Genomic DNA, 57,671 nt, shown 5'->3' on the forward strand with positions numbered 1-57,671 from the left:
GATTGCCACGGAAGCAATCGAACTGTTCAGCGAACTCGTCATGCTGCCATGCTACCAGTGGAACCGCTGCGTAATTGTTCCGCCTAGGCATCCGCTGCTCAAACTCAAGGAATTGACGCTGGAAGCAATCGCCGAGCATCCGATCATCACTTATGATTTTGCATTTACCGGCCGCTCGAAGATCAATCAGGCATTCGATGCAAAAGGCTTGGTCCCCAATGTCGTGCTCACGGCGATTGATGCGGATGTCATTAAAACCTATGTGGAACTGGGACTGGGAATCGGGATACTGGCGCAGATGGCGTTTGAACCTTCGCGCGACCGGCATTTGCGAGCCATTGACGCCAGCCATCTATTCGAACCCAGCACGACACGCATTGGTATCAGCCGCAACAGTTATCTGCGCAAATACGTATATGATTTCATCGAAATGTTTGCCCCCCATCTTGACCGGGCAACCGTTGCGGCGGCCATGACCGAACGTCCATAAACGCCAAATGGGCATAGCGGGCATAAGGTACATAAGGGCACATATGGCATCGAACGGAAACAGCGTTTCACCGTCCCTGTTTCACTGTTCCCTTTTCACCGATCCTTTCATCGGTTCTTTGCCCCCCTCACCTTCCTGTTAACCCTCGCTTGTCGCCTCTCCTGCCACCTCTTGCCAGCCATCTTTAGCTGAAGCGAACGGGGAGATGGCAGCGCGACATACGGGACAGGGAGGGGGCGAGAATCTGTTGGAGACTTGTTCAGGGCTTTCCGGCTCCGGGCAGTATAATGAAGGGATGCTCTGCCAATGTGATCAACCATGAATGCAATCCAACCACTGCCCGATCTTCTCATCAGCCAGATTGCGGCAGGAGAAGTCGTTGAACGTCCCGCTTCGGCGCTCAAGGAACTACTGGAAAACAGCCTCGATGCGGGAGCCACCGAAGTAACGGTGCAGCTTTTCCAGGGCGGTGTCAAGCTTGTGCGGGTGGCAGACAATGGGGCGGGAATTTCCGGAGAAGACCTGCCCCTTGCACTTGCCCGCCACGCCACCAGCAAGATAAGGACTCTGGAGGATTTGCAGAATGTGCCCAGTCTGGGTTTTCGCGGCGAAGCGCTTGCAAGCATCGCTTCCGTTTCCCGACTGGCTCTGGTAAGCCGCAGTGCGGGAGATAAGCACGCTTGGCGGATAGAGGCGGAAGCAGGACGGCTCACCCCGCCTGAGCCTGCTGCGTTCGCCCGGGGAACAGCCGTGGAAATGCGCGATCTCTACTTCAACACTCCCGCCCGGCGGAAATTTCTGAAAACAGAAGCTACCGAATTTGCCCATTGCGAGAGCGTGTTCAAGCGTATTGCCCTCTCACGGCCCGGCGTCGGTTTCACCTTGCAACACAATGGCACTGTACGGAGCCACTTGCGGACAGCGGATGCAAGACTGCGCATTGCGGCAGTATTAGGAGATGAATTCAGTCAGGCCTCGGTATTCGTCGATGATCAGGCAGCGGATCTACGGTTATGGGGCATGGCCGCACTCCCTGCCTACAGCCGGTCTTCTGGTGATGCCCAATATTTCTTCGTCAATGGGCGTTTCGTGCGTGACAAACTCGTTGCCCACGCCCTGCGTGAAGCCTATCGCGACATCCTCCATCTGGATCGGCATCCGGCGTTTGTACTATTCCTGGAAATAAATGGGGGCGGTGTGGATGTTAACGTGCACCCAAGCAAAACGGAGGTGAGATTCCGCGATCCGCGTGCGCTCCATCAATTCATCTTTCATACGGTTGACAAGGCTCTGGCCATGCCGCACCTGACGGGTGGAGCAGCAGTACCTGTAGCCGGAAAACTTCCTGAATTCACCCGGAAGGCAGCCGGAGAAGTGTCCAGTGCGCCTCCCGCTTATTCCCGGCAGGATGCGATTCCTTTTGCCTCGGCGCCGCCTCAGATAAAAGCGGCTCAACCGCAGGCGTTCTACCAGGTGCTTTTCGGTTCCGATTCCGGTTCCGATGCCAACGCTCGTCAGATTGGATATCAGACTGGGTTCAAGGGGCAATCTGCCTCCATGGAGCCGGAAGGGGCTATTCGGGAACCGGAAATCCCGCCATTGGGATTTGCGCTGGCGCAGCTTCTAGGCGTCTACATCCTGTCGCAGAATGAAAGAGGCCTGCTTATCGTGGATATGCACGCCGCGCACGAACGCATCCTGTACGAGAAACTCAAGTCGGCGCTCGACAACCACACGCTCTCCATGCAGCCCTTGCTGATTCCGGCCGCATTCCGGGCAGATAGCCAGGATATCGCCACGGCGGAAGAAAACAGCGCTGTTCTGCATGAGATCGGATTCGAGATCTCCCCGTTCTCACCCACGATGCTTGCGGTACGAGCCGTACCTGCCGCGCTCAAGGATGCCGATGTGGTAACGCTCGCGCGTGATGTGTTGAACGAAATCCGGGAATTTGGAGGGAGCCAGGTACTCGTCGGCAGGCGAAACGAACTCCTCGCCACCATGGCCTGTCACGGAGCGGTTCGGGCCAACCGTAGCCTGAGCATTCCGGAAATGAATGCACTGCTGCGGGAAATGGAAATCACCGAACGTTCCGGCCAGTGTAATCACGGCAGGCCGACATGGTTTGAGCTCAGCCGTACTGACCTGGATAAGATGTTCATGCGTGGCAGATAAGAGAATGCTGGCATCCGGTTATCACCGGGAAGGTCCGAAATGATTGCACCGTTACCCCACTGCACCTGCCTCTGTGGTGCAGTCGTTGTTACCTGATTTCATGACGAAAATCCAGCTTTTAGGCGGCATCTCGCCAAGCGACTTCCTGCGGGATCATTGGCAGAAAAAACCTTTGCTGATACGCAAAGCCTTGCCGGATTTCAGAGGACTGCTGGATGCCAATGAGCTTATCAACCTGGCCTGTCAGGAGGATGCGCAATCACGTCTGGTTACCCGCAGAAACGGGCGGTGGGAGGTGAGGCATGGTCCCTTCGCGCCTGGCGCTTTCGCGCGGCTGCCGCAGAAAGGCTGGACTCTGCTGGTGCAGGACGTCAATCACTTCCTCCCGGCGGCGCGTGAACTGCTGCTGAAATTCAACTTCATTTCGCATTCCCGGCTCGACGATCTGATGGTCAGCTATGCTCCCGAAGACGGAGGCGTGGGACCGCACTTTGACTCCTACGACGTTTTTCTGCTGCAAGGAACAGGCCGCAGACGCTGGCGGATATCGGGCCAGAAGGACAGAACGCTGGTGGCCGCCGCGCCGCTTAAGATTCTGCAGGATTTCAGGCCGGAGCAGGAATGGGTACTGGAACCGGGCGATATGCTGTATTTGCCGCCTGGCTATGCGCACGATGGGGTTGCGGTGGAACCCTGCATGACCTATTCCATCGGTTTTCGCGCGCCAACCTATCAGGAGCTCGCGACGCAGTTTCTCGTTCATCTCCAGGATAACTGCGAAATATCGGGTATCTACGAGGATCCAGATCTCAGGATTCAAACCCATCCCGGACGAATCAGTTCCGCGATGCTGGATCAGATCAACGCCGCGCTCGACAAAATTGAGTGGGACAACGTTGAAGTGGAACATTTTATCGGTATGTATTTAACCGAACCCAAACCTCACGTCTTTTTTACACCTCCCCAAGAGCCGATATCCGAACGGGAATTCGCCCGTCGGATAAGAAAAGGGAAACTGCAACTGGATCTGAAAAGCCGCATGCTCTTCAGGGGAAACAAGATTTTCCTGAACGGAGACGTATATGAAGTAGGAAAAACCGCACAACGGATATTAGGAGAGCTGGCCGATCGCCTTGCCTTATCCCCTGTGAGGGATATCGATGCCGAAACACAGGCACTGCTATATCAGTGGTACCTCGATGGTTACGTTTATGTTGAAGATACCGAGGCAGACTGATGAAATCCAGGAATCGATAATAAAAAAGAAGTAACCTGAAATCATCAAACCAACTGACAGGTGAGTAGATCCATGGATTCCGGATTCCGTTACCTTATCTGTTTAGCCGTCGGGTTATTGAGCCTGTTTCTACCGGGCTGTCGATCCAGTCATGAACCGCCAGAATCGAGGCAGACCTCCACGAATGATGAAGTGATACTTGGTGGCGATTCCCCGAAACGGTGGCGATTCCCCGAAACGCGCGTACATCAAGGACAAAATCATCGAATCAGTCCAACGCCCGCTGATGGAGCCCGTCACGGGCAAAATAGTTTACGACGAGAGCAATACCGCACGTATTTCCTCCCCTGTTTCCGGCAGGGTGACAGGCGCAATTGCCGCGCTGGGTGATCAAATCCACAATGGCGACACCTTGGTAGAGATTGACAGTCCGGAGCTGGGACAGGCTCAATCCGCCTACAGGGATGCGGTAGCCGATCTCAAACTGGCGAAACTCAACTACCAGCGCACGAAGGAACTGTTTGACAACGACATCGCCCCGCGCAAGGAGTGGGAGCTGATGGAGGACAAATTGATCCACGCACGCAGTGAAGCAGAACGGGCACGCCTCAAACTGGCCAATCTGGGTGCGAATAATCTGCGCCTCGATAACCGCTTCGTTTTACATTCGCCGATTTCAGGCATAGTTACCGAGCGAAATATCAACCCCGGCATGGAAGTAAGACCCGATCTGCCCACACCCCTATTCGTCATTTCCGACCTGGATCAATTGTGGGCCCAGATGGATATTTTTGAAAAGGATATCGGATTGATCCATGTCGGCACCACGGTGTTGCTGGAGGTGCCGGCCTATCCGGGAAAGGAATTTAAAGCGACAGTCGGCTATATCAGCAAGGTGGTGGATGAAACCACGCGAACGGTAAAAGTGCGATGCATTGTGCCCAATCTGGAAAGAAAGCTTTTGCCCGCGATGTTTGCTCGCGTCACGGTACTGAGCAATATTGATGATTTATCGATCATCGTTCCGCTGGACGCCCTGTTTGTCGAGGATGAATCCGACTGGGTATATGTGAACGCGGGGGACTATCACTATCAATTGCGCCGGGTCAAAGTAGGCCTGCGCCTCAAGGACCGCGCGGTCATCCTTTCCGGCCTGGAGCCGGGTGAACGGCTCGTGGTGAACGGCGCCTTGATGCTGCGCGCCGAGCAAAAGACAGAGCGGCAAGCCAAAGAAGGCAGACAGTGATTCCAGATCATTGCGTACATAACCCTGATCGGAACGGAATTCATGCCTCAACTGGATGAGGGGAATATCTGACTCACCATCACCTTACCACCCCCATTTTACTGGATAGAGTCGGATTCCTCTGGCACAACTGGCAGAGATGGAGGTCAATGGAGGTGCCTCCAGGAGCAGCGCGAGGATCCCATGAGGCGCAATCAAGTGCAACCTTCTCGCCCTAATGAAAGAGCAGAAACAATGACTTTCACGTTATCCGCATCCATTATGCGCCCACCTCTGCCATAGATATGGCCATCCTTGGACAGTGAGCATTTCTCCCAGGATAAAGAAATAGAAATGCAATCTGCGGGTTCTTCGAGTCCCGTTCCAGTAAAAAATGGATACCTCAACCGACCTTCAGTTAAAACCAAAAACCTTATAATGGAATGGCGTAAAATACCAACGACTAGACAATATTTCCTAATTCTGCTATTAAAGTAATGGCAATTCTGCTATTACGATAGGTGCTGCTAGTTGGTGGTCCGGTTGGTGGTCCGCTCAGATTTGAATGGCCGAAACGCTCTTGTAACTTACCCATGATTTGTTATAAACCTTATAAGGAGATTAAAAAAATGAAGTACTCGCTCCTCGCTGCAGCGTTGGTAACATTGGCATTTTCCGCATGCGATCAAATGAAACAGCACCAACCGGGGGAAGGAAAACCCGGACAATATCCGCCGAGCCTTTGGGAGAAACGTGAAGGACAGCTCAGTGATGCGGATATTGAAGCGGCCCAGAAAGATGGTGCCGGGACGGAGACAAAGAAAGATGAACCACCGAAAGATGAGGCAAAGTAACAATACGCCTAACCAAGCGTTAAAAAGGCCGTCCCCCGGGACGGCCTTTTTTATAGCCCAAGCCTAGGCTCCGTTCCAGGGTGAGAAGGACTGAAACAAGGGGATTTGAATCCTCAAACGCTTCTGTTACACTATCGTTTTTGTACTCTATAGGATGATTGAATAATGAAATACTCACTCCTTGCCATTGTGTTGGCAGCCGCTGCGCTGTCCGCTTGTGAATACAAAAAACATCCTATGGATAAACCGCCTCCCTCCGCAATGGTCGAGCGTGATTCGGCGCCCGATTTCGGCGAACTTGATAAGGAAGAAGCTCCGGGCAATGCTTCCGGAGCTACCGGAGATAACGCCAAGCAGGCTCCAGCGCAATAGCACAAAAGGCAAAGCATTTTCGTCAGTCAATAATTGCGGATCAGCCAGCTCAATGTTGGATATAGCAAATTTCGATTGAACGGAAATTTTTTACTATATAATATGATTCCCGTCATATCATTTCATTTTTATTAAGGACGCTCGACAATGAAACTTTCACTTATCGCCGCAGCTTTGATGGCAGCACTCGCTCTTTCCGCATGTAAAAGACCGGAACAGGCTTTGCCTGCGAATTCGACATCGTATGGAACCCGGACTGAAGAGGGTACGACTTTGGATCAAGAGCGTGGCGCGGCTGCTGGCGACAAGAGTTCAGCTGCTCCAGCCGGTGAGTCAACCGCTTCAGCCGCTGGCACAAGTCCGGATGATGAATACTCCGGCCAAGCTGTTCTCCCTGGGCATAAACTCGACGGGAATGGCAATCCCCTTCCAGAGGGACAAAGCGCAATACCGGAAGGACACTAAGCCTCGGTCCCAGGCAAAAAAAAGCCATCCTTTCGGATGGTTTTTTTTTGCTCCAAATAGTCGAGATCCCCGGATGACAGGAGCAGGCGAACGGCACTTGCCTGATAACCTGCTACCTCCCGCACCGCTCATCAGCGATCCTATCCTCCTTATTCTCCTTGTCTCTTGAAGGACAAAGACATTCCGATGTAGAATGTTAATTTCATAATTAACTATCAAGAGGGAATAAATGATAAGACTCTCACTCCTGGCTGCCACAGTAGTGCTGACAATGACCGCTTGTGGCAAGCCGAACCAGGCGCTTCCCGAGCAGGAAAAGGAAAACTACTCGAAAATCATGTCGCAAGGATCCTCAACTCCCGATCAGCCTGCTGTCGAATCCGACACTTCTTCCGAAGTAAAGTAAAACGCTTTTTAACGTAATAAATGAAGCCGTCCCAGGACGGCTTTTTGTTGTTTTATTGGTTTTTGTTTTGCTGTTCCTGTCAGAACAACTGACGCCATCCAAAACCCTCGCTCTGGGTGGCTACGCCAATCCAGGCTGCTTCGCAGTTTAAAGCATCGCTCAGCATTCCCTGCACAAGCAGGGGTGTATTGTTCTTTTGGCTCAGATGGGCTGCTATGACATGCTGCAGGCGGTTGCAATTGAGTTTGGCGAGAAGACTTGCCGAAGCAGCATTCTCAAGATGACCGAAACGCCCTCCCACCCTTCGCTTCAGGCTTTCCGGGTAATCGCTGTTTGCCAGCATCCGAGCATCATGGTTGCATTCCAGCACAAGAGCGTCACAGTCACTCAGTACCGCTTCGATATGGGGAGTTGAGCAACCTGTATCAGTCAATACGCCCAGTCGCAACGAACCGTTTCCAAACACGAATTGCGCAGGTTCCTGTGCATCATGCGGAACCGGGTAAGGTTCTACTTCAATGTCCCCGATGGAAAAACGCTGGTAACCTTCTATGGTATTGACTCTTGGCAGTTTCCCAAACGCTTTCCCCGCACTGCGCAACGTGCCATGGGTCAACCAGACAGGGATACCGAACTTGCGTGCAAACCGGGCAACACCGCAAATATGATCGCTATGCTCATGAGTTACGACAACCGCATCTATCGTGTCCGGTTCGAGATCAAGTCGGGCGAGGCGAATAACGGTTTCCCGGAGCGTAAAACCACAATCCAGTAACAACCGGGTGTTCCCCGCCTCGACTACCAGAGCGTTGCCCTGCGAACCACTTCCCAAACAGGCAAAGCGCATGCTCATGAACAAAAGAAATTATGAGGGATAAAAGAAAGTGATAAGAGGCAACGGGTACATATTTTACCCGTTCCAGGCCCCAACGGTAATGCTCTCCGTCCTGATCCCGAATTTATTCCCCCTCTTCTTCTTTTCTCTTTCCGCTCGGCTTGGGTGCGGCGCGCGATTTAGCGACCGTCGCAACGCTCGATGCAGATGCCAAGGAACCGCTGAACGAATCCTTCGCAGGTGCGGGAGAGGATTTGTTCAGGGATTCCCCAAGTCCTCTCGATAGTTCATGTTCTTTGGAAATTCTCTATGAGAAGCATGTTGAAATTCCGGCTGGAGGTGACGGAGAAATCTGCCAGACTCAATCTCAAGGACTACAGGCAGATTCGCCAGTATTAGGCCGGCATGAAGTGGGTTTAAGCCGCCGGTTTCCGCTCAACAGCAATTGGGATATTTCGTTTGCCGGGAGCGGAGGTGACAAGTAGAAACCCTGCACTTCGTCACACCCTCTTCCTTTCAGAAAATCAAATTGTTCGGCAGTTTCCACACCCTCCGCTACCACTCTCACATGAAGGCTGTGCGCCATATCGATGATGGCAGTGGTAATGGCGGCATCGGCGGAATTTGTAGTGATCTCCTGGATAAAAGAACGGTCGATCTTCAGCACATCTATTGGAAACCGTTTTACGTATGACAGGCTTGAATAACCAGTTCCGAAGTCATCGATCGAGATCTGGATTCCGAGCACCTTCAATCTCTGCAGAATACTTACTGTCTTCTTTGCATGCGTCATCAAAGAGCTTTCCGTCAGCTCCAGTTCCAGCAGATCGGAATCGATGCTGTTTTCCCGCAATGCTCTTTCCGTCTGCAATTCGAATTCGAGGAGTGCGGGCTGGATGCCGTTGGCCTGAGTTGCCCGAATAACATCCTCGTTTAAAGTGCTCCGCGAAAACTGTCTTCCCGAGACATTGACCGAAACCGGGATTTCTCCTATCCCCGCATGACGCCACTCCGCAATCTGTCTGCATACGCTCTCGATAACCCAAGCGCCCACTTGGGTTATCAATCCGGTCTGTTCGAGTGCCGGGATAAATTCCAGCGGCCCCACCACGCCATGTTCGGGCCGCTTCCATCTCAGGAGAGCTTCCATGCCGGTGACCCATCCGCTGGAGAGATCCACCTTCGGCTGATAATGCAAGACAAACTCATCCCGATCGAGCGCCTTTCGCAAAGCATTTTCCTGGTCAAGTTTCTCGATTGCCCGGACATTCATTTCTGGCGTAAAGAAGCGATAGGTGTCCCTGCCTGCCGTCTTGGACCGATACATCGCAGTATCCCCATTTTTTACGAGCGTATCGGCATCGACCGAATCTATCGGGTACACGCTGATTCCGATACTCGCCGTTACCGTGACTTGATGGCCCTGTAAATCGAAGGGTTGGCGCAATGCTTCCCTGATCTTGCTTGCCACCAAGCCCGCATTCCCCAAATCGTCAGCACTGACAAGAATGCAACCGAATTCATCTCCTCCGATGCGCGCCACGATATCGGTTACACGCAGGCATTCCAGCAAACGAAGACTGAACTCACGCAGCAGTTCATCTCCCAGTGCAAAACCCAGCGTATCATTTATATTTTTGAAGTTATCAATATCGAGAAACAATACTGAAACGATCCGATGATTCATTTCAGATTGTTTGATTACCTTGCGGAGTGACTCATAAAACAGGACACGGTTGGGAAGATGCGTGAGCGCGTCATAATGGGAAACCTGCAGCAACTGCTGATCCGCCTGCTTGCGCTGGGTGATGTCATCCATTACCCCTACGATTCGATGCACGCCGGCTGAATCCTTGATCGGGAAAGTGCGCGAATGGACCCATCGTATCGACATATCTGGTAATAGCAAGCGGTAATCATGGTCCAGGCCCCCTAGCGGCAGATCTGCGGCTTCGCGCAGGACACGTTCCATGTCTTCCGGGTGCACAGGTTCGAAAATCGTTTCCAGCCTATCTCCCCGGCCAACCCGCTGTCCTGTCATTTTCTCCCACTCAGGGTTAATATAGCGAAAGGTTTTGTCATGGACATCCCAGATCCAGAACACTTGGGGAAGATTACCCGCAAGCTGATCAAACAAATCTCCAGTTTCCCGGGGAAAAATTTTATCCTCTGGCACGCCTTTACTACGTACAGCAAATTTCTGCAGCTGTTTCTGCAACTGCCTGATTTCAAGCACGTCATGAACATGCATCAACATCTGCAGACGGTCAAAAGGCTTGGTAATAAAACCTTTGGCCCCTGCCTCCAAGGCTCTCTCTTTATGCTGCGGCTGGGCAGTGATTACCAGGACGGGAAGAGCCGTGCGCTCACCTTGAGATTGAATCTGAAGCCCGCTTTCATATCCTGCTTCCGATTCTATTTGCGATTCTATTTCTCTCAAACATTCCATCACCTGAAATCCATCCATTCCCGGCATCATCAGATCGAGGAGGATGAGATCGTACCGATTGGTGCGATGAAGATCACATACTTCCCGGGGATTCATGGTGCAGGTAATTGAAGTGTAACCCGCGCTCGAAAGCATGCCCTGAAGGAGTTCGACATTACCTTTCCGGTCGTCGACCACTAAAATCCGGGCATTAAGAATATCGGAAGAAGACGTCATCGAATTTTCCGTTTTAATACTTGTTTAACGCTGGCGCCGTCCACGGCTAATAATACATTTTTGTTCCGATTCTCAACCCAATCTGCTGCTTTGCGCATAGCATCGCTCGCCGCTTGCATGCCAGATTGTCCGGATTTACCCCTTATGTAGATGGGGGCGAAGATGCCGCATCATAATCCTGTTCACGCCCCCCTACAACATCTGTAGAAGCTTGGAATACCACAGGACAGATACCGCTGGACTCGCAATCCATCAGAACCGATACCGAAACGCCGCACTTTGAAAATAAGCAGGATCTGTGCCACCCGCTTGGCCCCGCCGTGCAAGCCGTTCTTCCCAAACGACAGTCGAATCGCTGTAAAATTTACCGATACCCCTGAAGACAAATGTACTATCATGCCAAACTCTCTGCGCTCACCTGGCGGTAGCTGCTAATATACCAATTAAATATGACCCCGGAAATCAGGACTGAAAAATGCTGGATAACATGATGGCATTTCTGGCTCATTGGGGTGTCACATCGCTCTCGCTATGGATCGCAAGCCTGATGTTTCAGGGGATTTCATTCAGCAGCAAAAAATCTCTGTTCATATCCGCTTTGCTGTTGGGCCTGGTCAATGCTGTCGTAAAACCAGTCATCATCATTCTGACCATCCCGCTGACATTGATCACCTTCGGCTTTTTTTTGCTGGTTATCAATGCCCTTATGATGATGCTGGTATCGGCACTCGTGCCCGGATTCAGGATTTCTGGATTCTGGACTGCCTTTTTTGCAAGTATCGTTGTCACGGTCGTCAGCCTGTTCATCGGCACGATGGTATTTCAACCCGAAAAGAACTATTTCGAGATGCCCCCTCAGCAAAAAGGCGTGATGATCTGAGGAGGCGAAAAGTTATCATGGCAAGGCAACTACATGTTGCCCCCTTCGGTCCGCCTGGAAATACCCCCGGCGCGATCCATTCACCTCGCATGTTGGTAACACGCATTATGAACTGTTGATCCAATGCGGCGTTAAGCCGGTTCATCCCCGCAGATCAGACTGTGAAAAAACTCCTGGAGCTTTTTTAGAAGTGGGAATGCAGTTGATTTTTTAGGTTATATCACTGAGTGAAGTGGGATGCAGAATGTGCTAATGATGCTAATGACGATAGAGGCCGTCCTGTTCATCGCACTGGTTTTTTTGCCCAGATGGGGAGGTGACCACCGCTGCTGATCGCGTCCTCTCTCGTCATACCGAAGTCGTGAGCGACAGGCATGCTCAAACCCATCGGCGAGGTGCTGGAACGATAGCCAGGACATATCATCCACAGCAAAGGTGCCTGCAGCTAAAGAAAGTGGAAAGCTGTACTTTCCACCTATACCATGTCCGGCCTGAAAGCTCAATTCGAGGTCAATTTTGCTCTCGATGAGGCAAGAAGAGCGGATAGGAATGCCTTGAAAAACGATTTGTCCGGAGTACACCTGTTTTCCTGTATTCGATTTCACGGTCACCTGAACATTGACTGAAACCCCTCTTGCAGCGGAAATGGATGAAAACCATACTGGGGCTATACCCCCCAATCCGAGTTCAGGAAAGATAGCCTGTCGCACATTGAAAATTCATCTCCTCCTCGTAGGCGTCCAAGGAATGTGTGATTCCATCGGGGATGTTCAGCAAGGTGTCGATCTGGAAAAGAAACGGTAATTGAGAGGGCGACCACGCATTTATCCCTTCCCAGTCGCACGCTAATTGCCAGATATTCCTACCATTCCTACCCCCGTTGTTGCATATGGAGTGAATCGACTCGTTGGGGGTGTGGTGAAGAAAGCGCCCCATTCCCTCTCGGCAAAAATCGGCATATTCACGTGTAAGCAGGATAAACTCATGCCAGGCAGCGTCAACCACGCGCGAAGGCATTGATAAAGGTCGGCCCGAAGTTTTAGAAAGCAGAAAGAATTGGCGAAGTCCCAATGTGACGAGGGACAACTGTTCGGCGGAAAGGTGTGGATATCGCTCCTTGACTCGCTCTTCGATAAGGGAAGGGAATGTGTAAGTCTTGAGAAACTGGATTTGGCGTTGGTTAGCGCGTTCCTCCCAGTATTGGAATAGCGGGGGGAGAAAAGGTAGGGCAGCCGGAAAGAGTCCGAGCAGTTGGCCGTACGCTGTTTTGCTTGTAAAAATTACAAGACACGCAATCGCTGTCCAGAATACTAGAGAGAGTAAATCTACATAAGGCGACTCTTGCCTTGTCCGCAGAACGGCAGGGGCCAGCAATGCTTCGGCAGGAGGGGGAATATACTCGTAAGGCTTCATAGTAAATTTGCAATATAGATTTTATGGAACCGAAACATAAACGAATATCCAGCCTGGTATCTGTTGTCACAACAGTAAAGGTACGCCCTTGCTATGCATAGGAATACCAGGGCTTGAAAAGTGGGTGGATTTAATGAAGCAAGCTTTCACGCTCTTCGGCACCCCTTTCGGCCCGTTGCCTGTATCGATAAGCGGACGTCCACGTTCAAGAGCGGGGCGAGAGCAACAAAATGGTCTTTGATTTCGTAATCCCATGAGCCTACTGTAGCAGCAGCCGGAAAAGAGTACATGCATAGAACTACGTATTCGTTTTGTGTATTTCTGCGCTTGTTCGGCATTTCCTATGTGAATTGAACAGCTCAACCTGGAGCAGTGTCAGGTTAGACCCCGAGCTCGGATTGAGACAATTTCTTCGATTCCTGCAAGGAGAACGACATGAAGCAGCAGAAACCGGATAGGACCATACGACTGAAGAAACTAGGCGAAGAGCCCATTGCTCGCACGTTGCCTCGCCTCGTTTGGCGCTCCACTGCATGCAGGTAGTACCTTTGAGGTCGAGTAAGCTGACGCGCTTGACCGGATTTTTTCATACTGTTCTTGGTGGTAATCGCTCGGACGATGCGTTAAGTACCGCGGCTACACATTTTCTGACATGCTCGACAGGGTATTTCAGTAATTCCGGAACGACTCCCATTGGACTGAAGTACACCTTAACGGCTCGATAAGGAGGCTGGAAGGAAAAGGTAAGAAATTTCGGTCTCGGGCTAAAGGAAAAGCGACCCATACCCGACTTTGATGTCGAGAGATATACCGAACTACCAAGCGGCTTTGATATTTGAGATTGGAAATTAAAGCGTACTTAATTTGCCGCCTACTACCCCTGTATCATCGAAATATCCAGCAACACCGATAGTTTTGCGCTATCGAGACTTTGTTCAAACGGCAGTACGCCCAGCAAGGGACAGTCGAGCCGCCGCTCCAGAGCAAGCATGTTCTCCTCGAAAGCCGCCATTTGGGGATCGATTCGATTTGCCACCCATCCCGCCAGCGAGAGTTTGGCTGCTCGAACGGCATGGGCCGTCAATAGCGCGTGGCTGATACAGCCAAGCCGCATCCCCACCACCAGCAGGACCGGCAAATCCAAAGCCTGCACCATAGCTGCCATGTCCTCATGGTCGTTCAAAGGAACAAGAAATCCGCCTGCTCCTTCCACGATCACGATATCCGCTCTTTTTCTCAATTCAAGATATGCCTGACGAATGACTTCGAGATCGATTTCAATGCCCGCCCTGCTTGCGGCAATATGCGGAGCAACTGGAGGAACAAGCGCATAAGGATTGATATGCTCGCGTCCCACGGAAACGCTGCTTGCCGCAGCAAGTAATTCGACATCAGGCCACGTTCCGTTTTCGTATCCGGCTGCGACGGGCTTCATGCCCGCCACAGTTTTTCCCGTGGCAGCAAAGGCATGCAGCAGGGCGCAGCTCACGCGTGTTTTGCCTACGCCGGTATCTGTCCCGGTGATGAAATATCCATTTCCCACTCCCATAAAGCGAAATACCCTTATTCCAGACCGATGTGGCGGCGTGTTTCGGGTGTAAGAATGGATGTTCGGGACACTGGTTTCCAGGCATGGCCATACACCACTTCAAAAGTCGCTGGCAATTTTCCCCCTGTACGCAGCGCCTCATAATGGCCAACTGCTTTTTGCCATGCATTTTTCCCGGTCAGCCCGCGGGGTCGCGCCCCGGTGGCATTATGAGCGCCGATGGCTTTGAGATCGCGCATCACGTCGATAACTTCGTCATAGGTCAGGGTAATATATTCCATATCCATCACCGGTGTTGCAAAACCGCTATGCACTAGCATGTCGCCTATGTCGTGCATATCCGTAAAGCGATTGATATGACTGTAATCATCCGCATGGCGAAAAGCCTGTCGCAACTCTTTCAGCGTATCCGGCCCGAAAGTGCTGAACATGAACAAGCCACCGTTTTTCAGGATACGCCGTATCTCGTCAAAGGTTTTTTTGAGATCATTACACCATTGCAGCGCCAGATTGGACCAGGCAAGGCCGGCGCAGGAATCTTCCAACGGTAGTTGCTCAATATCACCTACAACATAACGGACCCGGCTTGTACGCTGATTGCGGCCCATCCCGAACAACTGGCGCCAGCGGGGGATTGTGGAATTCACTCGCTGCCGGGCTTGGTGATGCATGCCGGTCGCAATATCGATGGCGAGCATGGAGGCGTCCGGATAACGTTCAAGCAGTTTGCAGGTGCCGTAGCCGGTGCCGCTTCCGGCATCGAGAACAACATCGGGCGTATATTTGATGTATTCAAGGCGGGACAGCATCCGGTCGCACACTTCACGCTGAAGGATCGCCGCCTGGTCATATATAGGCGCAGCTCGTTCAAACGCCCTACGCACCCGACGCTTATCGATGAAGTGATCGTAATTTACTGCAGACTCATTTGCACTCATTTGAACTCATCTGGCGAAGCGAACGATATTCGCAATGAATTTATCAGGATAGGACAAGAAAGGCACGTGACTGCAATTCGGTAGCATGGCCAGCTCGACATCCTGAAATTGCTGCTTCATCCATCCCGCTGCCTCGGGGTGGGCAATGACATCGTTCTCGCCGTGTATCAGCAAAGCGGGTTGAACGATGTTTCGCAGCTTTCCACGAAGGTCGTTCGCAAGCACGATCTGTAACCCCGCGTCCAATGCCTCCGGCTCTGGCGTACAGCGCTCGAACAAAAGTCTCCGCATCTCGGGCAATACCTTCCCCGCATCTCCTCCCCCACTCACCTGTAGGGTAAGAAATCGCTTCATGGTGGTACTGAAGTCTCGTTTGAGATTTTCCGCAAATGCCTTCAATGTCAATTCCTCCATTCCCCATTGCCAGTCCTCGCGTTTGACGAAGCTGGGCGTGGTGGAAGTCAATATGATTTTCTTCACGCGCCCCGGCTCGCGCAATGCGAGTTCGATTGCGAGTTGTCCCCCCAGCGACCATCCACAAATTACACACCCGGAAGGTAGAACCTCCATCACCCTCTCGACCATGTCCTCGCTGACACCGGTTTTCTCTCCAGTTTTGTAAGGGGAGGCCCCCCGGCTGAATCCGTGACCCGGCAAATCGATGAGATGCAAGCGGAAATGCTGGGCCAGTGAGTGTCGGGTGCTACCCCACATTCCGCTGTGCATGGCCCACCCATGCAGCAGAACGAGATCGGGACCTTCACCGAGAGATTCCACGTAAAGGCTCACTGATTATTCCACATTGCATTGGTAGGGCATCGCCCTTACAAGGCGCATGCCGGATTAAGGAACCTCTGAACAAATCCTCGGCAGGGGCGTTGCTGTCAAAATCGGAATAATCACGAGAGAGCGCACGAAGTGGCGCCCAGAGCATAGCCCAAGGATTCCGTAAAGGGGAGCGGGTAGCGTCGGGGGCACAACGATCGCGACTGAATCTGGGCCAGTATCCCGCCTCGAGATCGCATCTTCCTTCGGAAGATACTGTTCCTCTCCCCGAGATCGCACCATTCGCGTCGTCGCCTTTCGTGCATCTCATCCCGCAAAGCGTCGCGCTTGAGAGGGAGTCGTTCACGAGTTCCCTAATAATTGACGTAATTTGAATATCGGAAAGATAACAAGTCAAATTGCCCTCTGTAGATGCCGGCTCATCAACGGGAACGTTCGGTAAATTATGTAGGTTGGTTGGTTCATTCGACACCACAAGCGAAGATTTATCAGTTCCTGAACCTCCGGCAACAGGAGTAAGGTTGCCTCCATGCAGGAGGTAGGGAGGCAATAAGGGGGGAGAGAGGATACAAATCAGAGTACAGTCATCTCAGTCTTTCAACGGGAGTACTGCGGCATCTCGCGTAAGAGAGACTTGTGATATGGCTTCAAGATCGTGCGCGACATAAAGCTTTTCAAGAAAAGACCTCTCCGGAAATGGGCGTCCTCCACTCACTCCATACCATCTGTCAATTTTTACCCGACTACTCTGTTCATTGAATTCGTCGATTGCAAGTAGCACTCCAGCAAATTTATGATTGAATAAAAACTCGATATCGTCGAAGTAAAGCGGAACCTGCCACAGCATTTTCATATCGGGATTACGAAATATTTGAAGTGCCTCACAGGTAGACGAATATAAATCGAGATCGAACGATGCAAACCCGATAGGCGGGGGTCGAAATTCTTCGAAAAATCTCGGAACGGTATCCCTTACATTTCCAAGAATAAATGTGGTTCGATCTGTCAGGAAGGAGCGTAGCCTCGGTTCATCCATAGCATAGTCGCCAGGCTTCCACGCATCCGGGTGATCTCGATAATCCCCGATAAAGGCCGGAAGTCCTTGAGACCCTGCATCAAAACCATAGACCTTGATTCCAATACCAGTTTCACGTTCGACTGCCTCTGCCTCCCTTTGAAGTGTGACTAAGCCATTACCCCCCGCTACGCCAAATTCTATGACGGATATCTCCGGAACCTTTTGCTTAAGCGCTTGCTCAGCTGCGGTAAGCACTCCCAGTAGGTAAGCGGGCCGCTTCGATAACTCCCACAGCGACCGAGTCTTCACTGATACATTGAATTGCTTTAACAGAGCCCTGACCAAAATTCTAAATGGTGGTTCCATTCCGAGACGGACTAGGAATCTCCATCTACCTTCATCCATTTCCAGATCTCCTTGGAAAAATTCAAATACTACTTGAGCGCCACTAGGGAATGTCTTACTTTTACGGGTCCGTTTTGTCCGACGAGACTTCTTATAACGGCAGTTTCAATTCGTGGATTCAGGAGTATGCTTGAACGCCCAATAAGAATTCAGGCAAAGTGAACCTATTACGGGATATATCTAGCGCATTCGACCAAATGTTCGTATGCTGTTTATATATGTTGTTTATCTTTGCCGATGACGCGCCGCAGGCCTCGCATAAGCTCAAGGAAGCCGGATATTTCTGCCTCGAACTCCACTTGAGTGATGTTTTCACCATCCAGAAAACGCCGTAACTCAAGACGGTCCGTGTCGGGATAGTTGAACCCGGCAAGGCACGTTGTCGCGCTTTCAATTCCCAGAGCTCTTAGCCACGGGAAATGTATGGGATGGAATTCGCCGCTGGGGTAACAAAAATGCTGGAGCGGACCATCCACGATGCGCGCAAGCGTTGCCCGGTTATCGGTAATCTCGCTCTCGACGCCTTCCTGATCGTTGACGGGCATACAATGACGATGTGTATGAAGCTGCAAATCCATACCTTGTCTAGGAAGGGGTGCCAGCTGATCGGCAGTCATCAGACGAAAAAGCTGGCTGCCGTCGTCCGGATTCCAGTCCACATCCAAAGCCTGTGCCAGCTTCAGCAGCAAGTCTTGCTTGCTGCGATCGTCGAAACTCTTAACCGCTTCGTCGATGTCGCATGCCGCTCGTTCCCTCTGGGCAGGTGAACTCAGATCGACATCTTTGGAACCTCGATTGAGGAAACACGAGTCTAAAACTTTTTCTCGTCCTTTCCAGAGGAGGTAACGCAACGCGACGTCGAAGACAGGCATCTCGTTCACCACATTCCTGGTAGTTACGTACAGAGTCGAAGGAAATCCATAATTCACCAGCACAGGTGCAGCCTTCGTGCCAATGCCAAGCCACCCGTCGTCAAAGGTTATGACCGCTGCCCATGATGGCAACTCTCCTCGATACATGAGATTTAAGGCTTCGTCGAGCGGGAGTATAGGGTAACCATGCCGCTTTAGATACGCCATGCGTTCCCGGAAAGTATTTTCACGGATGAACAATTTTGGTTGAAAATAATGTTCGTCCCGGAGCGATATGCCATGATAGCAAATTATTCGCAAACCTCGCCGGGTTACCATCCGCGCTAAAGCAAACCCGCCCAGCGCTTTGAAGACGACTAGCATCGTTTGACGAAATGACATGCTTACTCGCACTGAAAGGTTTTTGTGGGCAAATGAGGCACGAGTCAAATCAATCGAAAAATAATGTCCGTATCGTACATATCTAACGCCGCTAGTCCGGATGGAATTTCTTATTTTATAATCGGGAAGTTCTAAATGAAACCAAACAACGAATACACACTCTACCAGATGCTGGAAAAATATGGCGGAAAGCGGGCTTGGTTACGTGCTCATGCTTCCCGGCTCATGGACAGCTTGGGGTTTCTGCCACCCGGGCCACCGAAATTTAAATTCGCAGAATTCAGGCGTCTCGTTTTCGTGTGCCAGGGTAACATTTGCCGCAGTCCCTACGGTGAAGCGCGTGCTTGCCAACTCGGGATTTTGTCCGCTTCCTTTGGTCTCAACGCAGATACCGGGAGGGAGGCCAACTTGTCTGCGACGCGCATTGCCAAACAGCGGGGTCTGACCCTAGATTCCCATAGAGCAAAACATCTGTCCAAATTCTCGTTCGAGACGGGGGATCTGGTGCTCACGTTCGAGCCCCAGCAGTTGGCACAATTGACATCCTCTGGAGTACTGCCGGACGGGGTCGTGGCAGATCTCCTGGGCAGATGGTGTTCTCCCACTTTCCCATATCTACATGACCCATATGGGTTAAGCGACACGTATTTTACAGCATGTTTTGACAGGATCGACCAAGCGCTGACTCACCTGATCCCATTTATCCCATCCGCTTTTTTACCTCGGTGAAACGTCATAACATTTTAGTCGCCGACGCCAATGCGCTAGGCTCATTAGCCTGCATTCGCTCGCTGGGACGCGCGGGCCATCGCGTCATTGCCACATCAGCATCTCCGCGGCCCCTCGGATTTGGCTCGCGTTATGCCAAGGTTTGTTTGTCACAGCCGCCTTATGATCCTGCCGCGACGTTTATCGAATGGCTGGACCATGCGATTGAGCAAAACGCAATAGACTGCATCATTCCGACAGAGGGACTATTACTTGCGATCAGGCCTTGGGTAGAACGTTATCAGCACCTGATGCCGCTTTCCCAGAAAGGAGATGAAATATATCGTGCTTTTGCAAAATTCGATTTTTTCAATTCCTTTTTAGCTCCGGGAGCCGACGCAAGACTTAGATTCCACCTGCCACCCACGGTGCTGATCTCGCCATCCCAGACTTCATTGGAAGTACTTGAAAACCATGCGGGACCGTACTACCTCAAGATGGATGCTTCTTATGCAAAAACAAACGGAGCGGAAAGCTTAGTCATCCGTCTCCCCAATTTGGAGAAGGTTGCATCGGTGGTTTCGGAACAACTTCAGCATTATTCACGCTTCATTATTCAATCCCACGTTAAGGGTGAAGGTGTCGGCGTTTTTTTTCTCCGTTGGAAAGGAAAGGTTATTGCCCGCTTTATGCATCACCGCCTGCATGAAGTGCCTTGGGAGGGCGGGGTTTCATCCTTGAGAAGGAGCTGGTGGCATGAGGATATTTACCAGGATGCGCTGGCGCGTCTCAGCTATCTCGACTGGAACGGCGTTTCCATGTTCGAGTATCGCTGGGACCCATCAACCGATGAGTTCTTCCTGATGGAACTGAATGCCCGGTTTTGGGGCTCTCTCCACCTCCCCCTCCAGGCCGGAATTGATTTTCCCAAGCTTCTAATTTCCGCTTGGAATAATGAATCTTTCGCGCCACCTGAAGCCCAAATAGGAGTTCGATGCCGCCTAACCTTTCCGAAGGAAGTTGAATACGTGATTTCACGCATGAAATCCCCGAACTTGAGCTTATGGGAAAAAATCTGGACATTGCTGGAATTCTTCGTGCTTTCCCTCGATCCCAGGGTTAAGTCAGATATGCTTTTCCCAGGCGATAATAAACTTTATTTGCGATCTATTTCTGATACAGTCAGAAAACTGCTGTCATGAATTTTGAGCAAAAACAAGCAAAACCAGAGTGTTAAGTTCTACTCCGAATGGGTGTAAGGGTACTACCAACTACGGAGGGCGAAACCAGGGGCAGAAGGTTGCGCCATGCTGCCGAAGATAGCCCTTCCTTTGGAAGGCACTGCTCTACCTGCGGTGGCAATCAGATCGGCGCATCTCATCCTGCAAAGTCGATGGCGCGCCTAACCTGCGAGAGATTTGCCAGCAGCGCCTTCATGTAAAGGTATTACTTATCCCGCATCATGATCAATTTCCCGTAGTGCTGCGCCCAGTTGCACAATATCCTCGATATCATGCGAGCTGGATAGCGAGATGCGCAAGCGCGCTGTCCCCTCAGGCACAGTGGGTGGCCGGATGGCGGTTACCAGAATATTTTTCTGGCGTAACGCTTCGCTGACCTGCAGAGCTTTGGCATTCTCTCCCATGACCAGCGGCTGGATGGGAGTATCCGATGGAAGCAGTTTCCAGCGTAGCGGGTGGCATTCCTGTTTGAGCAGCTTGATGAGTCGGGTCAGTTTTTCACGTCGCCATGCACCGCTTGCAATCAGCTCCAGGCTTTTCAGCAAGGTATGAGACAGAAACGGCGGGGTCGCGGTGGTATAGATGTAGCTTCGTGCGCACTGAATGAGCATTTCGATGATCTCTTCCTGAGCGGCTACGAAAGCCCCAAATACACCTGCCGCTTTGCCAAGTGTCCCCATGTAGATAATGCGCGGCGAATTGATATTGAAGTGCGCCAGGCTCCCCCTCCCCTGATCGCCTAACACTCCGAACCCGTGCGCATCGTCGAGCAACAGCCAGGCGTCGTATCTTTCACACAACTCCAGCAATTTTGGTAGCGGTACGATATCTCCATCCATGCTGAATACCGCATCCGATACCACGAGTTTGCGTCTGGCCTGAGATGCGGCAAGCTGCCGCTCCAGAACCGCCAGATCCAGATGGGGATAACGACTCAACCTCGCGTGCGATAGAAGCGCTGCATCGTTGAGCGAGGCATGATTGAGTTTGTCCGCGAATATGGCATCACCCCGGCTGGTCAACGCTGTTACTACACCTGCGTTTGCCATGTATCCCGTGGAAAATAGCAATGCCCGGGGGAGCCGGGTAAAGGATGCCAGCGCTTCCTCCAGCAGGTGGTGTGCCCGCGAATGCCCGCTGACAAGATGCGACGCGCCTGCTCCCACGCCATACTGTGCCGCGCCTTCGCAAAGCGCCGCAATCAGTTCGGGATGATTGGCAAGACCGAGATAATCATTACTGCAAAATGCCAGGTATTCACGACCGCTTACCGTTACCCGAGGGGCCTGAGGACTCTCAAGTGTCAGGCGATAACGATACAGGTTCTGGTTTTCACGGCTGCGCAGGTATTCGCGCAGTCCTTCATCCGGTTGATGGATTGAATCCGAGTCGTTGAGCATGCGAGCAGAGGTTGCCCGATAAGATCATTTGCCGCGGGGTAGTGGAAAATAAAGGAGATCGGCGTGAAAATTTGCTATATGGAATGCAACCCCAGCCTGTCAAATAACGCTTTATCCCGCTCGGCTTCAGGATTGCCGGTAGTAAGCAGTTTATCGCCGTAAAAAATGGAATTGGCGCCCGCGAGAAAACACAGTGCCTGCACTGCATCCGGCATTTCTCTCCTTCCGGCTGATAACCTTACCATTGCCTTCGGCATCGTAATGCGCGCGACGGCAATAGTGCGCACGAATTCCAGAGGGTCCAGCGCCTCTGTCCCGTGAAGCGGCGTACCTTCTACCTGCACCAGATGGTTGATGGGAACGGATTCGGGATAAGGATCGAGATTGGCCAACTGGGCGATTAGTCCGGCGCGGGCACGACGCGATTCACCCATGCCTACAATGCCTCCACAACACACATTGATACCCGCATGACGAACCTTTTGCAAGGTGTCGAGCCGGTCCTCGTAATCGCGGGTTGTAATGATCTCCCCGTAAAATTCGGGTGACGTATCGAGGTTATGGTTGTAATAATCGAGACCCGCCTCTTGGAGCTGTTCCGCCTGTCCTGGCTTCAACATGCCTAATGTCGTGCACGCTTCAAGTCCCAACGCTTTTACAGCTCTCACCATTTCCACCACGCTTTTCATATCCCGCTCCTTGGGACCGCGCCACGCTGCGCCCATGCAAAACCGCGTGGCTCCCTGCGCTTTGGCGGCTCCCGCTGCTGCTATCACATCTTCAACCGTGAGCATGTCCTGATTTTCCACATTCGTATGATAGCGCGCTGCCTGCGGACAATATCCGCAATCCTCGGGACAACCCCCGGTCTTGACGGAAATCAGTGTGGAAAGTTGCACCCCATTGGGATCGTGATATTGACGATGAACCAGTTGCGCCCGATGAATCAGATCGCTGAACGGCAGATCGAGTACCGCTTCGACGCGGCGAACGTTCCACCGCTGAAAATCAGCGCTGATGCCGGAAAGTTTGTCAGCGAAACTATCGACTGCTCCACCCGAAGGCGTTTCCATATCAACGATACCGGAAGCCGATTGGCTCATACCCTATCCTTCAATGTTTGACAATCGTTTTGTCTGAACCCCTGTTCACGATGACGAAATGAAAGCCAAATGGCTCTCATTTTCCCGCCTCGTCTTCAGTAGCGAATGGCATAATCACAAATTGCATCGTTGTTGTCAATTTTTTGCTCGATTTTTTTGAACTATCGCTCAAAAATAGTGCAGTCGTTATTCGGGAGAAACTGCCTTCTCTGTGGAAGTCCCACTACTGAAGACCTTTGCGCGCCTTGCCGAAACAGCCTGCCTCATATTTCAGCCCATCACTGCCCGGTCTGCGCGTTACCGATGGAGGAAACCCGCGTCTGCGGCGCTTGCCTTGCCCATCCCCCGGCCTTTGATCATACGCTCGCCGCTGTGAATTATGCCTTTCCGATCGATGCACTTCTCCACTCACTCAAATACCGGACTAATCTTGCCCTGGCACCGGTCCTGGCAGATTTGCTCCTGGCGCAGATCGACAAGACTCTATTACCGGATTTCATCGTCCCGATGCCGTTACACGCGGTACGATTACGGGAACGGGGTTTCAACCAGACGATGGAGATAAGTCGGCAGATATCGAAAAAATCGGATGTTCCTCTGCTGCCCACGCTATGCCGTCGCGTCAGGGATACGGCTTCCCAGACCGGGCTTCCGTGGAAGGAGCGGGAAAAAAATATTCGAAATGCGTTTGACTGCGAGGGAAACTTAGACGGAAAGCGTATTGCAATCGTCGATGATGTAATGACCACGGGCGCAACGTTGAACGAGTTGGCCAGAGTACTGCGTAAATGTGGTGCGGTTCATATCAGCGCATGGGTAGTCGCACGCACGCTCCCGGGCACTCCATAAATACATGTAAGACAGAAACAATATGTTCGATGTAATTCTGTATCAACCCGAGATTCCCCCCAATACCGGCAATATCATTCGCCTTTGCGCCAATACAAGCGTCCGCTTACATCTGGTCAAGCCCCTCGGCTTTACGCTGGAAGACAAACAACTGCTTCGTGCCGGACTGGATTACCACGAATTTGCCAGTATCAGGGTGCATGCAAGCTGGGTAGAATGTATGGACGAACTCGGGGATAGGGACAGACGCTTTTTTGCGATTACCACCAAAGGAAAACAACGCTATGACCTTGTTACCTATTCGCCTGGTGACGCCTTTCTTTTCGGCCCTGAAAGCCGCGGCCTGCCAGCTGATCTACTGGAAAATTTCCCTGAGCAGCACTGCCTTCGCATACCAATGTCAGCGGGAAGCCGCAGTCTCAATCTGTCGAATTCCGTTGCGGTGATAGTCTATGAGGCATGGCGCCAGATGGGATTCGCATAGCGACGCGATGAGTGAATGAGTTGACTGTACTGTCTTCTCTATTGTCTTTTGATCCGCTCAATAGATTTCTGATTTCGGTTCACGATTGAGTAGCGCTTCTACCGCCTGCCCAGCCGGAACACCGTCATCCAATATACTGCAAACACCCTTTGTGATCGGCATTTCAATGCCCATCAAGTGACTTAATCGCAATACTTCCCGAGCCGTGTGGACGCCTTCGGCGATATGCCCCAGTTCCTGCAGAATGTCGGGCAGGGAGCGGCCCGCAGCTAGCGCAAGTCCAACCTGGCGGTTGCGCGACAAATCCCCTGTGCAAGTCAGTATCAGATCGCCTACCCCGGTTAGACCGAGGAAGGTTTCCATACGCCCCCCCAGTTTTAAACCCAACCGGGTAATTTCCGCCAGGCCCCGAGTGATCAAGGCCGCTCGGGCATTGTATCCGAATTCCATACCGTCGCAAATGCCTGCGGCAATCGATATGACGTTCTTGACTGCGCCACCCGTTTCCACACCCACTACATCAGTACAGGAATAAACCCGCAGCCGCGGGGCGTGCAATTGCGCAGCAACCTCTCGTGCAAATTCCCCATCCTTGGAGGCCAGAGTCAAGGCCGCGGGCAAGCCTTGCGCGACTTCAAGTGCAAAACTCGGGCCTGATAGGACGCCATACGGCGCGCCTTCGGCATATTCCTCCTCGGCCACCTGATGAGGCAGCTTTGCCGATTGCGATTCAAATCCCTTGCATCCCCAAATTACAGGGACCTTCTTGCCGCTTGCTGCAATTTCCCGCAAAGTTTCGCGCAAACCCGAAACCGGCACAACGATCAGGGCGAGTTCAGCGTCCTCGACAGCTTCTTCGAGCCCTGCGGTCAACCGCAATGATGCCGGTAAAGGAAAAGCGGGAAAATAGCGGCGATTGATACGTTGTGAAACGAGATCAACCAGATGCTGGCGACTTCGGGTCCACAATGTCACTTGGTGGGAAGAGGCGGTGCTTGCACAAAGACTGAGAGCCAGCGCGGTGCCCCATGCACCGGCTCCCATCACCGCTATTCTCATGAACCCCAGACCTGGCTGGTCCTGACGTACCCGGTTTGACCGTCACGGTGTCGCACTCTCACCCACCCGTTGGCCGGAGACTCAAGCCACTCCAGGATTACACCTTGCTGTACCTGGAACATCAGGGGCGAATTGGTAGTTGCCACCTGATAGACGTCCGCCAGCGGTGAGGTAACGATGACATGGCGCTTCTCATTCAGGGCTTTTTCTTCTACCCAGGCAAGCGCTCCTTCACTGTCGCGAACCTTTACCCATCCCTCGACTTTTACAATAGCTTCAACGGGCAGATTCCGGCTGGCCACATATAACTTCCCCGCCTTGAGTGACGGCGCGTCATACATGATGACGCCATTGTCATTGATCGAATAAAACTCCAGCGCCGCAATGGCGAGCGATGGAAACATCGACACCGCCATTCCGAGAATGGCCAGTCCTCGACTCAGCGAGGATGATATTTTCAGCGATGAACCGCGCACAAGCCCCATTTTTATTTTAATGCGTGATTTGCTGTGTCTCTGGAGTCTGCGGCGCCGCCGAATTCTCCGTCTGCTGCTTTCTCTGGTAGTAAAGTGCCTCGAAATTCACTGGATTCAAAATGACCGGATGAAATCCCGCGCGCGTTACAGTATCGGAAACCGCCTCGCGCAGGTAGGGGAAGAGAATATTTGGGCATGCAATGCCGAGCACAAGCTCCATTTCAGCTTCCGGAACATGACGAATCTGAAAAACACCACCTTGCTGTATCTCCACTAGAAACATCGTCTTGTCCTTGATTTTTGCGGTGACGGTCGTTGTCAACACGACCTCATACAAGGTTTCATCGATGCGCTCGCTCTTGCTGTGCAGTTGGATGTTCACTTCAGGCGTCTCGCGCTCCAGGTATATTCTGGGCGCGTTTGGTATTTCCACAGAAAGATCTTTGACATAGACCTTTTCGATGCTGAAAACCGGTTGCTGCTGCTCGTTACTCATGTCGGATTCCAAAGAATGATAAAACTGTGAATCAGGTGAACATTAATCCGAAACCATAACCCCGGAAATAAAACTGTTCACAAAAAGGTGTTCCCATCCTGCTCAAATTTGCTGCAACCCTCCTCGCTGTCTCGCCCTTTTCGAGAGGCAACTCACGTTGCGAGCAGCTTTGCCAGCCCTTCACTGCGGTCGAGCTTCGCCAGATCGTCGTAACCGCCTACATGCGTATCCCCAATATAGATCTGGGGAACCGTGCGGCGCCCAGTTTTCTCCATCATCTCCACTCGGCGCGCGGGTTCAAGATCCACCCGTATCTTTTCTATTTCCTTCACGCCCCTGGCTCGCAACAACCGTTCCGCCATGACGCAATATGGGCAGAAACCGGTGGAATACATCAATACCTTCGCAGATCCCTCGCTCATTTTTTTATTACCGGCAAATTGGCCTGCTGCCAGGCATCGAAACCACCCGCAAGGTTGTACACGTGCTGAAAACCCTGGCTCCGCAGAAGGGAACCAGCCTTGCCAGTAGTATTAGCCCCCCCACGATGGATTAATATCACCGGCTTGTCCTTGAACTTATCCAACTCCTGCAATCGCTGCTCGAGCTTGTCGGCCGGAATATGCTTTGAATTGGAAATGTGCCCCGACTCATACTCACTGCCTTCGCGCACATCCAGGACCAGCGCGTCCTTATAATTGATAAGCTGTACCGCTGCCATCGTATCCACTTCTTTGCCGCGACGCGAAACCAGCGGCCATAACAGCAGGATACCGCTCGCCACCGCAGCAACAATCAGGGTAATGTTATTCTGAAAGAATGTAATGTTATTCTGAAAGAATGATGACACACCAAGTCTCCTAAAAATCCCTTCTTTAGTCTCTGGTTTCCTTGACTTTCGTAACCGATTATTCTATCAGAGACAGAAGGTGTACGGAATTCTCGCGTTTCACTCCTTTTTTCAATCTTTGTTCGCCTATGCGACTTCATTCCGGGACAGATGTGGAAGAATCCCGGTCCAGGGCAGAGATGCGGGCGAGTCGTCCTGTAAAGGTGACAGCTGGTCAGTTGCCCAGGCTGCTGCGGTAGTATCGAAAATACGGTAAAATTTGAAGTTTTCCCGTCGCGGAAAATCTTATCTACCCCAAGAACATGAAAAAACTCGTTCTCCTGCGACATGGAGAAAGCACCTGGAACAAGGAGAATCGCTTTACGGGCTGGACAGACGTGGACTTGACTCCAAAAGGAGCGGAAGAGGCCCACAATTCCGGCCGCCTGTTGCGGGAAGCCGGATTCACTTTCGATATCGCCTACACTTCGGTACTGAAGCGCGCCATTCGCACATTATGGATCGTGCTGGATGAAATGGATCAGATGTGGATTCCCGTCGAATTATCGTGGCGGCTGAATGAGCGTCATTATGGCGCGTTGCAAGGCCTGAACAAACTTGAAACAGCAGTTGCATATGGTGAAGAACAGGTATTGATCTGGCGGCGAAGTTACGATATTCGCCCGCCTGCGCTCACTCCCGATGATCCCCGTTATCCCGGCTCCGACCCTCGCTACCGGAACTTGGCAAAGCAGGATATTCCCCTTACCGAGTGCCTGCGGGATACCGTATCACGGTTTCTGCCCTACTGGTGTGAAAGCATTGCTCCCCAGGTCAAAAGTGACAAAAGCGTCCTCATCACCGCGCATGGAAATTCGCTCCGGGCCCTCGTCATGTATCTTGACAACCTTTCCGAACAGGAAATCATGGAGCTCAATATTCCGACCGGCATTCCGCTCGTATATGAGCTTGACGACAGCCTGAAACCAGTCCGCAGCTATTATCTCGGAGACCAGGCAAAAATCGAGCAGGCCATGCAGGTCGTCGCGAATCAGGGAAAAATTCTGCCCAACCTTTAACTTTTGGTTTAATCTCTGTTTTTCCTATTGCCGTACTTGCCGTGCCTGTTCTTTATACGCATACTCTCTGACTTCTGATCCGGCTGCCTTTTCCTTCTCATCCCACTGCTCGATGGCGTAGGATCTGCTCACGCTCGATACGTTTGAAAATTTCAGCCTCAATCCGTATTCGCCTCTGGCTCAAGGTTTGCCGCACGCTTATCCCTGCCTGCGCGCTGTTAATCTGGCAAGCACCTGTGGCCGCCGAGCCATCCGATAGTGAAGAGTTGAAACAACTGAGAAACAAGATCGAGACGCTGGAAAAGGAACTCACGGATACGGAAGGATACAGGTCCGAAGCGGCGGGAGCGCTGCGCGAATCGGAAAAAGCGATCGATGCCGCTAACCGGCGGCTTGCGGAACTCGCCAAGCAGCGGCGTGCCGCGAACAGCAAGCTTGGCCAGCTGAAAGCGCAGTCTGCCCAGATCAAGAAGGAAATAGCGGCGCAGCAACTGCAGTTGAGGAACCTGCTTTACGGGCTCTATATCGCCGGAGGCGGACGAAAAGAGTACTTGAGTCTCTTGCTGAGTCAGCGGAATCCTAATGAAATAGCCCGTAATCTCCACTATTACGAATATTTCTCACGCGCTCGCAAGGAAGGTATCGATGGCTTGCGTGCGAATCTTGAGAAGCTCAATACGCTCAGCCTCGCCAGCCGGGAAAAAAGTGCCGAGATCTCGGGTGTGCACGCACGGCACGCCGAGCAGAAAGTACAGCTCGAACAACAAAAAGACGGTCACGCGAAGCTTCTGGCAGAAATATCACTGCAAGCCGAAGAGCAGCGGCGCGAAATCAACCGGCTCAGGCGCAATGAAGACCGCCTCACCAGGCTGGTGGAAAAACTTACCAGGATGCTTGCGAAGAAAAAGAAATTCGAAGCATCTGAAAAACCTTCCGAGCCAGGCGCACCCCCTGCTCCTGCCAGCAACAGCAGTTCCCCCGATTCCTCGGAGAATGCGATGCCATTCACGAATGGAACGTCCTTCTCCTCCCTCCGCGGCCACCTGAATTCACCAGTGCGCGGGGAACTTGCAAACCGCTTCGGGAGTCCACGTGCAGATGGTGGCGTTACCTGGAAAGGGTTGTTCATCCGCGCCGCTGGCGGCGAGAGTGTGAAGGCGATTGCAAATGGACGCGTCGTATTCGCCGACTGGCTCAGAGGGTTCGGCAATCTGATGATTCTGGACCACGGTGACAGCTATATGAGTCTTTATGGAAATAATGAAGCGGTCCATAAGCGGGTGGGAGACGTGATCAATGCCGGAGAGACGATAGCCACAGTAGGCAATAGCAGTGGAAATTCCGATACCGGCCTATACTTTGAATTGCGCCATCAGGGCAAACCGTTTGACCCTTTGAACTGGGTCAGAATAAAATGATCTAAGCAACAATTTGACTTGTTTGGAGAATATTTAATGGGCGACAAAATGCGGCAGTTCGGCCTCGTCATTTTCGGTGCAATCGCCGGCGTGATGCTGAGCCTCAATTTTTCTGCTGTTGCCAATAAGGAACCGCAGGGGGTCCTGCATCCCCTTCCGGTGGAGGAGCTTCGCGCCTTCACAGAAGTGTTCGGGCGGATAAAAAATGATTACGTCGAACCGGTAGAAGACAAAAAGCTCATCACTGAAGCCATCAATGGCATGCTGACAGGCCTCGATCCCCATTCCGCCTATCTGGATGCAGATGCTTTCAAGGAGCTGCAGATTGGCACCCAAGGTGAGTTCGGGGGTCTAGGCATCGAAGTGAGCATGGAAGACGGGTTTGTCAAGGTCATCTCTCCTATCGAGGATACACCCGCCTTCCGCGCCGGGATAAAACCTGGAGATCTTATCATCAAGCTGGACGATACAGCGGTCAAGGGGCTCTCGCTTACGGATGCCATCAAGCGCATGCGCGGCAAGCCCGATACGCCTATTACCCTTACCGTCGTGCGCAAGGGTGAGGCCAAGCCGATTGTGTTCCCGCTGGTTCGCGCCGTCATCAGGATACAAAGCGTGAAGTCAAAAATGATCGAGCCTGGCTACGGATATATTCGTATCACCCAGTTTCAGGAACAGACGGGGGAAAACCTGGCGAAGGCGATAGATAAGCTTTTCAAGGAAAGCGGCGGGTCGATGAAGGGACTGGTGCTGGACCTGCGTAATGACCCGGGCGGCCTGCTGAATGGAGCAGTGGCAGTATCTGCGGCCTTTTTACCGGACGATTCTCTGGTTGTTTATACTGATGGCCGTAGCGAAGACGCGAAGATGAAACTCAAGGCCAGTCCTGAGTTCTATCTGCGTGATACGAAGAACGACTACGTCAAGCGGCTCCCACCGGGTATCAAGACCGTACCGATGGTGACACTCGTAAATGGCGGCTCGGCTTCAGCCTCGGAAATCGTCGCCGGCGCATTGCAGGATCATAAACGGTCGATCGTGATGGGAACGCAAACCTTCGGTAAAGGTTCGGTCCAAACCATTTTACCGCTGGGGAACAACACAGCCATCAAATTGACCACGGCACGGTACTATACGCCAAATGGACAATCCATCCAGGCCAAGGGAATTACGCCTGATATCATGGACGAATTGGCAAAGGATGAAGTCGAGCGCCTGCGTGAAGCTGATCTCGATCGTCATCTATCCAATGGCAAGGCTGAGGAGCAGAAACGGGAGACGGAGGCAAAGGTAGTGCCGGAAGCAAAGGTGGCGCCAAAACCGGGAGTCAAACCGGCCAAGTCCGAGAACGAAGAAGACAAGAACAAGAAGCGTGAGTCACCTGCTGAGTTCGGTTCCAGCGATGATCTGCTGCTAGTTCAGGCGATCAGCTATATCAAGGAAAATGCCAGCAAGCGCGCAACTGCAAAAGTAGAAAACTGAGGTAACTCCTGAACATCAGACAGCGGAAGAATCGAGGCAAAATGCCATAATTCTTCCGCTGCCTGCCTGCGAATTTCACAGATGTCGTGCATAGTCGAGCACGCTTAGCTTAATATCTGCCTGGCTTGTTGCGTTCCCCCTTTTATCCTCATCCAGGGAAGTTCACATCGGTAGCCCATCCATTGGTTACCACGCATTCGCGATGTTCCCTATGCCCTTCTCCCGAAAAAGAGCGATATCCAGTATCACTCTCAGACAGCGGCGAAACATTTTCCAAATGAATGACGATCAGTTGCTGCGTTACAGTCGTCACATCCTGTTGCCGGAGATAGGAATACAAGGTCAGGAAGCCTTGATCCGGTCGCATGTACTGGTAGTCGGGGCGGGGGGACTCGGCTCCCCTGCCACCATGTACCTTGCCTCAAGCGGAGTCGGCAAGCTCACTATCTGTGACAATGACAGAGTTGACCTGACCAACCTCCAGCGCCAGATCATTCACGGTACAGACGACATTGGTGCACCGAAAACACGCTCTGCCAGAAAGACTCTTGCGAAAATCAATCCTGAAGTCGAAGTGATCGAACTCGACGAGCGTATGGATGAAAAAAGATTGCTGCAACTGGTCGGGGACGCCGATGTGGTTGTGGACGCGAGCGATAACTTTCCCACCCGTTATGCTATCAACCATTCTTGTGTCCTTCTCCGCAAGCCGCTCGTATTAGGCGCAGCCGTGCGTTTTGAGGGGCAAGTCGCGGTATTCGATCTCAGGCACTCAGACAGTCCATGCTATCACTGCTTGTTTCCAGCCGGTGGGGAAGATCAGGACATGCGCTGCGCGGTAATGGGCGTGCTTGCACCGCTGGTAGGAATCATTGGCTGCATGCAGGCTGCAGAAACACTGAAAATTCTCACCAACACCGGCCAAACCTTGAACGGCCGCCTGCTTACACTGGAGGGTCTCGCCATGAAATGGAAATCGTCCGAGTTGAGAAAGGATCCAGGGTGCGAGGTTTGCGGAAACCCAGCGTAGCTCTTGCGTTCGAGGTGACCGAGGAACCCAGCGCACAGTTATAAAAAAATACTGCGGGCCAGCTAACAAGAACGTGCTGACGTGGCGGCGGTAAGGCTCGTCTGGCGGGACTCGCAAAAGACCTGCGACCCCCCGCGTCTGATCTTTCTCGATGAAACGGGAGCAAGCACGGACATGACAAGGCGGCATGGCGACTGCCTTGTGGGAGAGCGATGCCATGACCACGTTCCCGGCGGTCCCTGGAAAACCATGACTTTCGTTGCCACTCTGCATCTTGACGGCCTAGTTGCGCCGTGGTGTCTGGATGCTCCCAGAAATGGCGCAGCTTTCCTGGCTTATGGGAAAACCCAGCTCTGCCCCGCGCTCAAGCCCGGTGATATCGTCGTCTGCGACAACGTGGGCAGCCACAAGGTCGCGGGCGTCCGGGAAATGATCGAGGACAAAGGCGCAAGAATTTATCTGCCACCCTATTCTCCCGACCTCAACCCCATGAAGCAGGTCTTCTCCAAAATCAAAACCCTTCTGGGTAAAGCCGCCGAACGATTCTTCGACGCCCTCTGGGTCGCCATGGGCCGCACCATTGAAACCATCCGGCCCCAGGAATACCGCAATTACTTCGCCAACTCCGGGTATGTATCTAACTGAACGAGAAATGCTCTAGCTGCTCTCCTTCAGTAGAAAATTCTACTTCCGATCACCGCTATTTTCCGGGGGGATTACCGTATTGTCCGTCACTTTCTCGCAGTTCATAAAGCTCTTGCCCCTGTCAGCGCGTTGGGGCCGACGATAGCGCTTACGTATTGCCTCAAGATAGACCCGTTTCTCATGCTTGCCCATGTCAACAACCTCCACTCAGTTCGGTTACCAACAACTTGAAGCAACGTATCCTCTTGATGGACTCCTTCGGTTACTTTTTTATTGAGGCAATTCGTGCATTTCGTCGGCCTTGATAATTCAAATTCTTTGTCTATCTTTAAAAATGAAAGCTCGGCGCACATCCTTCTTAGAAAAATAAAGAGAATTCATCATGAAAATCATCGTTGACCCCAAAATCAGTGGGTTTATCCTTGCTGCAGCATTTTTTGCTGGTCTGGGTTTCGGCGCTAACGCCTCCGCGCAAGAAAGAAGCGCTTACCTTGTCGACCTTAACAGCAAGACAGTAATGGCGCTTGGCGCTTGGGGCGGCACTGACATTGAGGCTATGGGCATCAATGATGCCGGGGAGGTCGTGGGTTGGGCTAATATACCTGTACGGGACACCGTTGATTACAATAGCCACGCTTTCATCACCGGGTCCGCTGGGATCGGAATGAGGGACCCGGTACTCTGGGGGGACTAACAGCTATGGTTACGGCGCCAACAACAAAGGGCAGGTGGTAGGTTATTCTCACACCGCTGGAGGCGCTCCTCATGCATTCATCACCAACCCTAATGGCGCAGGGATGAGAGACCTTGGCACTTTAGGTGGGCCTTTCAGCTCTGCTAATGACATCAACGATGCCGGACAGGCGGTGGGGTTGGGCTAATACGGCTCCAGGCCCCGTTTTCTACCATCGCCATGCTTTTATAACCGGCCCTGGCGGAATGGGGATGAGGGACCTTGGCACTTTGGGCGGCACTAACAGTGAGGCTAATGGGGTTAACGATGCAGGGCAGGTGGTAGGTTATTCTCACACCGTTGAAGGCGCTACCTATGCATTCATTACCGGCCCTAATGGCGCAGGGATGAGAGACCTTAACTCTCTTGTTGATCTGCCCCCCGGAGTAATTCTAACGGAAGCGATCGACATCAATAACGCAGGGCAAATTATAGCCCTTTCAGTCATCCCAGAGCCTGAGATTTATGTGCTTATTCTTGCAGGCCTCGCGCTGATCGGCCTTATCCCGCGCCGAAAGAAGATGAATGCCGAACCTTTAGGTTGGCTAGACGTGTTAGTGGCCAGCAGTACTACTACGAAACCACCTGCCCGAAGGAATTGCTGGAAACTATCTCTCTAAACTGCGCTTCCCAATATTCCATCGGATCGCGTTTGAAACCGCTTTTGGCAAACTGATGCCAACGCCCCACAACATAACATAGCAGCATATTTGCATGGGCGGATACGTCCAGATCCTCTACTATTTCCCGCTGGCTTACTGCAAAACGTAATGCCTGCTTGAGCGTTGCCTCCAGACGGTCGTGCAGTTGGGTGACGCGATTTTGCAATCGCTCATTCTCGTTTATCAAGGCATCCCCGATCAACACCCTGGTCATTCCAGGATTTTTCTTTGCAAAACCAAGCAATAGGGCAAGAATGCCTTCGATCTGCCTGATGCCGCTTTTTTCTTCCGCTACCATCTTATTGATGAAGGTGAACAGGGTCTTTTCTATGAACTCGATCAAACTGTCGAACATTTGTGCTTTGCTGGCGAAATGACGGTAAAGCGCGGCCTCGGAAACATCCAGCTTTGCCGCCAGCGCCGCTGTGGTAATTTTACCTGCCCTAGGCTCTTCCAGCATCTCTGCCAGAACCTGCAGAATCTGATCTTTTCTTTCCCCAGGCCTGCCCGTCATTGATTCCTCGCTTCAATACCGAATTTCAAACTCTGCCACCTATTATAACTACCGCGCGCGACATGGATGGGCTGCATCACGTGAGATGAGATTGTAAAAACGATATGTCCGGATCGCACTTGGTTTGCTCCGTGTGCCTTCGGGATCTGATTTCGACTTCAAAGATCCACTCCTTATCAGAAATGTGCAGCAACTCCCTCCCTCCAGGGGAATCCAAGGACCTTGACGAAATATTTGCCGGGGGCAACAGTTTGCCTCTCGGATTGCCATGAAGCAGCAAATCAGTTCGCCTTTATAAGTGTTCCAACTCCCTCATCCGTAAGCACTTCGAGTAACAATCCATGCTCGACGCGTCCATCGATGATGTGACACGATTTGACACCGCTTTTGACGGCGTCCAGGGCAGAACTGATCTTGGGAATCATTCCCCCAGAGATGGTGCCATCGGCAATTAGCTCATCCACTCCCCGTGCAGTCAATCCTGTCAGCAAATTTCCCTCTCTGTCCAGAACGCCTGATGTGTTGGTAAGCAGTATCAGTTTTTCCGCGTTCAAAACCAGCGCCAGTTCCCCTGCAACGAGGTCGGCATTAATGTTATAGGATTCGCCGCGGCTGCCTACGCCGACTGGGGCAATCACCGGAATGAAATCGCGGGTTTCGAGCAACTCGATCAGGGCGGGATCGATGCCCTCGATTTCTCCAACCTGGCCGAGATCGACCCATTCGTGCACTCTCTCCTTGTCGCGCATCAGCATTTTTTTTGCGCGGATAAAGCTACCGTCCTTGCCTGTCAGGCCGACTGCGCGACCACCGTGCTGATTGATGAGATTGACGATTTCCTTATTGATCAGCCCCAGCACCATCTCGACGACATCCATGGTTTCCGCATCGGTAACGCGCATTCCCTGAATGAAGGCGCCCTGCTTGCCGACCCGCTTCAACATATCGTTGATCTGGGGACCTCCCCCATGAACGATTACCGGGTTCATGCCCACTACTTTCAGCAGCGCTACGTCATGAGCGAAACACTTTTTGAGATTTTCCTCCGTCATGGCGTTGCCACCATACTTGATGACGATGGTTCTCCCGTGAAAGCGCTGGATATAGGGTAACGCCTCGGCCAGAATTTTTGCTTTGTCTTGTGAGGAAGGTTGAGATGGCAGCATGTCTTACCTGAGGAAACTTTTTGCGCTATTTTACCTTGAGTAGCGCGCCGCCGGGTTTCAAAAATTCGACACTCTCGACGGCATTAACACGATATAGGAGGTTATCTCAGAGATTGCTTCCATCGCGAATACGGCGAGCGGATTCAACTGGCAGGACCCAGATAAGGCCGTCGCCAATCTGACCTGTACGACCTTCACGCATGATCACATCGGTAATGCTATCGACCATGTCATCAGCGACAAGGGTGCAAAGCATGACCTTTCCGGTGAAATCGGTGAGCGCCTCCTTCAGACTTGGGTTATCGATGAGTACAGGAGCGGAGAATCCCTTTGCTTCAAGCACTGTCAGGCCGGGAAAGCCTGGAATAGCGCGCAACGCCCGCCGCAATTCATACAGCCGATCCGGCCGGCATATCGCGCGGATTTCCTTCATCTTGCTCTCTCCTCAGATTTCTACCGGCTTCTCGTCGAACCAGCGGTATAACGTCGGCAATACAACCAGTGTCAGCAGAGTTGAAGTAATCAATCCACCGATGACCACCACGGCGAGGGGACGCTGCACTTCCGAACCGGGACCGGTCGCGAAGAGAAACGGTATCAAGCCAAGCATCGCAACTGTTGCCGTCATCAGCACTGGACGGAAGCGTTGCTCACAGCCTTTGATAACCGATTCTGCAACGCTTGCTCCCTGTTCGCGCAGTTTCCTGATATAGGAAATCAGCACGACTCCGTTCAGCACTGCGATACCCCATAATGCGATAAAGCCCACGGAGGCTGGCACTGAAAGATATTCGCCGGTGACAAAAAGTCCAATGACTCCGCCGATGGAAGCGAATGGCAGCACGAGGATGATGAGTCCGGCGAGTTTGATCGAATTGAACAATACAAACAGTAAGAAGAAAATCGCAGCGATGGTAAGCGGGACTATTATCGAAAGCGTTTCCATTGCACGTTCCATGTTCTCGAACTGGCCGCCCCAGACAAAGTAATAACCTGTCGGAAGCTGCACTTCCTTCGCGATGCGCTGCTGCACTTCTTCAACGAAGCCCCCCAGATCGCGTTCATGCACGTTGACTCCTACCACCACCCGTCGTTTCGCATATTCGCGGGATACCTGCGCCGGCCCATCGACAACACGAATATCTGCAACAGCACTCAGCGGCACCAGGACGCCTCCATTTGCCAGGACGCCGTCCGAACCACGGACACCCGGTCGCCGCAGCAGAAGATCGCGAATCGACTCCACGTCATCGCGAAACCGCTCCGGAAAGCGCAGCACGAGGGCGATACGTCGCTCGCGCTCGAATACTGTCGTCACCGCCTTTCCCCCGATGGCCGTCTGGATCAGTTCATTCACGTCGGCAACGTTGAGACCATGCCGCGCTATCGCATAACGGTTGATATCGATGGTAAGGGATTGCTGCCCCGATAAACGCTCGATGCGAAGGTCGCGCGCGCCCCGTACGGATTTCAGGATACGCGCGACCTGTTCAGACAATTCGCGCAACTTCTCCAGATCATCGCCGAAAATTTTGAGGGCAACCTCCGAGCGTACCCCGGTTACCATCTCGTCAACACGTTGTGCGATAGGTTGGGACAACACAATAGATACACCGGGTAAGACGGCCAAAGCCTTGCGAATATCCTCCTCGACTTCCGCCTGGGTTCGACCGGAGTCGGGATCCAGCGCAGCAATAGGATCAGACTCGTTCTGAGAGGCCGGGTCAGCGGGAGACTCTCCGCGGCCAAGCTTCGATACCACGGTCTTGACACCTGGCACTGCCGCAATCAGCGCCATCGCCTCCGATTCGATCTCGATAGCCTCGTCCAGCGAGATTGAGGGCACACGGATGATGACAGGCGTAATAGAACCCTCCTGCATGGTCGGGATGAAGGATTTACCGAGGAGCGGGAACAACGAAAACGATAATGCGAGCAGACCGATGGCAGTGATGATGGTGGTTTTCTCGTGCGCCAGAGCGGAATTCAGCAGCCGGTGATAGCTTGATTTGAGAAAGGCTATAATTTTGGTGTCTTTATCGGCGCCGCCTTTGAGAATGTAGGCACAGAGCACGGGTGAAAGCGTCAACGATACGATCAGCGACACCGCTAGCGCGATCGCGATGGTGAATGCAAGGGGGCTGAACGTCTTGCCCTCCATGCCCTGCAACGCCATAAGCGGAAGAAACACCAGGATGATGATGCAGATACCGAAAATCACCGGTGTTCCCACCTCGACGACGGCATCGAGGATGGTTTGCAGCCTGGACTCGCGTGTGCCACTCGCGTGTCCAAGGCGATGATAGACATTTTCCACCACTACAACGGTAGAATCGACCATCAAACCAATGGCGATGGCAAGCCCTCCGAGCGACATCAGGTTGGCGGAAATCTGCTGCTGATTCATCACCATAAAGGTGACCAGCGGTGTGATGATCAGTGTCGCTACGACGATCAGACTGGAGCGGACATCCCCCAGAAATATGAACAGTACGACCACAACCAGAAAAATGCCTTCCATCAGGACCTTGCTTACTGTCCATAATGCGGCGTCCACGAGGTCGGTACGATCATAAAATGGAACGATCTGAAGACCGCCCGGCAGCAGCTTGCGATCATTGATTTCGGCAACCTTTGCCTTTACTCGCGCGACAATTTCCTTCGCGTTCCCCCCGCGCAGCATCATCACAATACCCGCGACGGACTCGGTATATCCGCCCTTGATGCTCGCGCCCTGCCGCACTTCCGCCCCGAATTTCACCTCGGCGACGTCCCGCACGAACACAGGAACACCGTCGACTTCTTTCAGAACAATGTTTCTGATGTCGTCCAACGACTGGATCAGTCCCACGCCCCTGATCAGGTATTGCTCGGTATGAAGGGGCAATATGTTACCGCTCGAATTGGCGTTATTACTCGCAATCGCCCGGTCCACCTGCGACAAGGTCAGATCGTAGTGGCGCAAGCGGTCAGGGTTGACCAGTACGTGATACTGCTTGACATAGCCCCCCATCGAATTGATTTCGGCCACACCCTGCACCGAGCGCAACAGCGGTCGCACTACCCAGTCCTGTATGGTGCGTCGCCGCGTCAGTTCCTCCACTGAAAGCGCGTGCTTGCCGTCATCGGGATGCTCCAGTGTGTATTGGTAGACTTCACCCAAGCCGGTAGTGACAGGTCCAAGTACCGGTGTAATACCAGGCGGCATCTTGCTGGCAACACCAAGCAACCGCTCCATCACCAGCTGGCGCGCAAAATAGACATCCGTCTCATCCGTAAAAACCAGCGTGATAAGTGAGATACCGCTCTTGTTCAGGGACCGCATTTCCACCAGCCCGGGCAATCCGGTCATTGCAATTTCTACCGGTACGGTGACAATCCGCTCGATTTCTTCGGGACTGCGGCCCGGCGCCTCAGTGGCGACCTGTACCTGCACATTGGTCACGTCTGGAAAGGCATCGACCGACAGCTTGGTTGAGGCGCGCATGCCGGCAGCCACCAAGCCGAGTGCAATGACCACCACTATCAGGCGTTGCTTGAGCATCGCGCGAACGATTGATGCCAGCATGGATTATTCCAGTTCGGCGAGCTTGCGCTCGTTTTCCAAGTGAAAGGCGCCGTCAACCACGATGGTCTGGTCGATGGAAAGGCCTTTCAGCACAGGACGCATATCCCCTACCTCCGGACCCAATTCGACAGGAACGCGAAGGAATCGGTTGTCGCCTTGGGCAAGAAATACATAATCCCGATTGTTTTCGCGCACTACCGCTGTCTCCGGCACTACCAAGCTTTCAACCGGGTTGTCAAGAATATGCATGCTGGCGAGCATGGCAGGCTTGAGCTTGCGTCGGGGGTTTTCTACAACGGTGCGCACCATCACTGTCCTCGTCAGCGGATTCACGGTGTCGGCGACAAAAATGATCAAACCGTCGAAGCTGATATTTCCCAGCGCCGGAACGTGAATCTCCACATGCTGGCCAACCTGCACATCGCGCGCAATCTGCTCCGGCACGTCACCCACGACCCACACAGAAGAGAGATCGGCGACCTGAAACAACTGATCGGAGGGTTGGACTACCTGCCCAATCGCGACATTCCGCTCGATAACGATGCCCGGCTTGGAGGTCTTGATGGCTACCGACGGCATGATGGTTCCCTCTTTCCCAAGCTTGTCTATGGCTCTGCTGTCCATGCCCAGCAGGCGCAATTGATCCGCCGCTGCGCCCAACTCTGCCTGTGAAACCTGCAGTTCGGACTCGCGCCGCTGCATTTCCGCCACACTGATGACATCCGCGGCCAGCAAGTGGCGCGCGCGCTCGGCTGCTTTTTCCGCCAAGGTCTCAAGGGAGAATGCCCGCAGGTAAGCCAGTTGCGCCTGGGTCAGTTCGGGGCTGGAAATACGGGCGAGCTCCGCACCCGCCTCGACGTTATCGCCCAGCACGGCGTACACATCAATAATCCGGCCGGTAACATTGGCTCCGACACGGACCAGCCTGTGCTCATCCACCTCCACCTGGCTCGGCGCCTGCAGCTTGTCGGCGATATTGATCAAGGTAGGTTTCCCAACCTTGACGTGATGCATCTTTTCGGGCTCCAGCGTGACGAGATTCGCGTTTTCCGGCTCTTTCGCCACAACTTCCTCTTTGACTGCCGGCTTGCCACCACCGCACCCGGAGACAAGCAATACAAGCATGATGCCGATTAGCGGCACAGTGATTTTCATTCGAAGCCTTCCTTGGGGTAATAGGCTCGGAGGCGGTCAATCTCGGCAACCGCCGCCTGCAAATCGAACCGCGCCTGCAGGAGATCCGAAAGCACCCCGCGAAGCACGCGCTGGGTATCGAGCACTTCGATCAGGCCGCGCTCCCCGAAGCGATAGGCTGCCTGAGCAATTTCCAGCGCCTTTTCGGCTTCCTTGACCAATCCACCTTCGAACATATCCACTCTTCGCTGGGCGATCTGCTTGGCCTGCCAGGCAGATTCAAGTAGCTGCCCTATTTCAAAGCGCCGAAACTCCAATATCCCGCGCGCCCGCTCCGAATCCGCGACAGCAGCGTTGATTTCGCCGCGACGCTGATAAAACAATGGGATGGTCACGTTCAGCCCGGCAAGATTCGAGGTGTACTGCGCCTCCTGAAAATTGCTGAGTAATACCGTTAACGATGGCAGTACGGCCGCGCGTTCCTGATCGATCCGCCGCCGCGCCCGGTTCCATTCAGCCTCCAGGCGCGTCACCTCGGGGTTGACCGCCGGTACAGTTTCACGCAGCTCTTCGAGAGGAGGAAGGCTTACGGACTCTGCCAGAGATCCCATTATCTGGAAACCAGGCTGCAAAGCACCAGCGGTAAGCTGAATGAGGGCTATGCGAGCCCTTTGCGCATTCAACTGTGCCGCTTCCTTACGCGAAGCTGCGGCCAGAACTTCCGTTTCGGCCCTGATCAGTTCGAAGCGCGGCGCCTCTCCGACATCGACCCGCACCTTGACGCGACGGCGTATTTCCTCCATCAGATCGGACACGCCCGCCTCCACCCGCGCCACTTCCTGCCGCAAGATCAGTTCGTAGGCAGCGACACGCAACTGCGCCGCCAGATCCGCCCTCACCTGTTCCAGGCCCGCATGACTGGCATCCACCCCTGCTTCCGCTGAGTCGATGCGCGCACTCCGCAGGAACGGATTCTCAATTGTCTGAGATACAGTAAATTGACGGTGGCTGTTTGCAGGCAAGGCCTGCGGCACGACTCGGGCATGCTGCGGGCCTGCCATGAAGGTCAGTTGTGGATTGGGGTAAGCCGAGGCGCCCACCACGCCCGCCTCCGCAGCTCTTATTTGGAAATGGGCCGCCTGCACCAATCCATTGGCCTTCAGGCCGAGCCGCTGCAATTCCTCAATGGTGAGGACCTGAGAAGGCGGTGCAGCTGGCGTAGGCATGGTTGGACCAGGTGCGGCAGGAGCCAGCAAGCCAGGTAACCTTCCCGTTGCCGATCCCGGCACGGTGGGGCCTGGCGTGGTGGCCGGCGGCATTCCCGGTGCCCGTGGCGCGGGGGCGACGGGTGGCGCAGGAGCGGGCGCTGCAGCCGGCGGAAGCGCCGGAGGCGGTGTAATGGCAGGAATCGTTGAAGGCTCCAGAGCCGACGCCGGCGGGAGTGGCAAAACAAGGATCAGGGCCGGCAAGAGACGGCAAAGACTTAATATATGCATGTGCTACCCGTTGAATTCTTCGAAGCGATGCCTGATCGATCGCACTGGACGCATTAAGACCGCGGAAAAGAAGGTCTTAACAACAGCGACGGCAGCAACTTTGCTGCCAGTTGGAGCGGCGAAAGGAACAGCATATAAATATGAACGCGCGATACGCGCGACGGATGACACGGCAAAGCTCATCCGATTTAGTCTAGATGAGAAATTGCATCAAGAAAAGTAGTATCTCGCTGATGATATAATCGGTTTTCACGAAGTATCGAGTTTGGTTTGTCTGCACACTGATGCTTAATTACAAGCAATTGCACTATTTTTGGGCAGTGGCCAAGGCAGGCAGCATTGTCCGCGCCAGCGAACGCTTGAATCTCACGCCCCAGACTCTGAGCGGCCAGATCGGATTATTGGAAGACGCGCTAGGGGCGCCACTTTTTTTACGAGTGGGAAGGCGCCTCGAACTGACCGAGACAGGCCGCCTCGCTCTATCATACGCCGATGAAATCTTTCAGATCGGAAACGAACTGGAAGAAGCACTGCGGGCGCGCCCGGAACGCCATGCGATCCCATTCCGGGTGGGCGTCGACGATGCGGTCCCCAAGTCCATCGCCTACCGGTTGTTAACGCCCGCCATGGAACTTGCTTCGCCTGTACGCATTGTCTGCCGCGAGGACAAATTGGCACGGTTGCTGGTAGAGCTGGCAATCCAGCGAATCGACCTGGTACTGGCCGACCGACCCATGCCGGATGAAGCAAATGTAAAAGGCTACAGCCATAAGCTGGGAAACTGCGGCATCACATTTTTTGCCGCGCCTCGTCTTGCAAATACATTGAGGCAAAAATGGCCCCACCTTCTTGACGCGGCGCCCTTGCTCATTCCCGGTAAAGACGCTGCTATACGGACCCCATTGATGCGATGGTTCGACGTTCACCAACTCCACCCTCACATCGTGGGAGAGTTCGACGACAGCGCACTGATGCAGGCATTCGGCCAGGCGGGGATCGGCATTTTTATTGCCCCATCCGTCATAGCCGACGAGGTGCAGCGTGAACATGGCGTTGTTGTTGTCGGCCTCACCGACGAGGTTACCGAACAGTTTTACGCCATCTCCCTGGAACGCCGTCTTACGCACCCCGCCGTCGTCGCCATCAACGATACAGCCCACCGGGAACTATTCGCGACCCTCGCTGCCTCCTAACCCGGATATTTCACCGGGAACACGGGAGAATGGCAAGGTGTTTTGGGAGTAAATTTGCGTATCCCAGCCAAACCGATAGCCGAGACTATTGGCGCGAAGCAGGGGCGCAAAGATGCCGCAAAACACCCGTCAGGACTCGTGAAGCCAATGGTACAAACGGATTTTCGGTCTTGGTTGATCAAATACCCGTCTTCATACCGCTTTCCATCTCAGGCCGGTTTGGTGAAATATCCTGCTAGCCTCAAAGGAAGCAATTACCGACTCGTCGGATTCTCTATATCCTGCCAATTATTCCTTGCTTCCGGTGCTCAGGAACAACTGATTGATGCGCTTGACGAAACTGGCAGGATCATCCAGTTGGCCACCCTCGGCCAACAGCGCCTGGTCGAACAAAATATGGCTCCAGTCGGCGAAATGAGTCTCCTCCGATTTCAGGCGCTCTACCATGGGATGGTACGGATTGATTTCCAGGATAGGTTTGGTATGCGCGACCTTCTGCCCGGCAGATTTAAGCAGGCGCTCCAGGTTTCCGCTCATGTCATGAGTTTCCGTCACCAGGCAGGCGGGAGATTCGGTCAGACGCAAGGTGATCCGCACATCCTTTACCTGCTCGCCGAGCACTTCTTTTATTTTCTCGGTGAGTTCCTTGTATTCACCCGCTTCTTTTTCCTGTTCCTTTTTCTCCGCCTCGTCCTCCAGCTTACCCAGATCGAGACTGCCCTTTGCTACGGACTGCAGGTGTTTACCCTCGAACTCAGGCAGATTTGCAACCAGCCACTCATCCACGCGGTCGAACAGCAGAATGACTTCAATGTCTTTCTTGCGGAAAATTTCGAGGTGCGGACTGCTTTTAGCCGCCGTGAGACTGTCCGCCGTGACATAGTAGATCTTCTCCTGCCCGTCCTTCATGCGCCCCACATAATCGCCCAGGGAGACGTCCTGCTCTTCCGAATCGGAATGGGTAGAAACAAAGCGCAGCAGCTTGGCAATGCGCTCGCGGTTGGCATAGTCTTCCGCCACCCCCTCTTTCATCACCTGTCCGAATTCCTTCCAGAAGGTCTTGAATTTGGCCTTCTCTTCGTCGGTTTCGCTTTGGGCCATGTCATCGAGTAATCCCAGCACCTTTTTCACCGAGCCGGCCCGGATGGCTTCAATGTCCTTCGATTCCTGCAATATCTCGCGGGAAACATTCAACGGCAGCTCATTCGAATCTATTATTCCTCGTACGAAACGCAGGTAATTGGGCAGCAACTGTTTGGCATCATCCATGATGAATACTCTTCTGACATACAGTTTGATGCCGTGGCGGGATTCGCGATCATACAAATCGAACGGGGCGCGGGAGGGAATGTAGAGCAGTTGCGTATATTCCTGCTTGCCCTCTACCCTGGCATGAACATACGCCAGCGGAGGTTCGAAATCGTGCGCGACATGCTTGTAGAATTCGTTGTACTGCTCTTCGCTGATCTCGTTTTTCGGCCGTGCCCACAAGGCACTTGCCTGGTTAATGGTTTCGTCTTCTTCCGTAACGGTGTTTTCATTTTTTTCCTGCGACCATTCCTCTTTTTTCATCACGATGGGAAGAGTGATATGGTCCGAGTACTTGCGGATGATGGAGCGCAGCCGCCATCCATTGAGCAGTTCATCCTCTCCTTCGCGCAAATGCAAGGTTACCTCGGTGCCGCGGCCAGGTTTCTCGACTGTCTCAAGGGTATAATCTCCCTCACCGCCCGATTCCCAGCGAACACCATGTTCGTGCGTGAGGCCGGCGCGCCGCGTAGTAAGCGTCACTTTGTCAGCAACAATGAATGCGGAATAAAAACCCACCCCGAACTGGCCGATCAGGTGTGCATCCTTGGCTTGGTCGCCGGTTAGTGCGTCGAAGAATTCTCGTGTGCCGGATTTGGCGATAGTACCGATATGGTCTATCACCTCCTGCCGCGACATACCGATGCCATTGTCGGCAACAGTAATGGTGCGTTCCGCCTTATCGTAACTTACACGTATTTTCAGGTCCGAATCGGATTCGTACAGAGCCCCATCGGTCAAAGCTTCGAACCGCAGCTTGTCAGCAGCATCCGACGCGTTGGAAATGAGTTCGCGCAAGAAAATTTCCTTGTTACTATACAAGGAATGGATCATGAGCTTGAGGAGTTGCTTGACCTCGGTCTGAAAATTCAAATGTTCTTTTGTAGCTGTCGCTTCCATTGTTTTCCTCCAAAAAAAATGCAATAAAATAAATGAGGGCAAATCCGGGATTTTCAAGTTGAAAGCTCATACCGATCATTTTCCGCGCTATCTCTCTGCCCTATTTCTCTGCCCTATTCCTTCATTTGCCGCACACACTCGATTTGATTTCTGAATATCGTTAAACCGGAGTTTGACCATGCACATCACAAAAATTCTCATACGTTTCATGGCCGCTTGCCTGCTCTGTTATGGCTTACCTGCGATGGCGGACAGCAAAGCAGGCAAGCTGCCCCTGGACAAGATCAAATTACCGGCTGGATTTTCGATCGAAGTGTGGGCTGAAGTACCGAATGCCCGCGGACTGGCAGTGGGAAAAAACGGTACGGTGTTCGCAGGTTCAGCGGATGAAGGCAATATCTACGCAATCAGGGACAAGGGGGGGGAACGTGAGGTAAAAACCATCGCCAGAGGGCTTAATCTTCCCATAGGAGTCGCCTTTCGCGATGGCGCGTTATATGCTTCATCGGTCGATCGCATTCTGCGTTTTGACGATATTGAGGAAAAACTCGATCAGCCTGGAAAACCGTACGTTGTCACCGAACGATTTCCCAACGAGAAACACCATGGGGGCAGATATATAGGTTTTGGCCCCGATGGTCTTCTGTATGTCGCGGTGGGCGCCCCATGCAATATCTGCGAAACGGAGCCGGACAAGTTTTCGCTGATTTCCCGCATCAATCCCGATGGCTCGAACTATGAGGTCTTCGCGTATGGGGTACGAAACTCGGTAGGATTCGATTGGCATCCCGAAACAAAGGAATTGTGGTTTACCGATAACGGTCGGGACTGGATGGGCGACAACTTGCCGCCGGACGAACTCAACCGTGCGCCAAAAAAAGGAATGCATTTCGGCTATCCCTACTGCCATTCCGACGACATCCTTGACCCGAAGTACGGTGCAAAGCGGGATTGCCGCAAGCTGATTTCACCCGCAGCGAAACTTCCCCCGCACGCAGGCGCCCTGGGGATGCGCTTCTATACAGGAACCATGTTTCCTCCCCAATATCGCAACAGCATCTTTATAGCCGAACATGGCTCATGGAACCGGCGCAATAAAATCGGCTACCGCATCGAGCTCGCAAAGATAAAGAACAACAAGGTAATAAAACAGGAAGTATTTGCCGAAGGCTGGCTGGAAAATGAAAAAAATTGGGGAAGACCCGTGGATGTGCTGGTGATGCCGGACGGGGCACTGCTCGTGTCGGATGATTTTGCCGGGGTGATTTATCGGATCAGTTATAAGAAACCTTGAGCAGCCTGAGCAATGCAAAACGAGCGCGACCAACAATTCAGGAGCAGCCTTCATTTGAGTGACCGGTGTGGGAACAGCGAATAATTCGGCTCCTCCATATGATTTCTCCACGCTTTCCCCTGAACGCGTGTTGCATGCTTTGGAAAGCTTGGGTTTCCGTAGCGACGGACGGCTACTGGCACTCAATAGCTACGAGAACCGCGTCTACCAAATCGGCCTCGAAAATGGTGCGCCAGTCGTAGCAAAATTCTACCGCCCGGAACGCTGGACGAACAACGCTATTCTCGAGGAACACACGTTCGTGCAGGAACTGGCCGAGCACGAAATTCCTGTAGTACCCCCGTTGGTGCTGCAAGGAACATCCCTGCATTATTTTGAGGGATTTCGTTTCACTGTTTTTCCAAGGCAGGGTGGCCGCGCGCCGGAACTGGAAGACCATCACACGCTGAAATGGATGGGGCGCTTCCTTGGGCGTATCCATGCTATTGGCGCGCTTAATCCCTTTCATGAACGCCCGGAATTGAATATCGCTAGCTTCGGCGAGCAACCACGCGACTATCTGTTGGCACATGGATTCGTTCCGCCTGATGTTGAGGCTGCCTATCGCAGTGCCGTGAATCAGGCGTTGGACGGTGCACGGCACTGTTTTGGGCGTGCAGGTAAAGTACGCACGTTACGCCTGCACGGCGACTGTCATGCAGGCAATGTTTTGTGGACTGACAATGGTCCGCACTTCGTCGATTTTGACGACAGCCGCATGGGACCAGCAGTACAGGACTTGTGGATGCTGTTATCCGGCGAACGGGCCGACATGAGGAAGCAGTTGGACAGCGTGCTGGCCGGGTATGAGAACTTCTTCGATTTCGACGAAAGGGAATTGCATCTGGTCGAGGCGTTACGCACTCTGCGCTTGATCCACTACGCGGCGTGGCTTGCGCAGCGGTGGGACGACCCGGCTTTCAAGCGAGCGTTTCCCTGGTTCAACACCCAACGCTACTGGCAGGATAGGGTTCTGGAATTGCGGGAACAGATCGCCCTTATGGATGAGCCGCCGCTATGACAGGATTTACAGGCATGATCGTTGTTCCCAAGTCTATTGTTCCACAGCACCCGATCGTGATCGTGGAAAATTGAAGTTTCCATTTTAAGTCTTTATGACAGGTTTATATGGACGCAAAAACGACGTCCTGTCCGTGCGGTTACACGGAGATAACAACGAGACCAGCGGGAACTCGGCAGGCTCGTCCTTCCACGAATAGCGGCAGAAAGTATGCTGACTGCTGCGGCCGCTACCTGGATGACGGCGAGACGGCTCCCACAGCGGAAGCATTGATGCGTTCGCGCTATACTGCATACGCCCTCGGTCGTGAAGAATACCTGCTGGCAACCTGGAGTCAAGACACGCGTCCAGCATCACTTGGATTGGAAAGTAAACAGCATGGAAAATGGCTGAGACTGGAAGTGAAACGTCATGAACAATCAGCGCCGGATCATGCCATAGTGGAATTCGTGGCACGTTACAAGGTGGATGGCCGCGCGCACCGTTTGCATGAAATCAGCCGCTTTGCGCGTGAGGGGGGGCAATGGTTCTATGTGGATGGCGATATTATAAGATCTTGAGGCTGAAAAATGATATCGCGTACCTGGAACACTGGGCGATTATCTCCCTGACGGATATCTGAACGCTACAGAGTCTCGAACGCCAGGCGCCACATTTGCCTTGGAGATCATGCGGTATCAGCTTGAGCTTGGATTCAGCGTTCATCGTCCTCACGCGCCGCGTTATGCAAACAAGCCCCGACCGATATTGAATCTACTGGGTGAGTCGGCCCTGAAGGTTTAAGTTGAATAACGCTAATTCCCCTAAAACCCTCTCAATAGACACTGTTTTGATTTATGATCGTCTATCTATCACATCATCTTTAATCCGTGTAAGGGTAAAGATCCTTGGCTACGCCACTCCTCGTCCCATTGAAGACCGGGTGCAAGTCAACCTAGGCTTTGAATCCTTCAGCATTCCATCAGGCGACTTCACCGCACACATAACCACACTTCCCACTCCACTGAACCCTCGATCCCCGGCGGCGGGAAGGAAAAAGGTGGCAAACCTCTTATCGGTTTGAGTTACAGCTCAAAATCCTCTCATTCCTTTGAAATATCCTTATGCCATTCCGTGATTCTGTATCTCAATTGATGCCTAGGCTAAAAGTCTTGACTAGCTGATTCGCCTCAGGCGTATATAAATATAAACTCCTCAAATTGCTCCAGTGGCAGAGGTTTACTGAACAGATAGCCCTGATAGGCATTGCATCCATTGGTGGTGAGAAAGTCCTTTTGTGATCCGGTTTCCACCCCTTCAGCCATTACCGCCAATCCCAGGCTTTTTGCCAAGAGCAAAATAGCACGGACGATTGTTGCGTCGTTGTTATCAGTCAATACATCTCTCACAAATGATTTGTCAATTTTTATCCAGTCCAGTGGCAGCCGCTTCAGATAGTAGAGCGAGGAATAACCTACACCAAAATCATCCAGGGCGAAACCCACACCCCTGGTTCTAAGTGCCATCATTTTTGCGATAGTGTCGTCCATATTCTGCACCATGATACTCTCTGTTAGCTCAAGCTTGAGTCTTTCCGGATTAACGCCGGTACGATCCAGTGCAGAAATCACATGCTCGACAAAATTGGGCTGACAAAACTGGCGAGGACTAACATTCACAGCGAGATTGAGCCGTGCTGTCTCCGGGCGCTTTGACCAGATTGCAAGTTGGGTACAGGCAGCTTTCAGCACCCATTCGCCTAAAGGAAGAATCAGACCAGTTTCCTCCATTTGAGGAATAAATTCTAATGGGAATAACAAGCCTCGACGGGGGTGCTGCCATCGCACCAACGCCTCCGCACCTATTATTCCGCCGTTATCCACCTGCGCTTGGTAGTGGAGAACAAACTCGTTTCGTTCGCAGCTTCCGTGCAAATCCGACTCCAGGGTAGCGCGAGCAGTCATTACTGCTTGCATATCCGGATCGAAAAAGCAGACCGCATTGCGGCCCGATGCCTTTGCCTGATACATCGCCAGATCCGTTTGCTTGAGCAATTCGTCTGTTGTGTGGGTGTGATCGTTAAATAGCGCCACGCCGATGCTTGGCGTAATGTGATGTTTATAAGCGACCAGATTAAAAGGTTGGTTGAAGGCGTAGCGAATCCTGTCGCAGATAGTTTTTATCTCCTCAACGGCTTTGTCATAATCTTCGCTAAAATCAGGTGCCAGAATCACCACAAACTCGTCCCCACCCAAGCGCGCCACCGTGTCGGTGTCGCGCACACTAGAGATTAGGCGAGGAGCGACCTGCTGCAGTAACAGATCCCCCAGATCATGGCCGAGCGTGTCATTGAGCAATTTAAAATTATCGAGATCGATGAACAGCAATGCGCCAGTATGCTGGCGCCGGGCCGCGGAGGCCAGAGCCTGCTGCAACCGATCCAGCAAGAGTTGTCTATTGGGTAAACCCGTCAAAGAATCATAGAAGGCAAGATGAAGAATTTCATTCTCTGCTGCCTTGCGCTGGGTAATATCTGTATTGATCGCGAAGACAAACTGCGGTTGTCCATTGTCATTTCTGACCAAGGTCCAATGGGCTTCAACAAGCAATATGCTTTTGTCCTTGCGACGTTGCGCTATTTCACCTCTCCATTCCCCGGATTTCAATAACAATCTAGTTGCTTCGTTGAAAGCCAGGAGATTGTCATACAAGATCTCTATCGATTTGCCGACTACCTCTTCCGAAGCCCATCCGTAGAGCCGCTCAGCACCCTGGTTCCAAAACTCGATACGATGATCAATACCGCGCACCATAATCGCATCAGTCGCCTTGTCCAGAAGGGAAGCCTGTTGGCGAATGCGGGCATCAGCTTCCTGACGTGCGAGGGCTGTTGCCTGCTGTTCCACCATAGCCAACACTAGTTTTTTATTTACGCGTCCCAGTGCCACAGCCTTCTCTTTGTTCGCGGAAAGGATAAAAGAAACCATGGCTGCCAGGAAACTGACCACGATTCCGCTTAGGAGGATGAGAAACGGCTCGTAACTTCTTATGGCTTTTTCAAACAGAGGACGTGAAGACGCTTCGATCGTCCAAGTCTGCCCATACAAAGATATGGGGATGACGCGTTTAAATTTAGGTGTATCAGATGCGCTCTCAGAATGATGTTTTCTGCTACCAAAAAGAAGAGAACCCTCTTTCATTGCCTTATTAGCAAAAATTCTCAAATCAAGGTTATCAAGCTCCGTCTGAAGAACAGCTCGCACGAAATCATCCATCCTGAATCGGGCATATACATAACCGCTAAGCGATGCACGCCGGTCTTCCAGCGTTTCCGGTAGATTTGCAACCCCGTAATAAGGAAGATACATAAGAACACCCGCCTGGACATCTTCCCATGTTTCCTGAATGAGTTTTACCTTGTCGGAAAGTGCTGCTACTCCCGTATCCCGTGCGCGAGACATGGCAGCGTATCGAACGGGATCTGAAAGCATGTCATATCCAAAAGCGCGCAGGTTGCTTCCAGAGAAGGGTTCAAGATAGACGACCGAGGTGTACTCTTGCCGAGAGTCCTCGGGCCAGACTTTATAGAAAGGAAACCCTTCCGCACGCACTTCTTCAATATGGGCAGCAAGTTTCGAAGGAGGGATATATTTTGCGAACCCGATCCCTTCGATTCCGGGATAGTTATCATCTATCCGTAATGCTGTGACATACGTGCGCCATTCTTTTCGAGAAACCGATTGGGAGGCAAGCAGGAGCCCCACCCCACCTTTCAATACCTGCTCATATCCCAAAAAGTGATGCTCTATTTTGCGAATAACCTCTGCTAGTACCTTGTCGAATTGCGTATTTTCGTTTCGCTCCTGGAGATTCTGGACGATCGACCAGCCAGCGAGTGTAAGCGATATAAAAAACGCAAGTGTTAGAGTGGCAATAGTTGCGCGAGAAAATTCACCCTCGAAAATGGGGCTACGTTTATAGATTTCCATCGCCCTCTTTAAAACGTCGCGAATTTCTTTCATGGACAAACTTTTTATGTTCCCAGCAGTTGTATTGTCGGGTTAGAACAGGAGGCTTTAATTTAGAAATGGACAGATCAAGATTGTTAAAACTCGAAGCTCTTTTCACCCCCCCTAGTTACGGGGGTAGTTCCAGCGACTTCGGGGTATCACTGAACTGTACAAAGGAATGGGTACGTAATTTTCGGAGATGTTTTGCTGCTTTTATATAAAGATGTGAAGGGAAAATTCTTCGCTTTTTTCGGGAAGCTAGACTTACTGGAGTTGCTCTAGATTCCTCTAATCGTTTACATCTTAATAGAATTGCAGTGGCAGACTTGAAAGGCGATTACTGCTTGCAAAACTCCTGGAGGATGAAGCAGAAAAAAACAGCAAATCTGGCGATGAATTACTGCCGAAGAATGAGACTGCCAAGCCAACATTGCGTCCAATCAGCAGTACTGCTTGTAAATTTGGAAGGCTGCGATTTGTTCAGGGCTTCCTCAGGTAAGATGCGGGAATGATTCAATTATCCATTCAAATCTGGCGGAAGGATTATCTGCTGTGGTTTCTTGCCGGACTCCTCATCACCCTGACCATAGCGGAACCTGCACGACTCGTTTCATATCCTCGCCTCGTCGACTGGCCCACCATCGGTGGCGTAGCGGGATTGCTCATACTTGCCAAAGGTATTGAACTCTCCGGCTATCTGCACCGCTTTGGCAAGCGACTGATAGAAATCATGCGCACCAGCCGATCCCTTGCAGCATTGCTCGTTCTGGCAGCAGCGTTACTTTCTATGGTGCTGACCAACGATGTCGCCCTGTTCATAATGGTGCCGTTGACCACAGGCCTGCATGGTGTCGGCGTGATTCCTGTGACGCGACTTATCGTCGTGGAGGCATTGGCTGTAAATGCAGGTTCAGCTCTTACACCTATCGGAAACCCACAAAACCTGTTTTTGTGGAAAGTATCCGGCGTATCCTTTCATGAATACGTACAAGCGATGCTGCCTCTAGCGCTCATCCTGATCACCAGTCTCCTGGTGTTGATCGCATTCATGTTCGACAGCAATCGCATTCAGGTCAGGGAAGAGGTTGATATGCCAATAGCGAACAACAAGCTATTCCATTCATCCTTGATTCTCTATCTACCATTTCTGATTCTTATTGATTTACATCAGGCGGAACTGGCGGTTTTGCTGATACTCATGGTCTTCTTTATCCGGCATCGCAACATTCTCATGAATGTGGATTGGGGACTCATTCTCGTACTTGCCCTTATGTTCGTGAACATGCGCCTTATCGCTGATAGCCACACTATTCATTCATTTTTTACAGAATTGAGGCTGGACGAGCCCGAGCGGCTTTACTTTGCGGGTATTGCGCTTGCACAGATCATGAGCAATGTGCCCGCTGCAATTTTATTGACCGACTATTCAAGCAACTGGAAACTGATTGCCTACGCGGTGAACGTTGGGGGATTTGGCTTTGTATTGGGGTCTCTCGCCAATTTAATAGCGCTACGGCTCGCCCGGGACAGAAAAGCGTGGCTGGTATTTCATGTCTACTCCCTGCCATTTCTGCTTGTCACGGGTACTTTCGTCTATCTGTTGCTATTCATTGGTTAACATTCCATTGGATTTGCCCGTGGCCCTACCTCTCCCATAAGGAAGAGAGAGCAGCCGCGGTTCTGTATGCGATAAATGGAAGCCTCTTCACGCGTCCAGATACGGAATCATCTGCAAGCGCCGCCTATCCCTATGCAGGAATAGGCGGCTTGTGATGCGGAAGGAGGATCAAGCCGATTGCTGTATCGCGTAGGTGCAGAGGGCAATAAGCGACTGGGGGAAGATGCCGAATGCGAGTATTGCGAGGCCGTTGGCGCTCAGTAATACCTTTACGTCGCCCTTTGGCGCGATGACCGCATCGGTTTCAGGCTCGTCGAAATACATGAGCTTGACGATACGCAAGTAATAGAATACCCCGATCAGCGAAAGGAGCACAGCCAGCACGGCGAGCCAGGTGTACCCTGCGTTCAGCACGGCCTGAAGCACTGACAGCTTGGCATAAATGCCAACGGTGGGCGGGATGCCGGCCATGGAGAACATCAGCAGCAGCATGATAAAAGCATACCATGGATTGCGCCGGTTGAGCCCTTTGTAATCATCCAGTTTGTCCGCTTCAAAACCCGCGCGCGAGAGAAGCATGATAATGCCGAACGTACCCATTGTCATGAGCACATAGACCACGACGTAGAACATTGCGGCACTGTAGCCGTTTTCATTCGCGCCGATAAGGCCAAGCAGCATGAACCCCATGTGCGAGATGGTGGAATAGGCCAGCATGCGCTTGATGTTGCTCTGGGCGATAGCGGCAATATTGCCAATCACCATTGACGTGATTGCAAGTATGATCAGCATGCCCTGCCAGTCGCCGGACATTGCACCCAGACCTTCCACCAGCAGGCGCATGACAAAACCGAATGCCGCGAGCTTCGGCGCCGAACCGACAAACAGCACCACTGCTGAAGATGCTCCTTCATAAACATCGGGCGCCCACATATGGAAAGGCGCCGCGCTCAGCTTGAAACTGATGCCGGCCACAATGAAAACCAGACCGACAACCAGCACACCCCGGCTGATTACTCCGCCTTCGATCGCTTTTGTCACACTGGCGATATCAAGCGAGCCGGTGGCCCCATAAATCATCGACATGCCGTACAGCAGAAAGCCAGATGCCAGAGCACCCAGGACAAAAAACTTTATTGCTGCCTCGGTGGCCCCTGCCGAGTCGCGCCTCAACGCCACCATCGCATAGAGGGACAAGGAAAGGAGTTCCAACCCGAGGTAGAGTGTCATGAAGTGGCTGGCGGAAATCATGACCATCATTCCGAGGGTCGCAAACAGCGCGAGGCTGAAGAATTCTCCGCTGAGTATTCCCCGATCCGAAATATAAGTACGGGAATAAGCCAGCACCACGGATACGGTGATATAAACCAGCATCTTGAGAATGTCGGCTAGCGTGTCATCGACAAACATGCCGGAAAACGTATGGACGGTGCCGGGTTGCAAGGTACCGAAGGTGATCAACATGCAGCTGAACAGCGTCAGTTGGGCTAAAAGATAGGCAGTGCCGGGCTTCTTGTCGCCCCATGCAAGATCAGCCATTAATACTCCGCACACCATTACCAGAAGGAATATTTCCGGATAGGCTGGCGCGAAATTAGGCAGCATAAAATTCATTTATCATCCTTAGCCGAGTCGGGGCGCGCTTCACTCACTGCAATTCACTACAATTTGCTGCGAGCAACATGCGCAAGTAAATCATCAACTGTGGTATGCATGACTTCCGTCAAGGGTAGCGGATACAGTCCCATCCCCAATACCGCCACCGCGAGTACGGTCAATACAAGAATCTCGCGCGCGCCGATATCTTTCATTTCCTCCACTGCCGGATGCACAACAGCGCCGAATATCACGCGCTTATACATCCACAGGGTATAAGCTGCGCCCGTAATGAGCGTCGTGGCGGCCAGAAACGCATACCAGAAGTTCACTTTCATCGAGGCCATGATGACCATGAATTCGCCGACGAAACCGCTGGTACCGGGCAACCCGGAGTTAGCCATGGCAAACAGCATGAAGAAAGCGGCAAAGGCAGGCATGCGGCGCGCCACTCCCCCATAGTCCACGATCTGGCGGGAATGCAGTCTGTCATACATGACGCCAATACAAAGAAACATTGCAGCCGAAATAAAACCATGTGAAACCATCTGAACCATGGCGCCTTCGAGGCCGTAATTATTGAACAGGAAAAAACCGAGGGTGACGAAACCCATATGCGCCACCGATGAGTAGGCGATCAGCTTTTTCATGTCCGCCTGCACCAGGGCAACCAGGCCGATATAGACGACCGCGATCAGCGACAATGCGATCATCATGCCCGCGAGTTGGTGACTCGCATCCGGCAGGATCGGCAGCGAAAACCGCAGGAACCCGTAGCCTCCCATTTTCAGCAGGATAGCGGCAAGCACCACCGAACCTCCAGTCGGCGCTTCCACGTGCGCGTCGGGCAGCCAGGTATGGACGGGCCACATGGGGACTTTGACAGCAAAAGCCAGCAGGAAGGCGATGAATATCAGGACCTGCGATGCCATCGACAAAGGCAGTTTATGGTATTCGAGTATCGAGAAGCTGCCTTCGGAAACCTGGTAAAGATAGATGAATGCCACCAGCATCAGCAGTGAACCGAGCAGCGTATAAAGGAAAAACTTGATTGCCGCATAAACCCGGTTGGGTCCGCCCCACACCCCGATGATAAGAAACATCGGAATGAGTGAAGCTTCCCAGAAGACATAGAAGAGGATTGCATCCAGCGACGAAAAAACACCGTTGACGATGCCGGACATGATGAGAAAGGCGCCCATGTACTGCGATACGCGCCGGGTAATCACTTCCCATCCCGCAATCACTACCAGAGGGGTGGTAAAAGCATTCAGCAGTATCAGGGGCATGGCGATTCCATCCACCCCGAGGTGGTAGTGGACGTTGAAGCGTTCGATCCACACATGGTTCTCGACGAACTGCATGGTGCTCGTCAACGGCTCGAAGCTGGTATAAAGCGGAATCGCCACCAGAAAACCCGCAACCGAGCCGACGAGTGCGATCATGCGTGCCAGGGGGGCATTACGATCTCCACCGGTAGCGAGTACAGCAACACCGGCGAGGATAGGCAGCCAGATAACCAGACTTAACAGGGGGAAACCAAACAACATGTCTATTCCATTTTTTTCATTAGCGTGCAGCGGATGCGGGAGGGTCCCACAACTAACATTTTTATTGTATTTTTCGTTGTCCCATTACCAGAACAACCACAAACTCATCAGTATAAACACGCCAACGATCATGGTGAACGCGTAGTGATAGATGTAGCCGGTCTGGAAGCGGCGCATCAATGTGGAGGCTCCGGCTACTAACCCCGCCGTGCCATTCACAAAGAACCCGTCAATTACCTTGACATCCCCGAACTTCCACAATCCCCGGCCAAGCAGACGCGCCCCGCCTGCAAACAGCCAGGAATAGAGTTCGTCTATGAAGTATTTGCGCTCAAGCAGCGTTGCAAACGGTCCCGCCGCCCACTTGATTTTCCCGGGCAGATCAGGCTTTGCAATATAGAGATACCAGGCGGCAAAGATACCTGCAACGGATAACCAGAAGGGGATGGTGGAAAGCGCATGCCTCATCATTTCCGGTATGCCGTGAAACTCCGCTGCCAATTTCGCCATTGCTTCGTGTTGAGGCGCGATCTGTATCGTATTGGCAAAGTAATCGCCAAACAGCATCGGGCCTATCAGCCAGCCTGCGCCGATGGTCGGTATGGCGAGGGCAACGAGAGGCAGG

At 52.5% G+C, this 57,671-nt stretch carries 54 protein-coding genes (2 of these 54 running past the window's edge); 27 read left to right on the forward strand and 27 right to left on the reverse strand.

Annotated elements, in window-relative coordinates:
• From cysB to BMY01_RS17690, 8 genes are all read left to right on the forward strand, one after another.
• On the forward strand, positions 1 to 490 hold the 3' portion of the coding sequence (gene cysB, locus BMY01_RS01925) for an HTH-type transcriptional regulator CysB (protein WP_074743877.1). 437 nt of this gene lie to the left of the window's left edge; only the last 490 of its 927 coding nucleotides appear in the window; the start codon falls outside the window, past its left edge; the stop codon is at positions 488 to 490.
• A 318-nt stretch (positions 491 to 808) separates the two neighbouring features.
• Positions 809 to 2,665 carry a DNA mismatch repair endonuclease MutL gene (gene mutL / locus BMY01_RS01930; RefSeq protein WP_074743878.1) on the forward strand — a complete coding sequence of 619 codons (1,857 nt, stop codon included), beginning with the start codon at positions 809 to 811 and terminating at the stop codon, positions 2,663 to 2,665.
• Positions 2,666 to 2,765: 100 nt separating this feature from the next.
• The gene (locus BMY01_RS01935; protein ID WP_074743879.1) at positions 2,766 to 3,902 is read left to right on the forward strand and encodes a cupin domain-containing protein; all 1,137 of its coding nucleotides are present in this window, start codon (positions 2,766 to 2,768) and stop codon (positions 3,900 to 3,902) included.
• Positions 3,903 to 4,104: 202 nt separating this feature from the next.
• A complete protein-coding gene (locus BMY01_RS01940) occupies positions 4,105 to 5,148 on the forward strand; it encodes an efflux RND transporter periplasmic adaptor subunit (RefSeq protein WP_254772555.1) in 1,044 nt (347 codons plus the stop codon).
• 608 nt (positions 5,149 to 5,756) lie between these two features.
• Positions 5,757 to 5,981: a hypothetical protein gene (locus tag BMY01_RS01945; RefSeq protein ID WP_074743881.1), complete on the forward strand. Its 225-nt coding sequence runs from the start codon at positions 5,757 to 5,759 to the stop codon at positions 5,979 to 5,981.
• Positions 5,982 to 6,146: 165 nt separating this feature from the next.
• Positions 6,147 to 6,353, forward strand: coding sequence for a hypothetical protein (locus BMY01_RS01950; protein WP_254772556.1), 207 nt, complete (start codon positions 6,147 to 6,149; stop codon positions 6,351 to 6,353).
• 147 nt (positions 6,354 to 6,500) lie between these two features.
• Entirely contained in the window at positions 6,501 to 6,818 is a 318-nt protein-coding gene (locus tag BMY01_RS01955; RefSeq protein WP_074743883.1) for a hypothetical protein, read from the forward strand.
• A 229-nt stretch (positions 6,819 to 7,047) separates the two neighbouring features.
• On the forward strand, positions 7,048 to 7,224 hold the full coding sequence (locus BMY01_RS17690) for a hypothetical protein (protein ID WP_175463186.1): 177 nt from the start codon (positions 7,048 to 7,050) through the stop codon (positions 7,222 to 7,224).
• Positions 7,225 to 7,303: 79 nt separating this feature from the next.
• Here the strand turns inward: BMY01_RS17690 and BMY01_RS01960 are convergent, their stop codons facing one another.
• Together BMY01_RS01960 and BMY01_RS01965 are read right to left on the reverse strand one after the other, a co-directional pair.
• Positions 7,304 to 8,071 (reverse strand): MBL fold metallo-hydrolase, encoded by a 768-nt coding sequence (locus BMY01_RS01960; protein WP_074743974.1) that lies wholly within the window; start codon positions 8,069 to 8,071, stop codon positions 7,304 to 7,306.
• 355 nt (positions 8,072 to 8,426) lie between these two features.
• Positions 8,427 to 10,724, reverse strand: a complete 2,298-nt coding sequence (locus tag BMY01_RS01965; protein WP_074743884.1) for an EAL domain-containing response regulator — start codon at positions 10,722 to 10,724, stop codon at positions 8,427 to 8,429.
• Positions 10,725 to 11,199: 475 nt separating this feature from the next.
• On the opposite strand from BMY01_RS01965, the gene BMY01_RS01970 reads away from it, so the two are divergent.
• On the forward strand, positions 11,200 to 11,604 hold the full coding sequence (locus tag BMY01_RS01970) for a phage holin family protein (RefSeq protein ID WP_074743885.1): 405 nt from the start codon (positions 11,200 to 11,202) through the stop codon (positions 11,602 to 11,604).
• Between the two features lie 687 nt (positions 11,605 to 12,291).
• Here BMY01_RS01970 and BMY01_RS01980 read toward each other — a convergent pair.
• From BMY01_RS01980 to BMY01_RS02005, 6 genes are all read right to left on the reverse strand, one after another.
• The gene (locus tag BMY01_RS01980) at positions 12,292 to 13,017 is read right to left on the reverse strand and encodes a glycine-rich domain-containing protein (RefSeq protein ID WP_074743887.1); all 726 of its coding nucleotides are present in this window, start codon (positions 13,015 to 13,017) and stop codon (positions 12,292 to 12,294) included.
• An 874-nt stretch (positions 13,018 to 13,891) separates the two neighbouring features.
• Positions 13,892 to 14,566: a dethiobiotin synthase gene (bioD, locus tag BMY01_RS01985; protein ID WP_074743888.1), complete on the reverse strand. Its 675-nt coding sequence runs from the start codon at positions 14,564 to 14,566 to the stop codon at positions 13,892 to 13,894.
• A gap of 14 nt (positions 14,567 to 14,580) precedes the next feature.
• Positions 14,581 to 15,504, reverse strand: a complete 924-nt coding sequence (gene bioC, locus BMY01_RS01990) for a malonyl-ACP O-methyltransferase BioC (protein WP_074743889.1) — start codon at positions 15,502 to 15,504, stop codon at positions 14,581 to 14,583.
• A gap of 6 nt (positions 15,505 to 15,510) precedes the next feature.
• Entirely contained in the window at positions 15,511 to 16,293 is a 783-nt protein-coding gene (gene bioH / locus BMY01_RS01995) for a pimeloyl-ACP methyl ester esterase BioH (protein WP_074743890.1), read from the reverse strand.
• 586 nt (positions 16,294 to 16,879) lie between these two features.
• Positions 16,880 to 17,617: a hypothetical protein gene (locus BMY01_RS02000; protein ID WP_139176651.1), complete on the reverse strand. Its 738-nt coding sequence runs from the start codon at positions 17,615 to 17,617 to the stop codon at positions 16,880 to 16,882.
• A 308-nt stretch (positions 17,618 to 17,925) separates the two neighbouring features.
• Positions 17,926 to 18,966, reverse strand: coding sequence for a polysaccharide deacetylase family protein (locus tag BMY01_RS02005; RefSeq protein WP_074743892.1), 1,041 nt, complete (start codon positions 18,964 to 18,966; stop codon positions 17,926 to 17,928).
• 135 nt (positions 18,967 to 19,101) lie between these two features.
• On the opposite strand from BMY01_RS02005, the gene BMY01_RS02010 reads away from it, so the two are divergent.
• Complete coding sequence (locus BMY01_RS02010; protein WP_074743893.1) at positions 19,102 to 19,695, forward strand: arsenate-mycothiol transferase ArsC; 594 nt, start codon at positions 19,102 to 19,104, stop codon at positions 19,693 to 19,695.
• Positions 19,692 to 20,876 carry a hypothetical protein gene (locus BMY01_RS02015; RefSeq protein WP_074743894.1) on the forward strand — a complete coding sequence of 395 codons (1,185 nt, stop codon included), beginning with the start codon at positions 19,692 to 19,694 and terminating at the stop codon, positions 20,874 to 20,876. The genes BMY01_RS02010 and BMY01_RS02015 overlap by 4 nt, the downstream gene beginning before the upstream one ends.
• Before the next feature lie 248 nt (positions 20,877 to 21,124).
• Here BMY01_RS02015 and bioF read toward each other — a convergent pair whose 3' ends face one another.
• The gene (gene bioF / locus BMY01_RS02020; RefSeq protein ID WP_074743895.1) at positions 21,125 to 22,315 is read right to left on the reverse strand and encodes an 8-amino-7-oxononanoate synthase; all 1,191 of its coding nucleotides are present in this window, start codon (positions 22,313 to 22,315) and stop codon (positions 21,125 to 21,127) included.
• 74 nt (positions 22,316 to 22,389) lie between these two features.
• Positions 22,390 to 23,418 (reverse strand): biotin synthase BioB, encoded by a 1,029-nt coding sequence (gene bioB / locus BMY01_RS02025; protein ID WP_074743896.1) that lies wholly within the window; start codon positions 23,416 to 23,418, stop codon positions 22,390 to 22,392.
• A 177-nt stretch (positions 23,419 to 23,595) separates the two neighbouring features.
• Between bioB and BMY01_RS02030 the strand changes: the two genes are divergently transcribed.
• Both BMY01_RS02030 and trmL read left to right on the forward strand, forming a co-directional pair.
• Positions 23,596 to 24,267 carry a ComF family protein gene (locus BMY01_RS02030; RefSeq protein WP_302848411.1) on the forward strand — a complete coding sequence of 224 codons (672 nt, stop codon included), beginning with the start codon at positions 23,596 to 23,598 and terminating at the stop codon, positions 24,265 to 24,267.
• A gap of 22 nt (positions 24,268 to 24,289) precedes the next feature.
• The gene (gene trmL / locus BMY01_RS02035) at positions 24,290 to 24,751 is read left to right on the forward strand and encodes a tRNA (uridine(34)/cytosine(34)/5-carboxymethylaminomethyluridine(34)-2'-O)-methyltransferase TrmL (RefSeq protein ID WP_074743898.1); all 462 of its coding nucleotides are present in this window, start codon (positions 24,290 to 24,292) and stop codon (positions 24,749 to 24,751) included.
• 57 nt (positions 24,752 to 24,808) lie between these two features.
• On the opposite strand, the gene BMY01_RS02040 is transcribed toward trmL, so the two are convergent.
• The 5 genes from BMY01_RS02040 to BMY01_RS02060 all read right to left on the reverse strand — a co-directional run bounded on the left by BMY01_RS02040 (position 24,809) and on the right by BMY01_RS02060 (position 27,632).
• The gene (locus tag BMY01_RS02040) at positions 24,809 to 25,810 is read right to left on the reverse strand and encodes an NAD(P)H-dependent glycerol-3-phosphate dehydrogenase (RefSeq protein WP_074743899.1); all 1,002 of its coding nucleotides are present in this window, start codon (positions 25,808 to 25,810) and stop codon (positions 24,809 to 24,811) included.
• Positions 25,807 to 26,214, reverse strand: coding sequence for an SH3 domain-containing protein (locus tag BMY01_RS02045; protein WP_254772557.1), 408 nt, complete (start codon positions 26,212 to 26,214; stop codon positions 25,807 to 25,809). Before BMY01_RS02045 ends, BMY01_RS02040 begins: the two co-directional genes overlap by 4 nt.
• Positions 26,215 to 26,302: 88 nt before the next feature.
• Positions 26,303 to 26,782: a protein-export chaperone SecB gene (secB, locus tag BMY01_RS02050; protein ID WP_074743901.1), complete on the reverse strand. Its 480-nt coding sequence runs from the start codon at positions 26,780 to 26,782 to the stop codon at positions 26,303 to 26,305.
• Positions 26,783 to 26,934: 152 nt separating this feature from the next.
• Positions 26,935 to 27,204 (reverse strand): glutaredoxin 3, encoded by a 270-nt coding sequence (gene grxC, locus BMY01_RS02055; protein WP_074743902.1) that lies wholly within the window; start codon positions 27,202 to 27,204, stop codon positions 26,935 to 26,937.
• Positions 27,201 to 27,632 (reverse strand): rhodanese-like domain-containing protein, encoded by a 432-nt coding sequence (locus tag BMY01_RS02060; RefSeq protein WP_081353632.1) that lies wholly within the window; start codon positions 27,630 to 27,632, stop codon positions 27,201 to 27,203. The genes grxC and BMY01_RS02060 overlap by 4 nt, the downstream gene beginning before the upstream one ends.
• Before the next feature lie 302 nt (positions 27,633 to 27,934).
• Here BMY01_RS02060 and gpmA point away from each other — a divergent pair, with 302 nt between their 5' ends.
• The 5 genes from gpmA to BMY01_RS02085 all read left to right on the forward strand — a co-directional run bounded on the left by gpmA (position 27,935) and on the right by BMY01_RS02085 (position 33,265).
• Positions 27,935 to 28,690, forward strand: coding sequence for a 2,3-diphosphoglycerate-dependent phosphoglycerate mutase (gene gpmA / locus BMY01_RS02065; protein WP_074743903.1), 756 nt, complete (start codon positions 27,935 to 27,937; stop codon positions 28,688 to 28,690).
• A 143-nt stretch (positions 28,691 to 28,833) separates the two neighbouring features.
• Positions 28,834 to 30,108 (forward strand): murein hydrolase activator EnvC family protein, encoded by a 1,275-nt coding sequence (locus BMY01_RS02070; protein ID WP_254772558.1) that lies wholly within the window; start codon positions 28,834 to 28,836, stop codon positions 30,106 to 30,108.
• 36 nt (positions 30,109 to 30,144) lie between these two features.
• Positions 30,145 to 31,590 carry a S41 family peptidase gene (locus BMY01_RS02075; protein WP_074743904.1) on the forward strand — a complete coding sequence of 482 codons (1,446 nt, stop codon included), beginning with the start codon at positions 30,145 to 30,147 and terminating at the stop codon, positions 31,588 to 31,590.
• 277 nt (positions 31,591 to 31,867) lie between these two features.
• Positions 31,868 to 32,620, forward strand: coding sequence for a HesA/MoeB/ThiF family protein (locus tag BMY01_RS02080; RefSeq protein WP_074743905.1), 753 nt, complete (start codon positions 31,868 to 31,870; stop codon positions 32,618 to 32,620).
• Between the two features lie 81 nt (positions 32,621 to 32,701).
• The gene (locus BMY01_RS02085) at positions 32,702 to 33,265 is read left to right on the forward strand and encodes a transposase (protein WP_074743906.1); all 564 of its coding nucleotides are present in this window, start codon (positions 32,702 to 32,704) and stop codon (positions 33,263 to 33,265) included.
• A gap of 39 nt (positions 33,266 to 33,304) precedes the next feature.
• Here the strand turns inward: BMY01_RS02085 and BMY01_RS17985 are convergent, their stop codons facing one another.
• On the reverse strand, positions 33,305 to 33,457 hold the full coding sequence (locus BMY01_RS17985) for a hypothetical protein (protein WP_217638598.1): 153 nt from the start codon (positions 33,455 to 33,457) through the stop codon (positions 33,305 to 33,307).
• Between the two features lie 190 nt (positions 33,458 to 33,647).
• Here BMY01_RS17985 and BMY01_RS17990 point away from each other — a divergent pair, with 190 nt between their 5' ends.
• Genes BMY01_RS17990 through BMY01_RS18000 form a run of 3 tightly spaced genes read left to right on the forward strand, consistent with a single transcriptional unit; the run spans position 33,648 to position 34,618 of the window.
• Entirely contained in the window at positions 33,648 to 33,959 is a 312-nt protein-coding gene (locus BMY01_RS17990; protein WP_074743907.1) for a hypothetical protein, read from the forward strand.
• Positions 33,960 to 33,993: 34 nt separating this feature from the next.
• Positions 33,994 to 34,146 carry a hypothetical protein gene (locus BMY01_RS17995; protein WP_217638599.1) on the forward strand — a complete coding sequence of 51 codons (153 nt, stop codon included), beginning with the start codon at positions 33,994 to 33,996 and terminating at the stop codon, positions 34,144 to 34,146.
• A complete protein-coding gene (locus BMY01_RS18000; protein WP_217638600.1) occupies positions 34,106 to 34,618 on the forward strand; it encodes a PEP-CTERM sorting domain-containing protein in 513 nt (170 codons plus the stop codon). Before BMY01_RS17995 ends, BMY01_RS18000 begins: the two co-directional genes overlap by 41 nt.
• On the opposite strand, the gene slmA is transcribed toward BMY01_RS18000, so the two are convergent.
• The 6 genes from slmA to BMY01_RS02130 all read right to left on the reverse strand — a co-directional run bounded on the left by slmA (position 34,572) and on the right by BMY01_RS02130 (position 42,268).
• Complete coding sequence (slmA, locus tag BMY01_RS02105) at positions 34,572 to 35,174, reverse strand: nucleoid occlusion factor SlmA (RefSeq protein WP_011380461.1); 603 nt, start codon at positions 35,172 to 35,174, stop codon at positions 34,572 to 34,574. The genes BMY01_RS18000 and slmA overlap by 47 nt on opposite strands.
• 281 nt (positions 35,175 to 35,455) lie before the next feature.
• Positions 35,456 to 36,340 carry an acetylglutamate kinase gene (gene argB / locus BMY01_RS02110; protein ID WP_439331391.1) on the reverse strand — a complete coding sequence of 295 codons (885 nt, stop codon included), beginning with the start codon at positions 36,338 to 36,340 and terminating at the stop codon, positions 35,456 to 35,458.
• A gap of 106 nt (positions 36,341 to 36,446) precedes the next feature.
• A complete protein-coding gene (locus tag BMY01_RS02115) occupies positions 36,447 to 36,773 on the reverse strand; it encodes a P-II family nitrogen regulator (RefSeq protein ID WP_074743909.1) in 327 nt (108 codons plus the stop codon).
• Between the two features lie 12 nt (positions 36,774 to 36,785).
• A complete protein-coding gene (locus BMY01_RS02120; RefSeq protein ID WP_074743910.1) occupies positions 36,786 to 39,908 on the reverse strand; it encodes an efflux RND transporter permease subunit in 3,123 nt (1,040 codons plus the stop codon).
• Between the two features lie 3 nt (positions 39,909 to 39,911).
• Positions 39,912 to 41,063 (reverse strand): efflux RND transporter periplasmic adaptor subunit, encoded by a 1,152-nt coding sequence (locus BMY01_RS02125; protein ID WP_074743911.1) that lies wholly within the window; start codon positions 41,061 to 41,063, stop codon positions 39,912 to 39,914.
• Positions 41,060 to 42,268 (reverse strand): TolC family protein, encoded by a 1,209-nt coding sequence (locus BMY01_RS02130; protein WP_074743912.1) that lies wholly within the window; start codon positions 42,266 to 42,268, stop codon positions 41,060 to 41,062. Before BMY01_RS02130 ends, BMY01_RS02125 begins: the two co-directional genes overlap by 4 nt.
• Between BMY01_RS02130 and BMY01_RS18225 the strand changes: the two genes are divergently transcribed.
• Both BMY01_RS18225 and nhaR read left to right on the forward strand, forming a co-directional pair.
• Positions 42,267 to 42,761: a hypothetical protein gene (locus BMY01_RS18225; RefSeq protein ID WP_074743913.1), complete on the forward strand. Its 495-nt coding sequence runs from the start codon at positions 42,267 to 42,269 to the stop codon at positions 42,759 to 42,761. The genes BMY01_RS02130 and BMY01_RS18225 overlap by 2 nt on opposite strands.
• Before the next feature lie 61 nt (positions 42,762 to 42,822).
• Positions 42,823 to 43,731, forward strand: a complete 909-nt coding sequence (gene nhaR / locus BMY01_RS02140; RefSeq protein WP_074743914.1) for a transcriptional activator NhaR — start codon at positions 42,823 to 42,825, stop codon at positions 43,729 to 43,731.
• A gap of 288 nt (positions 43,732 to 44,019) precedes the next feature.
• Here nhaR and htpG read toward each other — a convergent pair whose 3' ends face one another.
• A complete protein-coding gene (gene htpG, locus BMY01_RS02145; protein ID WP_074743915.1) occupies positions 44,020 to 45,939 on the reverse strand; it encodes a molecular chaperone HtpG in 1,920 nt (639 codons plus the stop codon).
• Between the two features lie 178 nt (positions 45,940 to 46,117).
• Here htpG and BMY01_RS02150 point away from each other — a divergent pair, with 178 nt between their 5' ends.
• The 3 genes from BMY01_RS02150 (at position 46,118) to BMY01_RS02160 (ending at position 48,853) form a co-directional block, all read left to right on the forward strand.
• Complete coding sequence (locus tag BMY01_RS02150; protein WP_074743916.1) at positions 46,118 to 47,233, forward strand: PQQ-dependent sugar dehydrogenase; 1,116 nt, start codon at positions 46,118 to 46,120, stop codon at positions 47,231 to 47,233.
• A gap of 67 nt (positions 47,234 to 47,300) precedes the next feature.
• Positions 47,301 to 48,293 (forward strand): serine/threonine protein kinase, encoded by a 993-nt coding sequence (locus tag BMY01_RS02155; RefSeq protein WP_074743978.1) that lies wholly within the window; start codon positions 47,301 to 47,303, stop codon positions 48,291 to 48,293.
• A 107-nt stretch (positions 48,294 to 48,400) separates the two neighbouring features.
• On the forward strand, positions 48,401 to 48,853 hold the full coding sequence (locus BMY01_RS02160; protein ID WP_081353636.1) for a YchJ family protein: 453 nt from the start codon (positions 48,401 to 48,403) through the stop codon (positions 48,851 to 48,853).
• 609 nt (positions 48,854 to 49,462) lie between these two features.
• Here BMY01_RS02160 and BMY01_RS02165 read toward each other — a convergent pair.
• Complete coding sequence (locus BMY01_RS02165) at positions 49,463 to 52,294, reverse strand: bifunctional diguanylate cyclase/phosphodiesterase (protein WP_254772559.1); 2,832 nt, start codon at positions 52,292 to 52,294, stop codon at positions 49,463 to 49,465.
• A gap of 496 nt (positions 52,295 to 52,790) precedes the next feature.
• On the opposite strand from BMY01_RS02165, the gene BMY01_RS02170 reads away from it, so the two are divergent.
• Positions 52,791 to 53,900, forward strand: coding sequence for an SLC13 family permease (locus BMY01_RS02170; protein WP_074743917.1), 1,110 nt, complete (start codon positions 52,791 to 52,793; stop codon positions 53,898 to 53,900).
• 168 nt (positions 53,901 to 54,068) lie between these two features.
• Here the strand turns inward: BMY01_RS02170 and nuoN are convergent, their stop codons facing one another.
• From nuoN to nuoL, 3 genes are all read right to left on the reverse strand, one after another.
• Positions 54,069 to 55,514 (reverse strand): NADH-quinone oxidoreductase subunit NuoN, encoded by a 1,446-nt coding sequence (gene nuoN / locus BMY01_RS02175; RefSeq protein ID WP_074743918.1) that lies wholly within the window; start codon positions 55,512 to 55,514, stop codon positions 54,069 to 54,071.
• 47 nt (positions 55,515 to 55,561) lie between these two features.
• Positions 55,562 to 57,046: an NADH-quinone oxidoreductase subunit M gene (locus tag BMY01_RS02180; RefSeq protein ID WP_074743919.1), complete on the reverse strand. Its 1,485-nt coding sequence runs from the start codon at positions 57,044 to 57,046 to the stop codon at positions 55,562 to 55,564.
• Positions 57,047 to 57,130: 84 nt separating this feature from the next.
• Positions 57,131 to 57,671, reverse strand: partial view of an NADH-quinone oxidoreductase subunit L gene (gene nuoL / locus BMY01_RS02185; protein WP_074743920.1) — the 3' portion only. It continues 1,412 nt past the right edge of the window; only the last 541 of its 1,953 coding nucleotides appear in the window; its start codon lies off the right edge, out of view; it ends in the stop codon at positions 57,131 to 57,133.

Source organism: Nitrosospira multiformis (assembly GCF_900110185.1).
GTDB classification, from domain to species: domain Bacteria; phylum Pseudomonadota; class Gammaproteobacteria; order Burkholderiales; family Nitrosomonadaceae; genus Nitrosospira; species Nitrosospira multiformis_A.

Excerpts from the sequence above, each read along its gene's own strand:
- mutL (WP_074743878.1), top strand. The coding sequence starts at position 809 with ATGAATGCAATCCAACCACTGCCCGATCTTCTCATCAGCCAGATTGCG.
- BMY01_RS01935 (WP_074743879.1), top strand. The coding sequence starts at position 2,766 with ATGACGAAAATCCAGCTTTTAGGCGGCATCTCGCCAAGCGACTTCCTG.
- BMY01_RS01945 (WP_074743881.1), top strand. The coding sequence starts at position 5,757 with ATGAAGTACTCGCTCCTCGCTGCAGCGTTGGTAACATTGGCATTTTCC.
- BMY01_RS01950 (WP_254772556.1), top strand. The coding sequence starts at position 6,147 with ATGAAATACTCACTCCTTGCCATTGTGTTGGCAGCCGCTGCGCTGTCC.
- BMY01_RS01955 (WP_074743883.1), top strand. The coding sequence starts at position 6,501 with ATGAAACTTTCACTTATCGCCGCAGCTTTGATGGCAGCACTCGCTCTT.
- BMY01_RS17690 (WP_175463186.1), top strand. The coding sequence starts at position 7,048 with ATGATAAGACTCTCACTCCTGGCTGCCACAGTAGTGCTGACAATGACC.
- BMY01_RS01960 (WP_074743974.1), bottom strand. The coding sequence starts at position 8,071 with ATGCGCTTTGCCTGTTTGGGAAGTGGTTCGCAGGGCAACGCTCTGGTA.
- BMY01_RS01965 (WP_074743884.1), bottom strand. The coding sequence starts at position 10,724 with ATGACGTCTTCTTCCGATATTCTTAATGCCCGGATTTTAGTGGTCGAC.
- BMY01_RS01970 (WP_074743885.1), top strand. The coding sequence starts at position 11,200 with ATGCTGGATAACATGATGGCATTTCTGGCTCATTGGGGTGTCACATCG.
- BMY01_RS01980 (WP_074743887.1), bottom strand. The coding sequence starts at position 13,017 with ATGAAGCCTTACGAGTATATTCCCCCTCCTGCCGAAGCATTGCTGGCC.
- bioD (WP_074743888.1), bottom strand. The coding sequence starts at position 14,566 with ATGGGAGTGGGAAATGGATATTTCATCACCGGGACAGATACCGGCGTA.
- bioC (WP_074743889.1), bottom strand. The coding sequence starts at position 15,504 with ATGAGTGCAAATGAGTCTGCAGTAAATTACGATCACTTCATCGATAAG.
- BMY01_RS02005 (WP_074743892.1), bottom strand. The coding sequence starts at position 18,966 with ATGTCATTTCGTCAAACGATGCTAGTCGTCTTCAAAGCGCTGGGCGGG.
- BMY01_RS02010 (WP_074743893.1), top strand. The coding sequence starts at position 19,102 with ATGAAACCAAACAACGAATACACACTCTACCAGATGCTGGAAAAATAT.
- bioF (WP_074743895.1), bottom strand. The coding sequence starts at position 22,315 with ATGCTCAACGACTCGGATTCAATCCATCAACCGGATGAAGGACTGCGC.
- bioB (WP_074743896.1), bottom strand. The coding sequence starts at position 23,418 with ATGAGCCAATCGGCTTCCGGTATCGTTGATATGGAAACGCCTTCGGGT.
- trmL (WP_074743898.1), top strand. The coding sequence starts at position 24,290 with ATGTTCGATGTAATTCTGTATCAACCCGAGATTCCCCCCAATACCGGC.
- BMY01_RS02040 (WP_074743899.1), bottom strand. The coding sequence starts at position 25,810 with ATGAGAATAGCGGTGATGGGAGCCGGTGCATGGGGCACCGCGCTGGCT.
- BMY01_RS02045 (WP_254772557.1), bottom strand. The coding sequence starts at position 26,214 with ATGTTTCCATCGCTCGCCATTGCGGCGCTGGAGTTTTATTCGATCAAT.
- secB (WP_074743901.1), bottom strand. The coding sequence starts at position 26,782 with ATGAGTAACGAGCAGCAGCAACCGGTTTTCAGCATCGAAAAGGTCTAT.
- grxC (WP_074743902.1), bottom strand. The coding sequence starts at position 27,204 with ATGAGCGAGGGATCTGCGAAGGTATTGATGTATTCCACCGGTTTCTGC.
- gpmA (WP_074743903.1), top strand. The coding sequence starts at position 27,935 with ATGAAAAAACTCGTTCTCCTGCGACATGGAGAAAGCACCTGGAACAAG.
- BMY01_RS02075 (WP_074743904.1), top strand. The coding sequence starts at position 30,145 with ATGGGCGACAAAATGCGGCAGTTCGGCCTCGTCATTTTCGGTGCAATC.
- BMY01_RS02080 (WP_074743905.1), top strand. The coding sequence starts at position 31,868 with ATGAATGACGATCAGTTGCTGCGTTACAGTCGTCACATCCTGTTGCCG.
- BMY01_RS17985 (WP_217638598.1), bottom strand. The coding sequence starts at position 33,457 with ATGGGCAAGCATGAGAAACGGGTCTATCTTGAGGCAATACGTAAGCGC.
- BMY01_RS17990 (WP_074743907.1), top strand. The coding sequence starts at position 33,648 with ATGAAAATCATCGTTGACCCCAAAATCAGTGGGTTTATCCTTGCTGCA.
- BMY01_RS18000 (WP_217638600.1), top strand. The coding sequence starts at position 34,106 with ATGACATCAACGATGCCGGACAGGCGGTGGGGTTGGGCTAATACGGCT.
- slmA (WP_011380461.1), bottom strand. The coding sequence starts at position 35,174 with ATGACGGGCAGGCCTGGGGAAAGAAAAGATCAGATTCTGCAGGTTCTG.
- argB (WP_439331391.1), bottom strand. The coding sequence starts at position 36,340 with ATGCTGCCATCTCAACCTTCCTCACAAGACAAAGCAAAAATTCTGGCC.
- BMY01_RS02115 (WP_074743909.1), bottom strand. The coding sequence starts at position 36,773 with ATGAAGGAAATCCGCGCGATATGCCGGCCGGATCGGCTGTATGAATTG.
- BMY01_RS02120 (WP_074743910.1), bottom strand. The coding sequence starts at position 39,908 with ATGCTGGCATCAATCGTTCGCGCGATGCTCAAGCAACGCCTGATAGTG.
- BMY01_RS02125 (WP_074743911.1), bottom strand. The coding sequence starts at position 41,063 with ATGAAAATCACTGTGCCGCTAATCGGCATCATGCTTGTATTGCTTGTC.
- BMY01_RS18225 (WP_074743913.1), top strand. The coding sequence starts at position 42,267 with ATGGTTGGACCAGGTGCGGCAGGAGCCAGCAAGCCAGGTAACCTTCCC.
- BMY01_RS02130 (WP_074743912.1), bottom strand. The coding sequence starts at position 42,268 with ATGCCTACGCCAGCTGCACCGCCTTCTCAGGTCCTCACCATTGAGGAA.
- nhaR (WP_074743914.1), top strand. The coding sequence starts at position 42,823 with ATGCTTAATTACAAGCAATTGCACTATTTTTGGGCAGTGGCCAAGGCA.
- htpG (WP_074743915.1), bottom strand. The coding sequence starts at position 45,939 with ATGGAAGCGACAGCTACAAAAGAACATTTGAATTTTCAGACCGAGGTC.
- BMY01_RS02150 (WP_074743916.1), top strand. The coding sequence starts at position 46,118 with ATGCACATCACAAAAATTCTCATACGTTTCATGGCCGCTTGCCTGCTC.
- BMY01_RS02160 (WP_081353636.1), top strand. The coding sequence starts at position 48,401 with ATGGACGCAAAAACGACGTCCTGTCCGTGCGGTTACACGGAGATAACA.
- BMY01_RS02165 (WP_254772559.1), bottom strand. The coding sequence starts at position 52,294 with ATGAAAGAAATTCGCGACGTTTTAAAGAGGGCGATGGAAATCTATAAA.
- BMY01_RS02170 (WP_074743917.1), top strand. The coding sequence starts at position 52,791 with ATGATTCAATTATCCATTCAAATCTGGCGGAAGGATTATCTGCTGTGG.
- nuoN (WP_074743918.1), bottom strand. The coding sequence starts at position 55,514 with ATGAATTTTATGCTGCCTAATTTCGCGCCAGCCTATCCGGAAATATTC.
- BMY01_RS02180 (WP_074743919.1), bottom strand. The coding sequence starts at position 57,046 with ATGTTGTTTGGTTTCCCCCTGTTAAGTCTGGTTATCTGGCTGCCTATC.